The organism is Pseudomonas sp. AC169 (assembly GCF_979258515.1).
In genome coordinates this window covers 4,838,447-4,896,117 of the sequence record NZ_OZ409866.1, presented here as the reverse complement: position 1 = coordinate 4,896,117, position 57,671 = coordinate 4,838,447, and the positions used below count along the sequence as shown (strand labels likewise).

The window sequence follows — 57,671 nt, the reverse complement described above, 5'->3', positions numbered from 1 at the left end:
CTGGGCGTGGACTACTACCACTTCAACTCGAAGTTCCTCGGTCTGTACGACCGCACTGCGCCGGGTATCGACCTGTACAACCCGGTGTATGCCAGCGCGATCAACTTCCGCCAGCCGTACAAGTGGGATAACACCATCACCCAGACTGGCTTGTACGCTCAGGATCAACTGCGCTGGAACCAGTGGTTCCTGACCCTCGGCGGTCGTTACGACTTCGCCGAAACCGACAACAAGCAACCGCTGTCCGGTGGCCACAGCAACCAGAAGGACGAGAAGTTCACCGGTCGCGCCGGTCTGGGTTACGAGTTCGAGAACGGCATCACGCCTTATGTCAGCTATGCCGAATCGTTCCTGCCGCAAACCGGTACGGACATGAGCGGCAGCGCCTTCGAACCGACCACCGGCAAGCAGTACGAAGTCGGTATCAAGTACGAGCCGACCTTCATCGATGGTTTCATCCAACTGTCGGCTTACCAGATCGACCAGGACAACATGCTGACCAGCGACCTGAACAATCCGGGGTTCAGCACCCAGAGCGGTACCGTGCGGTCTCGTGGTGTCGAACTGGAAGGCAAGGTCAATGTCACCAATAACCTGCGTGTGCTGGCCGCGGTATCGCGTAACCAGACCAAATGGGAGAAAGACAACGATGGTCGCGAAGGTCGTACCCTGGCCATGCGTCCACCGTTGACCGCCTCCGCGTGGGTCAACTACGACTTCGACATCTCCACCGCTCTGGCCGGTTTCGGCATGGGCCTGGGTGCTCGTTACGTACAACAAAGCTACGGCTCGGACTATGAGTCGGATTCCTTCCAGGTACCGTCCTACACCGTGTATGACGCAATGGTTTCCTACGACCTGGAAAAATCGCCGCTGCATGTCAAAGGTGTGAAGCTGCAGGCTAACTTGCAGAACATCACCGACGAGAAGTACGTTGCCGCGTGCAACGGTACGCTCGACTGCTACTACGGTGAAGGTCGTACCATGACGGCTGATGTGACCTACAACTGGTAATACGTTTAGCGCTCACTGAAACGCCGGCATTTGCCGGCGTTTTTTTGGCTGATTTGGGCTTGGCGGCCTGTGGGCTGACCAAGTTCTTGCGGTTTTGGGATCTTGGGTTTTCGGGTGTATATCCGTTGCTTCGGGTGCTGCCGCTGGCGGTTTCGCTCTTACAGCGAGTCCCTTTTTCAAACGCCAAAAAGGAACCAAAAGGCTTTGCCCCTAACGTACGGCACTTCGCTTAGGCTCAGTGTTCCCTCGCTACGGTGTCCATCCGGGGGCATCGCCTACGGTTTGCTTCGCTGCACCTCCTCTCGATGTATGCGGCTGCGCCGCACGGCGCTGCGCGCCTACCCCCGGATGAACACCTCCGCTCGGCCTGCCGATGGGGCAAAAGATCAAAAGCCACAGCAGGATCACAAGCCAGATCAAGAGCCCCTCACCCTAGCCCTCTCCCGGAGGGAGAGGGGACTGATCGGGGTGTTTGGGCGAGGTACGCCGACGTGAAATACCGAGTCGAACTCAGATTCTGAAACAGATCAAAAGCCCCTCACCCTAGCCCTCTCCCGGAGGGAGAGGGGACTGATCGGGGTGTTTGGGCGAGGTACGCCGACGTGAAATACCGAGTCGAACTCAGATTCTGAAACAGATCAAAAGCCCCTCACCCTAGCCCTCTCCCGGAGGGAGAGGGGACTGATCGGGGTATTTGGGAGAGATACGCCGACGTGAAGTACCGAGTCGAACTCAGATTCTGAAACAGATCAAAAGCCCCTCACCCTAGCCCTCTCCCGGAGGGAGAGGGGACTGATCGGGGTATTTGGGCGAGCTGCGCCGACGTGCGATACCGCGTTGAACTCAGATTCTGAAAAGTCCATAAATCGGCTCCCTCTCCCTCGGGAGAGGGCTGGGGTGAGGGGCGAATCCACCACAAAACCAAAGCCGAACACCCGCTCCTCACCACTCAATAGGCCGAGTGTCAGCTCGCCTGCTCTTGATCTTGATCTTGATCCACGAGCGACGTCGGAAGGCTGAGTGGAGGGATTCATCCGGGGGTGGGAGCGCAGCGACCGTTTGGCGCAGCCAAACACAGCGAGAGGAGGTGCAGCGAAGCAAACCGTAGGCGCTGCGCCCGGATGGAGCCCGGAGCGAAGGAACCCCGAGCTTTAGCGAGCGGGCCGTACGTAGGAGCAAGCGTTTTTTTGCTTACTTTTTTTAGGCGTTTGTAAAAAAAGTGAGTCGCCGTAAGGGCGAACCCCTAGGTGGCCGTTACCGCAGCAACGGATATTCACCCTCCCCCCCCGGTCAAGCCACAGCAAACACCTCTACCAAGCGCCGAGCAATATGCTCCTGCGCCTCTTCAGCCTCATCGATAATCGCCCCCATGCGCATGAAGTCATGGGTCATCCCCTCATAAACCTTCAGCTCCACCGCAACCCCTGCCGCCTGCAAATGACGCGCATACGCCACGCCCTCGTCATGCAATGGATCACACTCGGCCAACACCAACAGCACCGGCGCAACGTTAGCGTTAACCTCCGCCAGCAACGGCGAAAAACGCGGATCGAGACGATCGCTGGCATCACGCTGATAGTGCTCGTAAAACCACTGCAGCGAAGCCTTCTCCAGCAGATACCCTTCGCCGAACTGCTCGATGGAAGGCGTGCTGCGACTGGCATCGGTAACCGGATAGATCAGCACCTGCAAGCGCGGTTGCACAGCGGCATCCGCCAGTTGCGCGGCGAGCACCGTGGTCAGGCTGCCACCGACGCTGTCACCGGCAATCGCCAGGCGCGCGGCATCGATGCCCAGATCGGCGGCGCTGGCCAGCAGCCAGTCCCAGGCATCGCGGGCATCTTCGGCTGCGGTCGGAAAACGAAACTCCGGCGCCAATCGATAAGCCACCGACAGCACCACACAATCGGCCATCGCGGCCAACGCCCGGCACAAAGAATCATGGGAATCGAGGCTGCCGACCACATAACCGCCACCATGGAAATACAACAGCGCCGGACGCCCGGCACCTCTACTCAATGGCTGATTGCTGTAGATCCGCGCGTTCAGACACGTGCCATCGCGCACGGGAAATTGCAGCTCATCCACCACCTCAAGCTCTTCGCCGCCGGCGTCCATCAACAGCGACGACTGATCGAATTGCTCGCGGGCTTCGGCCGGGCTCAACTCATGCATGCCGACGCGCTTGCCACTGGCCCGGCCGTTGCCGACCAGTTGCAAGAAGGCGGCGATATCAGGATTCAAGGACATTCAATTCTCCAAAAGCATTCGGGCGCGATGAGCGCCCGAATGCTTTCTTTCTGGTTTCAGAACAAAATTTCAGGACATGGCTACTGATTCAACGATCTCGCCGAGCATTTCTTCAGCCTCGGACAGGAAAGTTTCATCACGCGGGATCTGGAAGTGCCCGCAATCGAGCCATTCGCCGCCCATCCCCGGCTGCGCGAGTTGCGCCGCCAGTTCCACAGCCTCCTCTTCGCGGCCCAGCGTCCACCAGCAAATCGGGTTGACCGCCAAGGGTGTACAACGATCCAGTTGCAACGACAGTTGCTTGAGTCGACGGGCCACGCTGAACACATGCGCCAGTTCATCGGCGCCCAGTGCCACGTAGGTCGAAGCCCCACGTTCGGCGTTCATGGCGCCAGCGAACAGCGCCCGCAGGTTCTGGGTGGTTTCCTCGCCTTCGATGTTCAAGCTCGGCGCGGCATCCGGCAGGGTCACCCGCAGGAAATCACGCAGATCGGCCTGCCAGTCATCCACCGCACCGTCATTGACCTTGGCCGACGGCACGAAACTGTCCACCAGACCGACGAACTTGACCGTCTGACCGGCCTGTTCCAGTTGCGCAGCCATCAACATCGCCAACGTCCCGCCCAGCGACCAGCCCAACAGGTGATACGGTCCGTGTGGCTGTTTCTCGCGGATCTGCGCCACGTAATCGCTAGCCATGCTCTGCAACGAGACATCGTTGAACGCCGGATCCAGCAGCATCCGCGACTGAATCGCCAACACCTGACGACGACCGCTCAAACGACGCGCCAACGGCTCATAGTCGAACACCGTGCCGAAGCCTGCGTGAATGCAGAACAACGGCGCAACGCCCTTGACCTCAGCGCTCATCGCCAACAGCCCGGACGCTTTTTCGGCGCTGCCCTGCACACTGGCGACCAGCTCGGCGATGCTCGGTTTCTGCATCAGATCGCGAAGTTTCAGGCTCAGACCCTGAGCCTTGAGCACGCGACTGCGAGCGACCACTTGCAGACTGAGGATCGAATCACCGCCCAGTTCGAAGAAGTTGTCGGTGAGGCCGACGCGCTCGATTTTCAGCACGTCCTGCCAGATCTTCGCCATGGCTTTTTCCAGCTCGGTGCGCGGCGCCACGTAATCCTGACGCTGATCGGCATCCGGGTTCGGCAGGGCCTTGCGGTCGAGCTTGCCGTTGGGCGTCAGCGGCATGCGTTCGAGCAACATCAGGTGCGCAGGCACCATGTAGTCCGGCAGGCTGGCCTTGAGCTGTTCACGCAGGCGTTCGCACAAACCATCGGTTTGCGTATCGGCATTGGCCAGCACGTAACCGAGCAACTGCTTGCCGCTTACGCCCTCGCGGGCCACCACGGCGGCGTCGCGCACGCCCGGCTGCTGCTTGAGGCGCGCCTCGACTTCGCCCAGTTCGATACGGAAACCACGGATCTTCACCTGATGGTCGATCCGCCCCAGGTAGTCGACCGTGCCGTCCTCACGCTGGCGAACGAGGTCGCCAGTGCGATACAGACGACTGCCATCGGCGCTGAACGGGTTGGCGACGAAGCGCTCGGCGGTGCCGCCAGCCCGGCCCAGATAACCACGGGCCAGCGCGCCGCCCAGGTACAGCTCACCGGCAACGCCCACTGGCAGCGGGTTGAGGTCAGCGTCGAGTACATAACCGCTGCGTTCACCGACGACACTGCCGATTGGCGCATAGGCCGCACCGCACTGATCCTCGGCGCCGGCCTTCCAGATCAGTGGCGTGACCACGGTTTCCGTCGGGCCGTAGCCGTTGATGATGTACTGCGGCTTGAGCGCGCGTTTGGCCAGTTCGAAACTCGCCACCGGCACCGCATCGCCACCGAAGCAGTAGATGCGTACCGCTGGCGGATTGCCGTGCTGTTCCGCGTGTTCGGCCAACTGCTGCAAATACACGGGCGGGAACGCGGCCACGGTCACGCCCTGCTCGTGCAGAGCGTTGTAGGTCTGCTCGGCAGTCCACAGGCTATCGTCACGGATCAGCAAACGCGCGCCGTGTGTCAGGGTGGTCAACCAGCGCTCATGCGCGCCGTCGAACGCGAACGACATGAAGTGCAGCTCGCAATCAGCCTCACTCATGTCATAACGCTGACCGATCGCCTGGCAGTGCATCGCCAGGGGGCCGTGCGCAACACCGACGCCTTTCGGCTGGCCGGTCGAACCGGAGGTGTAGATCACGTAAGCGAGATTGCCCGGCTGCACCGCGACATCCGGTGCGCGGTCCGAGTGCGCAGCCAGCTCCAGTTGGTCCAGCTCCAGCACATGCAGGTTGTCCTGCGTCGGCAGCACCTGACGCAGGCTCGAATCACTGAGCAGCAAGGCAATCCCGGAATCGCGCATCAGATAGCTCAGGCGTTCACGCGGATACTTCGCGTCCAGCGGCACATAAGCGCCGCCCGCCTTGAGCACGGCCAGCAACGCCACGATCATGTTTTCGCTGCGCGGCAGCGCCACGCCGACGCGAACTTCCGGGCCGACACCTTCGGCGATCAGCGCGTGGGCCAGTCGATTGGCGCGGGCGTCGATCTGTCCGTAACTGAACGACTGGCCATCGAAAATCAGCGCCGTCTGCTCACCACGCTGCACCGCCCACTGGGCGATACGCTGATGCACGGCCACTTCCTGCGCAGGCGCCGGCACAACCTGCGCAGCCGCCGCCTGACCGGTCGGCAGACCGATACGGCCCAGCGGTTGCGCCGCATCCTGTGCCAGCGCCGCGAGCAAGCCTTCCATGTTGCTGCGGATACCTTCGACGGTCACCCGATCGAAATGCTCGCGCAGGAACATGTACTCGATCACCAGCCCTTCTTCGAGCGTGACCATCAAGTCCATCGGGAAGTTGGTCAGACCGGCGTTGCTGATCTCGCCGAACTTCAGCGAGTCATCGCGCCACTCGCGCAGCGCCTGGTCGATCGGGTGGTTTTCGAACACGATGATGCTGTCGAACAGCGACTGCCCGGCACGTCCGGCCCAGCGCTGCACGTCGGTGAGCGGTGTGTATTCGCGCTCACGCATTTCCAGGTTGAAGTCCTGCAGGTCGCGCAGCCAGTCGCCGACCGACTGCTCGGCCGGCACATCCTTGATCACCGGCAAAGTGTTGATGAACAGACCGAGGATCGACTCCGACGCTGGCAGACTCGCCGGACGCCCCGCCACGGTGGCGCCGAACGCTACGCAACGCTGACCGCTGTAGCGGCTGAGCAGCATCAGCCAAGCGCCTTGCACCAAGGTGTTGAGGGTCACGTGCTGAGCTTGCGCGAAGGCTTTGAGCTGTTCGGTGCGAGCTTCGCCCAAGCGGCTGTAAAGCGCCTCGTGACCACGGCCACTGCCGGTACGCGCCACGGCATCCGCCAAGTAGGTCGGCTCGTCCAGCAGGCGCAAATGTTCACGCCAGAAACCTTCGCTGGCGTTGCCATCCTGCTGTTGCAGCCAGTTGATATAACGACGGTACGGCACAGCGTCGGCCAGCGGCTGGCCGGAGTACTGGCTCAACACTTCGCCGATCAACTGCGAACTGCTCCAGCCGTCGATCAGGATGTGGTGATAAGTCCAGATCAGTTGATAGCTGTCCTCGCCCACCTGCACCAGCGTCAGACGTTGCAGCGGTGGTTGATCAAGATCGAAGCCCTTGGCCCGCTCGGCATCCGCCAGCGCTTGCAAGGCTTCGGCCGAATGATCCTGTTCACGCCAGTCGAGCAGGCTGATCGGCAATTGCGGATCGGCCAGGACGAATTGCAACGGCTCGGCCATGTCCTGCCAGAGGAAACCGGTGCGCAGAATGTCGTGGCGGCGGCTGACGGTTTCCCATGCGTCCTTCAAACGCGCCGGCTCAAGGCCCTGCACCGGAATGCACAACTGGTTGATGTAGAGATCCGACTCCGGCGCATTCAGGCCGAGGAACAGCATGCCCTGCTGCATCGGCGACAGGCGATAAAGACCGTCCAGTTGATCCTGTGCCAGTGGCAACTCGGCGATTTGTGCATCGCTCAAACCGTGCAACGGCATTTCCACCAGCGTCGCCAGCGGGGCGTCTGAGCTGATCCCGACACACTGGGCCAGTTGCCCGATGGTCGGGTGCTGGAACAGGTCTTTCGGGCTCAGTTCCAGGCCTTGCTGACGAGCACGGCTGACCACTTGAATCGAGATGATCGAATCGCCGCCCAAGGCAAAGAAACTGTCGGTAGTGCTGACCTGCGCCAGCCCCAGCACTTCTTTCCAGATGTCCACAAGCGTCTGCTCGGTGGCGTTGACCGGATCAACATGTTGTTGCGCCGCCGTCAGTTCCAGCACCGGCAAGCGCTTGCGATCGATCTTGCCGTTGGGCGTGAGCGGCATTTGCGCCAGCCACAGGCGATGGGTCGGTACCATGTAGTCCGGCAGCGTTGCGCCCAGCCAGGTGCTGAGGGTGTCCTGCAAGGCACGTTGCTGCTCGGCGCTGGCGTCGAGCGTAGCCGGATCGCTCGGCACAAGGTAGGCGATCAATTGCTGGCTGCCCTGCACTTCACTGGCGACCACGACTGTTTCGCGCACGGCAGCATGGGCCACCAGGCGGGCTTCGATTTCACCCAGTTCGATACGCAAACCGCGAATCTTCACCTGATGGTCGATCCGGCCCATGTATTCCAGCTCGCCCTCTTCGCGCTCGCGGATCAAGTCGCCGGTTCGGTACATGCGCTCGCCATTGCCGGCGAGTGGATTGGGCACGAAGCGCTCGGCCGTCATCGCTGCACGGCCCAGATAGCCGCGAGTGATGCCGGCGCCAGACAGGTACAGCTCCGCCGACACGCCTTGCGGCACGACATGCAGATCGGCATCCAGCAAATGGCTGGCGGTGTAGTTCAGGGCACGACCAATGCGAGCCTGGCCAGCGACAACGCGGCGGGTCCAGGTCGAATAGGTGGTGTCTTCCGACGGGCCATAGAGGTCGTAGACATGTTCGACGGTTGCCTGTTGATACAGCGCGTCGACCAATCCTTGTTTGAGCGGCTCGCCAGCGAGGTTGATGATCCGTACGCTCGCAGGGATCTGCCCGGCGCGTTGCAGTGCGGCGATCGCCGACGGCACGGTGTTGATCAACCGCACACTGTCGCGCGCCGGCAACTGCGGCAGCTCCAGTGCATTGCGCGCGATGATCAGCGAACCGCCATTGGCCAGGGTGACAAACAGCTCCCACACCGACAGGTCGAAGCACACCGAAGTCGACGCCAGCACGCCTTGGATGTCGTCGCGGCTGTAGACCTTGGCCGACCAGTCGATCAGCGCCATGACATTGCGATGGGCAATGGCCACGCCTTTCGGTTTGCCGGTGGAACCGGAGGTGTAGATCACGTAGGCGAGGTTGTCCGGCTGCACCTTCGTTTCAGGTGCGACGGCGGAATAGCCGCTCAACGAAACCTGATCCATCAGCAGCACTTGCGTGTCAGCCGGAACGCTCAGGGTTGCAGCGACTGCTTGCTCGGTGAGCAGCACGCGCGCACGGCTGTCTTCAAGCATGTAGGCAACGCGATCGGCCGGGTAATCCGGGTCCAGCGGCACGTACGCGCCACCGGATTTGAGCACCGCCAGCAAGGCAATCAGCAACTGCTCGGAACGCGGCATCGCCACGCCCACGCGCACTTCCGGGCCGACACCCAACTCGATCAGTTTGTGCGCCAGTCGATTGGCATGCGCATCCAGTTCGGCGTAGGTCAGTGGCTTGTCAGCGAAAGTCACCGCCAGTGCATCCGGAGTCGCTGCAACTTGATGTGCAATGGCTTGATGGATGCACTGTTCGGTGTCGAAGTCTGTGTCGACGCTGGTGACATTGTCGATCAGGTTCAACTCGCTGAGCGTACGTTCGCCCGACTCGCTCATCTGCCCGAGCAAACGCTGCAAGTACTCGCCCAACTGCACAACGCTGTGCGCCGCGAAGCTGTCGCACTGGTAGCTGAAGTGCATCGACAACTCGTCGCTCAGATGCACCAGCAGGGTCAACGGGTAGTTGGTTTGCTCATGGTTGTTGATCTCGCCGAAACGCAACTCCTGCGGCGAACCCTGCGCCAGCGCCTCGGACACCGGATAGTTCTCGAACACCACAATGTTGTCGAACAGCGCCTCACCGTTACGCGCCGCCCAACGTTGAATGTCGAACAACGGCGTGTGCTCATGCTCACGCAGTGTCAGGTTCTGCGCCTGCACGCTCTGTAACCACTCACCTACGCTCGATTGCGAACGTGGGCTGGCGATCACCGGCAAGGTGTTGATGAACAGGCCGATCTGCTGTTCGACGCCTTTGAGTTCCGTCGGCCGCCCCGCCACCGTGGCCCCGAACGCCACGCTCTGTTGACCGGTCAAGCGCTGCAACAGCAGTAGCCAGGCCGCTTGAATCAAGGTGTTCAGCGTTACTTTCTGCTGACGGGCGAACTCGCCCAACTGCCGGGTTTGCGCCGCGTCGAGCACGCAGAAGTGCTCGCCATGACCGTCCCGTGGAGCGTCGCCACGCTGCGCCTGAAGTGCTTGCGCCAACAGGGTTGGCGCTTCCAGGTCAGCCAATTGCGCGGTCCAGTAGTGCTCGCTGGCCTGCACGTCCTGACGTTGCAGCCACTCGATGTAATCGCGATAACGCCCGGCCAGCGTTGGCTGGGCAATGCCGCTGTAGCGCTGTAACACTTCGCCGAGCAACTGTGAGTTGCTCCAGCCGTCCATCAGGATGTGGTGGTTGGTGTAGATCAAATGGCAGCGCTGATCATCAAGGCGCACCACGACCATACGCAGCAGTGGCCCTTGGCTCAGGTCGAAACCTTGGGTCTGCTCAGCCGCAGCCAGCGCGTTCAACTCGCCCAGGCAATCGCTGCGCTCACGCCAGTCAAGCACACTGAACGGCATGTCCAGTTGCTTGTGCACCACTTGCACCGGGCGCGCCAGTTCACCCTGCCAGACAAAACTGGTGCGCAAGATGTCGTGGTTGTCCACCGCCGCTTGCCAGGCGTGCTGGAAGCGCTGCGGATCGAGGCCTTCGACGTCGAGGCGCACCTGATTGATGTAATCGCCCGTGGCTTGTTCGTAAAGACTGTGGAACAGCATGCCCTGCTGCATCGCCGACAGCGGATAGACATCGGCAATCTGCTGGGCCGGCAAAGGCAAGCCGTCGAGTTGTGCCTGGGTCAGCGCCGCCAAAGGGAAGTCCGACGGCGTCAAGCCTTCAACGCCTGGGGTCAGGCAATGGTCGATCAAAGCGGCCAGTTCTTCAGCGTAATCCGCCGCCAGCGCTTCGATCACGGCACTGTCGAAACGCTCGCTGCTGAAGGTCCAGCCCACGCGCAACTCGCCGCCATACACCTGACCATTGAGGGTCAGCCAGTTGCCCAGTGGCGCATCCGGGCTCTGATCGAGCCCGGCGTTGTCCGGTGCCGGTGCAAACAGTGCGCCGTCATCGCCCTCGAAACTGCCGTCGAACTGGCCGAGGTAGTTGAACGTGATGCGCGGCGTCGGCAAGGCACGCAGGCTCGCTTGTGCCTGAGCATCGCCAAGGTGACGCAGTGCACCGAAACCGATGCCTTTGTTGGGGATCGAGCGCAGTTGTTCCTTGATCTGCTTGATCGACTCACCGGCCGTTGCCGTTGGAGTCAGGCGTACCGGGAACAGGCTGGTGAACCAGCCCACGGTGCGGGTCAGATCGACACCGTCGAACAGCTCTTCGCGACCATGGCCTTCGAGCTGGATCAGCGTCGATGCCTGTCCGCTCCAGCGTCCGATCACACGCGCCAGTGCTGTCAGCAACAGGTCGTTGACCTGAGTGCGATAAGCCGCTGGAGCTTCTTGCAGCAATTGCCGGGTCAGATCCGCGCCGAGTTTGGTCTGCACAGTCTGCGCCAGTCTGTTCTGCTGACCGCCATCCACACGTTTGCACGGCAGATCGCTGCCGACATCGCTCAGGCAGGCCTGCCAGTAAGCCAGTTCCTGTTGCAACGCCACGCTGTTGGCGTAGCGCTGCAAATGCTCGCTCCAGTCCTTGAAGGCACTGGTTTTCGCCGGCAGCTTCAGTGGCTGACCGTCGAGCAATTGCTGATAAGCGTTTTGCAGGTCTTCCAGCAGAATCCGCCACGACACACCGTCGACAGCCAAGTGGTGGATCACCAGTTGCAAGCGCTGCGTGCCATCGGCCAGATTCGCCAGCACCGCGCGCAACAGCGGTCCGTTCTGCAGATCGAGACTGCGCTGGGCACGATTGCCCAAGGCTTCCAGCGCGACAGCATCGGCGACGTCTTCCTGCCACAGCAAGTTGTGCGGCAGGTCTTCCACCGCGCGGTGCTCAGCCTGCCACACGCCGTTGTGCTGGGTGAAGCTCAGGCGCAAGGCATCGTGATGGGCGACCAGCGCGCGCAGCACCTGTTCGATTTTGTCCGCGTCCAGCGGCTGACGCGGCTTGAGCAGCACCGACTGGTTCCAGTGATGACGTTCAGGGATTTCGTCATCGAAGAACTGCTGCTGGATCGGCAGCAACAACGCCGCGCCGGTCACCGCTTGTTGGTCGATGCTCGATTCGTCGTCGCCCAACTGCGCGACCAGGGCCAGACGTTGAATGGTCTGGTGCTGGAACAAGTCTTTCGGGTTCAGGCGAATCCCGGCCTGACGCGCGCGGCTGACCACCTGAATCGAGATGATCGAGTCGCCGCCCAGTTCGAAGAAGTTGTCGTTGAGCCCCACTTGCGGCAACTTCAGCACGTCTTGCCAGATTGCCGCCAAACGCTGCTCCAGCTCGCTTTGCGGCGCCTGATAGGCCTGCTGTGCCTGACTCGCATCCGGCGACGGCAACGCACTGCGGTTGAGTTTGCCGTTGGCGGTCAACGGCAATTGCGCGAGCAGCAACAGGTGCGCCGGGATCATGTGATCCGGCAGGTTGTCCTTGAGCTCGGCGCGCACGCTGTCGCGCCACTGCGCCTGTTCGGTTGCGCTGGCGTCGAGCAACGTAGCATCGCTCGGCACCAGCCAGGCGACCAGTTGCTGACCGCTGAGGCCTGGCTGCGCCAGCACCACGGCTTGGCGCACGGAGGCCTGTTCGAGCAGTTGCGCTTCGATTTCGCCCAACTCGATACGGAAACCGCGAATCTTCACCTGATGGTCGATGCGCCCGATGTATTCGATCACGCCGTCAGCGCGATAGCGCGCCAGGTCACCGGTGCGATACAGGCGACCGCCGTCAGCGGCAAACGGATCGGGGATGAAACGCAGCGTGGTCAGATCGGCACGGTTCAGATAACCGCGCGCCAGTCCGGCGCGACCAACATACAGCTCACCGATGCAGCCTTTGGCGACCGGATTGAGATCGCCGTCGAGCAAGTACCACGACAGGTCAGGAATCGGCTCACCGATCGGGCTGCTCGCGTCACGCTGCAAATCGGCCATCGACAGCGGCCGGTAGGTGACGTGCACGGTGGTTTCAGTGATGCCGTACATGTTGATCAGTTGCGGTGCCTGATCGCCAAAACGCTCGAACCACGGGCGCAGGCTCTTCACTTCCAGCGCTTCGCCACCGAACACCACGTAGCGCAGCGCGAGTTGTTGCGCGGCGTGTTCCGGAGCACAGGCCACTTGCATCAACTGCTTGAACGCGGACGGCGTCTGGTTGAGCACGGTAATGCCTTCACGGCACAGCAAGGCAAAGAAATCCTCCGGCGCACGGCTGACCTCGTAAGGCACCACCACCAGTTTGCCGCCGTACAGCAGGGCGCCGAAAATCTCCCACACGGAGAAATCGAACGCGTAGGAATGGAACAGGCTCCAGACATCCTGCGCGCCGAAATCGAACCACGCGGTGGTGGCCTCGAACAGGCGCAGCACGTTGCGGTGCGCGAGCAAGGTGCCTTTCGGTTGACCGGTCGAACCTGAGGTGTAGATGACATAGGCGAGGTTGTCCGCGCTCATGCTCACTTGCGGATTGCTGTCGCTGTAACCTTCGAGGTCTTCGCGATCCTGATCGAGCATCAGACTGCGCACCGAGTCCGGCGCGGGCAGACGCGCGAGCAGATGACTTTGCGTCAACAGCAGGCCGATGCCGCTGTCGCCGATCATGTAGCTCAGGCGCTCTTCCGGGTAGCTCGGATCCAGCGGTACGTAGGCGCCGCCAGCCTTGAGGATTGCCAGCAAGCCAACGAGCATGTCGAGGCTGCGTTCAGCCGCCAGACCGACGCGCACATCCGGGCCAACACCGCTGGCGATCAGCTTGTGGGCCAACTGGTTGGCGCGGCTGTTGAGTTCGGCATAACTCAGCGTTTGTTCGGCATACGTCACGGCGACCGCTTCGGGTGCGCGGGCAGCTTGGGCTTCGATCAGGTGATGCAGGCACTGTTCGTTGGGGAAATCGGCCACGGCCGGGTTCCATTGCAGCAGGGTTGCTGCGCGTTCAGCGGCATCGTGCAGCGGCAGTTCGGCAATGCGCTGGCCGCTGTCGGCGACGATGCCTTGCAGCAGATTCGTCCAGTGTTGCGACAGGCGCGCGATGGTCTCGACGTCGAACAGGTCGGTGGCGTAGGTCAGCTCGGCCCAGACGTTGTCGGTGGATTCGAAGGTGTTCAGGGTCAGGTCGAACTGCGCGGTATTCGATGCCCACGGCAAGCCTTCGATCTGCAGTTGCGGCAGGCGTGTCGCGCCCTGCGCCTGACGCGCCTGGCTCTGGTGGTTGTGCATCACCTGGAACAGCGGGCTGTGGCTGAGGCTGCGTTCCGGTTGCAGCGCATCGACCAGTTGCTCGAACGGCAGATCCTGATGCGCCTGAGCGCCGAGCACGGTGTTCTTCACTTGCTGCAACAGACTGCGGAAGGTCTGCTGGCTATCGAACTCGGCCTTGAGCACTTGCGTGTTGACGAAGAAGCCGATCAGGCCCTCGGTCTCGACCCGGTTGCGGTTGGCCACGGGCACACCGACGCGGATGTCGGCCTGACCGCTGTAGCGGTGCAGCAAGGTCTGGAACGACGCCAGCAACAGCGCGAACAGGGTGACGTTTTCACGCTGCGCGACGTGCTTGAGCGCTGAAGCCAGTTCGAGGCTCAGCGGGATGTCGCGACGCGCGCCGCGATAGCTTTGCTCGGCCGGGCGTGGACGGTCGCTCGGCAGCTCCAGCAACGGCTGATCGCCATCGCCGAGTTGCGCGGTCCAGTAGCTCAGTTGGCGCTCACGCTCGCCGGCGTCCATCCACTGTTTCTGCCACACGGCGTAGTCAGCGTATTGCACCGGCAGCGCCGGCAAATGCGCGGTCTGACCCTGGCTATACGCGGCATACAACGCGACCAGCTCATCGACCATGATGTTCATCGACCAGCCATCGGAGACGATGTGGTGCAAGGTGATAACCAGCGCGTGATCATCCGCAGCCAGGCGCAGCAATTTGACCCGCAACAACGGGCCTTGCTGCAGATTGAACAGGTGCAGGGTTTCTGCGGCGACCAGCGCTTGCAGCGAGGCCTCGTCGAGATCCACTGCCACGTCCTGCACTTGCAGATCCAGCGTGCCGTGGGCCTGGATCACTTGCAGGGTCTGGCCCGACTCTTCGACAAAGCAGGTGCGCAGGGATTCATGGCGCTCGATCAGCGCAGCGAAGCTTTTCTGCAACGCCGGCAGATCCAGTTCTCCGCGCAGACGCAGTGCGGCCGGAACGTGATAAGCGCTGCTGGTCGGTTCCAGTTGCCAGAGGAACCACTGGCGTTCCTGCGCATAGGAAAGTGCCATCGGTTGCGTACGCGGCAGCGCGACAATCGCCGGTTCCTGCGTCGCCTGATCGACACCCAGCGCGACAACGAAATCTTCCAGCGTGCTGTGTTCGAACAGCGTACGCAGCGGCACCTGAACGTTCAGAGCCTGACGCACTCGCGAGACCACTTGGGTCACCAGCAGCGAATGACCGCCGAGTTCGAAGAAGTTGTCGCTGAGACCGATACGCTCAAGCTTGAGCACTGCTTGCCAGATCTCGGCAACGGCGTGCTGGGTCGCGGTTTGCGGCGCGATGTAGGTGGATTGCAACTGGCTGGCATCGGGGGCCGGCAAGGCTTTGCGGTCGACTTTGCCATTCGGGGTCAGCGGCAGTTGCGCGAGGAACAACAGGTGCGCCGGTACCATGTATTCCGGCAGTTCAGCCTTGAGGCTGGCTTTCAATTCAGCACGCAGTTCGACTTCATCAACAGCACTGGCGGACGGCACCACATAGCCGACCAGTTGCGGACCGGTCGGGCCGTCCTGCGCGACCACCACGGTTTCGCGCACGCTGTCGAGCGCGAGCAAACGCGCTTCGATCTCGCCCAGCTCGATTCGGAAACCACGGATTTTGACTTGATGGTCGATGCGCCCGATGTACTCGATCACGCCTTCTGCGCGATAACGGGTCAGGTCGCCGGTGCGATACAGACGCGCCCCGGTTGTCGAGAACGGGTCTGGGACAAAACGTTCGGCGGTCAGGCTCGGGCGCTGGAAATAACCGCGCGCCAGACCGTCACCGCCGATCAGCAATTCACCCGGCGCACCGAGCGGATTCAACTCAAGGTCGCTGCCGAGGATGTACAGCGCGGTGTTGTCGATCGGCGTGCCGAGGAATGGACGACTGTGGTCCGCGCTCAGTGCGTGTTGCGCCGACCAGATCGTGGTTTCGGTCGGGCCATAGAGGTTCCACACGCTCGGCGTCAATGCCAGCATGCGCTTGGCCAGTTCCTGCGGCAACGCTTCACCGCCACAGAGGAATGTGCGGCTATTGAGAATGGCTGACTGCTCGTTATCGAGCAGCATGCGCCAGGTCGATGGCGTGGCTTGCAGCACGCTGACGGCGTGACGCTCGATCAGTTCGAGCACTGCTTGCGGATCCTGATGCACGTCTTTGCCAGTCAGTACCACACAGGCACCAGCGAGCAACGGGCCGTAGATTTCCAGACCGAAAATATCGAACGAGAACGTGGTCAGCGACAGCATGCGGTCCGCAGCGGCAATCCCCGGCTGCTTGATCATGCTCGCGACAAAGTTGCGCAGCGCCGCGTGGCGCACCATCACGCCTTTCGGTTTACCGGTGGAGCCGGAGGTGTAGATCGTGTACGCCAGATGTTCGCCGTTGACGGCAACGTCCGGCGCGGTCTGTGGATAAGCCGCCAGCCAGTCACCGGGCTGATCAAGCAACAGGGTCTGCACGCCCGCCGGGATCGGCAACTGCGCCTGCAAATGCGCTTGGGTCAGCAGCAATTGCAGGCCGCTGTCCTCGATCATGTAAGCCAGACGATCCTCGGGATACGCCGGATCCAGCGGCACATAAGCGCCACCGGCCTTGAGGATCGCCAGCAGGCCGACGATCATCTCGGCGCTGCGCTCTACCGCGATGCCGACCAATTGATCCGCGCCGACACCGGCCTCGATCAGTTTGTGCGCCAGTTGGTTGGCCCGGGCATCCAGTTCGCCATACGTCAGTACGTGGTCGCCGATGATCAGCGCCGTGGCTTGCGGGTTTTGCTGGGCCTGCAAGGCAAAGTCCTGCTGCACGCACTCGGCCTGCGCGCTGTGATCGGCCACGCGGAACCAGTCCTGCAACAACACGCCGTGTTCGGCGTTTTCCAGCAGCGGCAGTTCGCCGACGCGCTGGGTCGGTGCGGCCACGATGCCTTGCAGCAGGTTCTGCCAGTGACGCGCCAGACGCTCGACGGTTTCCGGCTTGAACAGGTCGGTGGCGTAGGTCAGTTCAGCGGCGAAACCGTCACTGGATTCATAAGTATTGAGGGTCAGGTCAAATTGCGCGGTGCGCCCTTCCCACTGCACATCCTCGACGCTCAGTTGCGGCAGTTGCACCGCGCCACGGCCCTGATCACGGCTGGTCTGGTGGTTGAACATCACCTGGAACACTGGGCTGTGGCTCAGGCTGCGTTCCGGTTGCAGCGCTTCGATCAACTGCTCGAACGGCAGATCCTGATGCGCCTGGGCGGCCATCGCCGCTTGCTTGACCTGCGCCAGCAGTTGGTTGAACGGCAACTGCCCATTCACTTCGGCATTCAACACCTGAGTGTTGACGAAGAAGCCGATCAGGCCTTCAGTCTCGACCCGGTTGCGGTTGGCCGTGGGTACGCCGACGCGAATCTGCGCCTGGCCGCTGTAGCGATGCAGCAACGCCTGGAACGACGCCAGCAAGACCATGAACAGGCTAGCGCCTTCGCGCTGGGCCAGTTGTTTGAGTGCATCGCCGAGGGCGGCTGGCAGGTCCAGTTGCAGGCGTGCACCGCGCAGGCTTTGCACCGCCGGACGCGGGCAATCGATCGGCAATTCCAGTACCGGTTGCTCGCCGTCCAGCGTCTTGATCCAGTACGCCAGTTGCCGCTCGCGCTCACCCGCTTCCAGCCAGTGGCGCTGCCAGATCGCATAGTCGGCGTATTGCACCTCCAGTTCCGGCAATGCCAGTGGCTGCCCGGCGGTGTCAGCGGCGTAATGCTGGATCAGCTCATTGACCAGCACTTTGATCGACCAGCCATCGGAGATGATGTGGTGCTGGATCAACACCAGCACATGATCGTCATCGGTGATTTTGAGCAATGCCACGCGCAGCAGCGGGCCCTGCTGCAGGTTGAACGGGCGCGCGGTTTCGCTTTCGACGAACGCCTTGATCGCCGCCTCTTCGCCAGCGGCGTCGAGGCCTGCCGACAGCGGTGCCAAGCTGATGCTCAGCGGCAACTCTGGGTGAATCACCTGGCAGAAGGTTTCGCCGTGCTCGGCGAACGTGGTGCGCAAACTTTCATGACGCGCGGCCACCGCATTGAAGCTGCGCTCCAGCGCCGCCACATCCAGTTGCCCCTTGAGGCGCAAGGCACTGGGAATGTGATACGCGGTGCTGTGCGGGTCCATTTGCCAGAGGAACAGTTGGCGTTCCTGAGCGTACGACAGAGGAATCGCCGCAAACCCGGAACGTGTTTCCGGGATCGGCAGGTTGGCCGGAGAGACGCCCTCTTCGAGCATCTTTTCCAGGTACAGCTTACGTTTGTCCAGCGGCAGAGTGATAAAGCGCTTGGCTACCCTCAAAGCAACACTCTTGTCCATCAGACTTCCTCCATATCGTCAAGCAGGGCTTCCAGCTTGCTCAGTTTCTGTTCATTGATTGCCCCGCCTCCTGTATCGAGTCGAGCGACAAAGTCGCTCAGGACGGGGTGCTGGAATAACAGTTGCGGGGTCAGCGTCAGGCCCAGTTCAAGGGCCATGCGCGACACCACGTTGACCGCCAGCAGCGAGTGCCCGCCCAGTTCGAAGAAGTGATCGTTCAGACCAATGCGTTCAACCTCGAGCACTTGCTGCCAGATCGCCGCGACCTGCTGCTCAAGCTCACTCTGCGGCGCGACATACGCGGCCTGCATCTGGCTGGCATCCACCGCGGGCAGGGCCTTGCGGTCGAGTTTGCCGTTGGGGGTCAGTGGCAACTGCTCAAGGAACAGCAGGTGCGCGGGAATCATGTATTCAGGTAACGAAGACTTGAGGCCAGTCTTTAGTCCGTCGCGCAGTTGCCGCTGCGCTTCACCGTCATGCATGTCCAGTTGCGGGGCGACCACGTAGGCCACCAGTTGCGCACCGGTTTCGCTTTCGATGGCCAGCACCGCTGCTTCGGTGACGGCCGGTTGAGCGAGCAATCGCGCCTCGATCTCGCCCAGTTCGATGCGGAATCCACGAATTTTCACCTGATGGTCGATACGGCCCATGTACTCCAGCTCGCCCTCTTCGCGCTCGCGGATCAAGTCGCCGGTGCGGTACATGCGCTCGCCGTTGCCGACGAACGGATTCGGCACAAAGCGCTCGGCGGTCATCGCCGCACGACCCAGATAACCGCGGGTGATGCCGGCGCCGGACAGGTACAGCTCGGCCGAAATCCCTTGCGGCACCGCTTGCAGATCGGCGTCGAGCAAATGGCTGACGCTGTGATCAAGAGCACGACCGATACGCGGCTGGCCACCGGCGATACGGCGGGTCCAGGTCGAATAGGTGGTGTCTTCCGACGGGCCATAGAGGTCGTAGACGTGCTCGACTGTCGACTGCTGATACAGCGTGTCGACCAGGGCTTGCTTGAGCGGCTCACCGGCCAGGTTAATGATGCGCACGCTCGGCGGAATCTGCCCGGCGCGTTGCAACGCAGCGATGGCCGACGGCACGGTGTTGATCAGGCGCACTTGATCGCGCGCCGGCAGGTTTGGCAGTTCCAAAGCATTGCGCGCGATGATCAGCGAACCGCCATTGGCCAACGTGACAAACAGCTCCCACACCGACAGGTCGAAGCACACCGAAGTCGAGGCCAGCACGCCTTGGATGTCGTCGCGGCTGTAGACCTTGGCCGACCAGTCGATCAGCGCCATGACGTTGCGATGGGCAATCGACACGCCTTTTGGCTTGCCGGTGGAACCGGAGGTGTAGATCACGTAGGCGAGGTTGTCCGGTGTGACCGATGTTTGAGGTGCGCTAGCCGGATAAGCGTTCAGCGACACCAGATCCATCAGCAGCACTTGCGTGTCAGCCGGAACGCTCAGCGTCGCAGCGACCGCTTGCTCGGTGAGCAACACCCGCGCACGGCTGTCTTCAAGCATGTAGGCAACGCGATCAGCCGGGTAATCCGGGTCCAGCGGCACATAGGCGCCACCGGATTTGAGCACCGCCAGCAAGGCAATCAACAACTGTTCGGAACGCGGCATCGCCACGCCCACCCGCACTTCCGGGCCGACGCCCAGCTCGATCAGTTTGTGCGCCAGACGATTGGCCTGCGCATCCAGTTCGGCGTAGGTCAGTGGCTTGTCAGCGAAAGTCACCGCCAGCGCATCCGGAGTCGCTGCAACTTGATGTGCAATGGCTTGATGGATGCACTGTTCGGTGACGAAATCGCTGTCGACGTTCGGAGCGCTTTCGATCAGGTTCAACTCGCTGAGCAAGCGCTCACCCGCCTCACTCATTTGGCTGAGCAGACGCTGCAAACTCGCGCCCAACTGCGCCACGCTGGCCGGGGCAAAGCTGTCGCGCTGATAGCTGAAATGCACCGACAGTTGCGCGCCCATGCTCACCAGCAGCGTCAACGGATAGTTGGTCTGCTCCTGATTGACCACCGCACCGAAACGCAACCCCTGCGGCGCGCCACGTTCCAGTGCTTCGCCGATCGGGTAGTTTTCGAACACCATCAGGCTGTCGAACAACGCGTCACCGCCCTGCCCGGCCCAGCGTTGAATATCCGCCAGCGGCGTGTGTTCGAACTCACGGGACGCGAGGTTCTGCGCCTGCACGGCTTGCAGCCAACTGGCCAGACTCTGCTGCGCTTGCGGCGTGGCCACTACCGGCAAGGTATTGATGAACAGACCGATCTGTTCTTCGGCCCCCGGCAGATCCGCCGGACGCCCGGCCACGGTCGCGCCAAACGCCACACAGTCCTTGCCGGTGTAGCGCTGCAACAGCAGCAGCCACGCGGCTTGCACCAGTGTGTTGACGGTGACTTTCGAGGCGCGGGCAAATTCACCCAGACGTACGCTCAGGTCGGCGTCCAGCACTTGGTAATGGTCGCCATAACCGACACTTGGCAACGCGTCGATTGGCCGCGCGATGGCGTTGGCCAGACGCGTCGGCTCTTGCAGATCGCCCAGCGTCGCCAGCCAGTATTGTTCGGCAGCCGCTGCGTCCTGACGTTGCAGCCAGCCGATGTAATCGCGATAGCGACCCGCCGGACGCGGCACCGCTTCGCCGCGATAATGCTGCAGCACTTCGCCGAGCAACTGCGCGCTGCTCCAGCCATCCATCAGGATGTGATGGTTGGTGTAGATCAGGTGATGACGGTCGGTCGCCGTGCGCACCAGCACCAGACGCAGCAGCGGCGCACTGTTCAGATCCAGGCCCAGGGCGCGCTCCTCGTCAGCGAGGGTTTGCAGTGCCGTGTCCAGATCAGCCTTGCCGTTCCAGTCGAGCACGCTGAACGGCACCTCGACCTGGCGCTGCACCACTTGCACCGGTTGCGGCAAGTCGCCCTGCCAGAAGAACCCGCTGCGCAGTATGTCGTGAGCATCCACCACCGCTTGCCAGGCCGCGCGGAAACGCTGCGGATCGACACCGTCGACGTCGAGGCGCATCTGGTTGATGTAGTCGCCATTGCCGTGTTCGAGCAAAGTGTGGAACAGCATGCCCTGCTGCATCGGCGACAGCGGATAGATGTCATCGATGCCTTGCGGCTCCAGCACCAGCGCATCCAGTTGCGCTTGCGACAGGTGCGCCAGCGGGAAGTCCGACGGCGTCACGCCGCGGTTGCCGCTGGCGCAGCAATGGCCGATCAGTGCAGTGAGTTCCTGCACGTAGTCATCGGCCAGACGCTGAATGGTCGCGGCGTCGAACAGGGCGCCGCTGTAGGTCCAGCTCAGGTCCAGTTCACCGCCGAAGACTTTGCCGTTCAGCGCCAGCGGATTGCCCAGCGGCCCTTGCATATTGACTTCGGCACCGCCGGCTTCGCTGGTCGGTACGAACAAGGCCTCATCGGCCGCGTCGAAGCTGCCGTCGAACTGGCCCAGATAGTTGAAAGTCAGGCGCGGCGCCGGCAAGGTCTGCAGGGTTTCCCGAGCCTTTCCATCGCCCAGATGTGCCAGCGCACCGAAGCCGATGCCCTTGTGCGGAATCGCCCGCAGTTGTTCCTTCACTTGCTTGAGCGATGCGCCCAAGTCGGCCGCCGGCGACAGACGCGCAGGGAACACACTGGTGAACCAGCCCACGGTGCGAGTCAGGTCGATGCTGTCGAACAAGTCTTCGCGACCGTGGCCCTCGAGCAAGACCAACGCGTTGTCAGCACCGGTCCAGCGCACCATCACTCGCGCCAGTGCCGTCAGCAGCAGATCGTTGACCTGCGTGCGATAGGCCTGTGGCGCATCCTGCAAGAGTTGACGGGTCAGGGCTTTGTCCAGTTTGCTGCGGATCGTCAGCGCCTGATCGTGTTGCTGCCCGCCGTGCGGATGGTCGTAAGGCAAGGCAGCCGAAGCGCCTCGCAACTGTTGCTGCCAAAAGCCCAGTTCGGTTTGCAGCGCTGGGGTTGCCGCATAGTCCTGCAACGCTGCCGCCCAGGCTTTGACTGCGCTGGTCTTGGCCGGTAATTCCACGGACGCGCCAGCGCTGAGCTGCCGATAAGCGTTTTGCAGGTCTTCGAACAGGATCCGCCATGACACACCATCAACCACCAGGTGATGCACGATCAGCAACAGTCGTTGCGTACCGTCAGCCAGGTTCGCCAGCACCGCGCGAATCAGCGAGCCACCGCTCAGTTGCAGGCTGCGTTGCGCCTTTTCACCCAGGGCCTCCAGCGCCGCGAGGTCGGTCACCTCGACTTGCCAGAGAATGGTCTCACCCGCTTGCGTTGCCACATCACGGTATTGCGCGACCCAACTCTCAGCCTGCTCGGCAAACTCCAGACGCAAGCTGTCGTGATGCAGCACCAAGGCATCCAGCGCCTGCTCGAGCACGTGAGCATTCAGGGGTTGATTGGCTTTGAGCATCACCGACTGGTTCCAGTGGTGACGCTCGGGAATCGCCTGGGCGAAAAATTCCTGATGAATCGGCAACAGTGCCGTGCGACCGGTGACCGGTTGCTGATCGATCACCTGCAGCGCTTCCCCGGTCTGCGCCACTGCCGCCAACGCGGCAATAGTCTGGTGCTGGAACAGGTCTTTCGGTGTAAAGCGAATCCCGGCCTGCCGCGCGCGGCTGACCACCTGAATCGAGATGATCGAGTCGCCGCCCAGCTCGAAGAAGTTGTCGCTGATACCGACCTGCTCGAGCTTGAGCACGTCTTGCCAGATCGTCGCCAGTTGCTGTTCCAGCGCCGTTTGCGGTGCAACGTAAGTTTGTTGCAGCTGGCTGACGTCCGGTTTCGGCAGGTTCTTGCGATCGAGTTTGCCGTTCGGTGTCAGCGGCATGCGTTCCAGACGCAAGACGTACGCCGGCACCATGTGCCCCGGCAACGTGGCTTTCAGTTGCGCACGCAGATCGTCGGTGAAGTCGGCACGGCTGGAATCGCCCACCACATACGCCACCAGACGCTTGCCACTGCCGGCGCTGCCTTCCTGCGCCACGACCACCGCTTCGCGCACGCCGTCGAGCGCTTGCAGGGCTGCTTCGACTTCGCCGAGCTCGATACGGAAACCGCGAATCTTCACTTGGTTATCGATGCGATCCAGGTAGTCGAACGTGCCGTCGACACGCTGACGCACCAGGTCGCCAGTGCGATAAAGCAAGCCGCCCGTGGCGCTGAACGGGTCCGCGACGAAGCGCTCGGCCGTCAGCCCCGGACGATTCAGATAACCCCGCGCCAACCCCGTGCCACCGAGGTACAACTCACCGGCCATGCCTTGCGGCAGCAGGTTCAGATCAGCGTCGAGGACATAGGCGCTGCGATCACCGATACGACTGCCGATTGGCGCATACGCAGCACCACACGGCACTTCGCGACCGGCCTTCCAGATCAGCGGCGTGACCACGGTTTCGGTCGGGCCGTAGCCGTTGATGATGTAGTCCGGATCGAGCGCACGCTTAACGCGCTCGAAACTGGCGTTCGGCACTGCATCACCGCCGAAGCAGTAGATCCGCACTTTCGGCGGATTGCCCACGCGCTCGGCGTGTTCGGCCAGTTGTTGCAGGTACACCGGCGGGAATGCGACGACGGTCACGCCATGTTCGATCATCGCGTTGTAGGTCTGCTCCGGCGTCCACAAGCTGTCGTCGCGAATCAGCAGCGACGCGCCGTGGGTCAGGCTGGTCAGCCAGCGTTCGTGGGCACCGTCGAAGGCGAACGACATGAAGTGGAATTCGCAGTCACTGTCACGCATTTCATAGCGCTGACCGATGGCCTGGCAGTGCATGGCCAGCGGGCCGTGGGCGACGCTGACGCCTTTCGGATTGCCGGTGGAACCGGAGGTATAAATCACGTAGGCGAGGTTGTGCGGATCGAGTTGCACCGCCGGCGCCTTGATCGGCAGTTCACGCAGATCGAGACGATCCAACTCCAGCAGCGGCACCGATTCATCGACCGGCAATTGCGCCGACACCGACGAGTCGCTGATCAGCAGCGCCAGCCCGGAATCTTCGATCAGATAGGCCAGACGTTCGCGCGGGTAACTGGTGTCCAGCGGCACGTAGGCGCCGCCAGCCTTGAGCACCGCCAGCAACGCGACGATCACCGACTCACTGCGCGGCAGCGCTACGCCAACGCGGGTTTCCGCGCCGACGCCACGGGCAATAAGTGCGTGCGCCAGTTGATTGGCACGCTGGTCGATTTCGCCGTAGCTGAAATGCTGACCGTTGAAAATCACCGCCGTGCGTTGCGCATTCTGCGCAGCCAATGCGGCAATGCGCTGATGTACGCCGATATCTACCGGGTATGGCTGCGGCTGATTTTCGGCTTGCTGGCGGGCGTGCTCCTCAACGCTGGCCAGTGCGATCTCGCCGAGGTTGCGCTCGGCCGATACAGCAAACTGCTCAAGCAATTGCAGCAGGTGCGCACTGATGCCTTCGATCACTTCGCCGGTGAACTGGCCACGATCAAAGCTGTAGTGCAACGCCAGTTGCTGACCGAGGGTGACCGCCACGCTCAGCGCGTAATGGGTCTGTTCGAGGTTACCGACATCACCGAATGTCAGCCCTTGCCCGGCCTGACTCAGCGCCTGGGCAATCGGGTAGTTTTCGAACACCAGAATGTTGTCGAACAGCGCTTCACCGCCCTGGCCGGCCCAACGCTGGATATCTGCCAGTGGCGTGTGCTCGAAGTCGCGCAGGCTGAGGTTTTGCGCCTGCACCGCTTGCAGCCAGCTACCAACGCTTTGATCCGGACGCGGCGCGCCGATCACCGGCAAGGTGTTGATGAACAAACCGACCTGTTGCTCGATGCCCGGCAGATCCGCCGGACGTCCGGCCACGGTCGCACCGAACGCCACGGCTTCGTGGCCGGTGTAGCGTTGCAGCAACAGCAGCCATGCCGCTTGCACCAAGGTGTTGACGGTGACTTTCTGCTGGCGGGCAAAGGCTTCCAGCGCTTGGGTGCGTTGCGCATCCAGCGTCAGGTAGTGATCGCCGTGGCCGCTCTGGATCTCGCCAGCGGTGGCTGCGCGGGCCAGTCGCGTCGGCTCTTGCAGGGCGGCCAATTGGCCGCTCCAGAAATCCTCACTCAGTTGGCCGTCCTGACGTTGCAGCCAGGCAATGTAATCGCGATAACGCCCACCGCCATTCAGCGGCGTGCGGCCGCTGTAGCGCTGCAAGACTTCGCCGAGCAACTGCGAGTTGCTCCAGCCGTCCATCAGGATGTGATGGTGGGTATAAATCAAATGCCATTGCTCGACACCGGTCTGCACCAGCAGCAGTCGCAGCAGTGGCGCACAGCTCAGATCGAAACCTTGCTGACGTTCGGCATCGGCCAGCGCCGCGAGCGCCGCTGGCTGATCGTCGCGGTCGCGCCAGTCCAGCGTGCTGAACGGCAACTGCACTTGCTTGTGAACGATCTGCAACGGTTGCGCGAGCTCGCCCTGCCAGACAAAACCGCTGCGCAGAATGTCCTGCGCATCCACGGTGGCCTGCCACGCGGCGCGGAAACGCTCAGGGTCGATACCCTGCACATCGACGCGCAACTGGTTGATGTACTCACCCGCCGCTTGTTCATAGAGGGTGTGGAACAGCAGACCCTGTTGCATCGGCGACAATGGATAAACATCATCGAGCAAACCTGCCGGTACCGGCAAAGCATCCAGTTGCGCCTGCGTCACGCGGGCCAGCGGGAAGTCCGACGGCGTTGCCTGTGCGGCTTGCAGCGTGCAGCAATGCTCGATCAGCGCGTGCAGTTCGATGGCGTACTGATCCACCAGTTTCTGCACGGTCGCGCCATCGAACATTTCGCGGCTGAAACCCCAGCTCATCGACAACTCGCCGCCATACACCTGACCTTCCACGGTCAGCCAGTTGGCCAGTGGTGCCGCCGGGTCCTGCGCGACGCCGCTGGTTTCAGCGGACGGCACGAACAGCGCCGCGTCGTCGAACTGGCGGTCGAACTGACCGAGGTAGTTGAAGGTGATACGCGGCTGCGGTAGCGCCGCCAGTTCGGCGCGCACCGATGGCGCGCCGAGATAGCGCAGCACGCCGTAACCCAGGCCCTTGTCCGGCACGCCGCGCAACTGCTCCTTGATCGCCTTGATCGAACCGTCGAGATCGTCGGCGGCCGTCAGATTGACCGCGAACAGACTGGTGAACCAGCCCACGGTGCGGGTCAAGTCGATGTCATCGAACAGGTCTTCGCGACCATGGCCTTCCAGTTCGATCAGCGTGCCCGGCTGCTGGCTCCAGCGGCTGATGGTACGGGCCAATACGGTCAGCAGCAGGTCGTTGACCTGCGTGCGATACGCGGCCGGCGCCTGTTGCAGCAACTGGCGGGTGCGCTCGGCATCAAGGCGCCATTCGATTTTTTCGCCGTACAGGTTTTGCAGGCTGCCGTCAGGCCGTTCGCAGGGCAGATCGCGCGCGTCCTGATGCTGGGTTTTCCAGTAATCCAGTTGTTCGTCGAAACGTGCAGCGTCGCTTTCGAGGCGGGCGGTCCAGCTCTGAAAGGCACTGGTCTTGGCCGGCAGCTGAATGCCGCCGCCCGCCGCCAGTTGCTCGTAAGCCTGCTGCAGATCTTCCAGCAACACGCGCCAGGAAACCCCGTCCACCGCCAAGTGGTGAATGATCAGAGCCAGGCGCTGAGAGCCGTCGGCCAGCGTCACCAGCAGTGCGCGCAGCAGCGGACCGTTTTGCAGATCGAGGCTGCGTTGGGCTTCGTTGCACAGCGCCTGCAATTGCTCAGCGGACTCGGCGTCGCGCAGCCACAGGTCGGCGCCTTCAATCAGCGGGCCGTGACTTTGCTGCCAACCGTCGGCGCTTTCGACAAAGCGCAGGCGCAACGCGTCGTGGTGATTGATCACCTGCGTCAGTGCTGCATCGAGCCACTGCGCGTTCAATGTGTCGCGCGGGGTCAGCAGCAGCGACTGGTTCCAGTGTTCTCGCAGTGGCATCGCGCGGCTGAAGAAATGCTGTTGAATTGGCCCGAGCACGGCGTCGCCGGTCACCGGCCCTTGATCCACCGAGGTCTGATTATCCAGCGTGGCAACCAGCGCGAGGCTGCGCACGGTCTGGTACTGGAACAGGTCGCGCGGGCTGAGACGAATCCCGGCCTGCCGTGCACGGCTGACCACTTGAATCGAGATGATCGAGTCGCCGCCCAGTTCGAAGAAGTTGTCTTCCAGACCCACGCGCTCAAGCCCGAGCACGTCTTCCCAGATCGCCGCCAAGGCTTTTTGCAGCGCATCCTGCGGCGCGACGAACGCCTGTTGCGGCGCGGCGTCCGGTTGCGGCAAGGCTTTGCGATCGAGTTTGCCGTTGGCCGTTACCGGCAATTTCGCCAGGGTGATCAGGTAGGTCGGCACCATGAACTCCGGCAGACTGCCGAGCAGCCACGCCTTGACGTCCTGCTGCCACTGCTCGTCCGGCTGAGCCTGTTCCAGCACCAGATAAGCGACCAGATGTTTGCCACCCTGCACCAGCACCACCGCTTCACGCACCAGCGGATGCTGCATCAGGCGGGTTTCGATTTCGCCCAATTCGATGCGCAGACCGCGCAGTTTCACTTGATGGTCGAGACGGCCGAGGTATTCGATCACGCCGTCGGCACGCTGACGCACCCGGTCACCGGTGCGGTACAGGCGCGCGCCGTTGTGGAACGGGCACGGCACAAAACGCTCGGCCGTCAGCGCCGGACGCTGGTGATAACTGCGCGCCAGCCCGGCGCCGCCCAGATACAGCTCACCGGCGACGCCGCTCGGCACCGGCAATAGTTCGGCGTCGAGGACGTGGGTGCGCAGGTTGGCGATCGGCCGGCCGATCGGCACGCTGTCCGCGCCCTCGTCAATGCAGGTCCAGTGAGTCACGTCGATGGCCGCTTCGGTCGGGCCGTAAAGGTTGTAGAGGCCGGCGTTCGGCAGTTTGGCGAAGACTTGCAATTGTGCATCCAGCGGCAGTGCTTCCCCGCTGCAGACGATGCGCTGGAGGCTCACGCAGCTTTCAACGCCCGCCTCATGAATGAACGCCTGCAACATCGACGGCACAAAGTGCAACGTGCTGATGCTGTGGCGGTTGATGATGTCGATCAGTTGCAGCGGATCGCGGTGCGCACCCGGCACGGCAACCACCAGACGCGCACCGGTCAGCAACGGCCAGAAGAATTCCCAGACCGAAACGTCGAAACTGAACGGGGTTTTCTGCAACACCGAATCGCTGGCGTCGAGGCCGTAGGCTTCCTGCATCCAGCACAAGCGGTTGACCAGCGCCGCGTGGCTGTTGCCGGCGCCTTTTGGTTTACCGGTGGAGCCTGAGGTGTAAATCACATAGGCCAGGTTCAGCGGATCGACGCTGACTTCCGGGCGGCTATCGCTATAGCTGTCGAGCAGGCCCGGCTTATCCAGCGTAATGACCTGCACGCCATCAGTTGGCAGCGACGCCAGCAAAGCATCCTGGGTCATCAGCAAGGTGATGCCACTGTCCTCAATCATGTACGCCAGACGTTCCTGCGGGTACTCCGGATCGAGTGGCACGTAGGCGCCGCCAGCCTTGAGAATCGCCAGCAGCGCGACAACCATTTCTACCGAACGCAAAGCGCACACACCGACCAGACTGTCGGCCCGCACACCCTGCTCACGCAGCAAATGCGCGAGGCGGTTGGCGCGGGCATCCAGTTCGGCGTAGCTCAGGGTCTGTTCGCCGAACAGCAGCGCCGGCGCATTCGGCGTGCGCGCCACCTGCGCTTCGATCAGTTGGTGTATGGGTGTTTCGGTCGGATAGACCGCGTGAACGTTGTTCCAGTCATGCACCAGCGTGTGTTGTTCATCCGCTTCCAGCAACGGCAATTCGCCGATGCGTTGCGCCGGATCGGCGACCATGGCCGAGAGCAAGCGCAACCAGTGGCGCGCCATGCGCACGATGGTCGCAGGCTCGAACAAGTCGCTGGCGTACGTCAGCGCCGCGTGCAGTTTTCCGCCCTTCTCGTAGGTATCGAGGGTCAGGTCGAACTGGGTGGTGCGGCTTTGCCAGTCGAGGCTGTCGAGCACCAGGCCGGACGCCGTGCTGAGGGTGGCGATATCGGCCACTTGCGGCTGGTGGTTGTACATCACCTGGAACAGCGGCGTGTGACTGAGGCTGCGTTCCAGTTTCAGTGCTTCGACCAGTTGTTCGAACGGCAGATCCTGATGCGCCTGAGCGCCGAGCGCGGTTTCCTTAATAGCGCGCAGCAGGTCATCGACCCGAGTCTGGCCATCCAGTTGCGTGCGCAGTACTTGGGTGTTGACGAAGAAGCCGATCAGCCCTTCGATTTCGCCCCGGTTGCGGTTGGCAATCGGCACGCCGACGCGGATGTCAGTCTGGCCGGTGTAGCGATGCAGCAGCGCGTTGAAGGCACCAAGCAGCAACATGAACAAGGTGACCTGATGCTGCTGCGCGGTGTTGCGCAGTTGCTCGGCCAATTGCCCATCGATGGCGAATTCGTAACGGGTGCCGCGATAGCTCGGCATCGCCGGACGCGAGTGGTCCAGCGGCAGCTCCAGCACCGGGTGTTCGTCGCCCAGTTGTGCTTGCCAGTAATCGAGTTGCCGCGCCTGCTCGCCCGCCTCCAGCCAGCGGCGCTGCCAGAGCGCGTAGTCGCTGTACTGAATTGGCAGCGCGGCCAGTTGCGGCTGCTGACCAGCATCGAAAGCATCGTAGCAACGGATGAACTCGTCGATCAGCACGTTCATCGACCAGCCATCGGAGACGATGTGGTGCAGGGTCAGCAGCAGGACATGTTCCTGCTCGGCGAGCTTGAGCAAGGTCACCCGCAACAGCGGGCCGACAGCCAGATCGAACGGCATAACCGATTGCAGTTCGGCAGCGCGGACGACGGCTTGTTCGCGCTCAAGAGCCGGCAGCGCGCTGAAGTCTTCATGATTGATCAGCAACGGCGCGCTGGCCGGCACTTGCAGCAAGCTGTCATCGGCCTGACGCTGGAACACCGTGCGCAGGGTTTCGTGACGCTCGACCAGACTGGCGAAAGCCTGCTCCAGCGCAGTCAGATTCAGCTGACCGCCAAGCCGCACCGCGCCCGGCAGGTTATAGGCGCCGCTCTGCGGATCGAGCTGCCAAAGAAACCACATGCGCCGCTGGGCGTAGGACAGCGCCTGACGATCTTCAGCCTCGATCCCGGCCGGAATCGGAAACCGGGCGAAATCCACGCCCTCCTTTTGCAGGGCCGCGAGGAACATCTGGCGCTTTTCCAGGGGCAACCCGATAAACCGGCGAGCAAGTTTCAAGGAGTCTTCAGCATTCATTTCTCAGCATCCGGATCAGTAGGCAGGAAGCACAAAGGCACGTCATCCCTATAAAACGAATGCAGACCGGAAAAATTAGCGAATGAGAACAACTGTCAGGCGGGCGGCGGAGCGGGGATTTTCAGATTTGCACAAAACCCTGTGGGAGCGAGCCTGCTCGCGAAAGCAGTGTGTCAGGCGCCATTTATATTGGCTGACACGACCCCTTCGCGAGCAGGCTCGCTCCCACAGGTTTTCGCGGTGTTCAGGCGGTTGCGGCCATGGCGTGGCGGCGATGGTGCACGTCAAGTTGATCCTTGATCACCTTCAATACCTTCGCTTCATGCTCATGAATAAAGAAGTGCCCGCCCGCAAGCATGTCCACCGAGAAACTGCCGCGGGTTTCCTTGCTCCAGCCGATCAATTGCTCGGTGGTGGCGCGGTCAGCCTTGCCGCCGAGCACATGCACCGGGCAGTTGAGCAACGGTCGCGCCAGCGGCTCGAACTTGCCGCACAGTTGAAAATCCGCGCGCAGGATCGGCAAGGTCAGACTCATCAGCTCTTCGTTGGCCAGCACTTCCTCACTGGTGCCATTGAGCGTGCGCAGTTGTTCGATCAGCTCGGCGTCGGTCTTGGGTTCGGCAAAGCCGCGATCGTAATCGGCGCGCATCGTCGGTGCCGCAGTGCCGGAAGCGAACATCGCCACTGGCTCCGGACAACCCAGCGCGCGCAGGGCGTGGGCCATTTCGCAGGCCAGCAACGCGCCAAGGCTGTGGCCGAACAGTGCATAAGGGACTTTGAGTGTCGGACGCAGCTCCTTGGCCAGTTGCATCGCCAATGCACGCATGTCGGTATGCAGCGGCTCGCCAAAACGCGCGCCACGTCCAGGCAGCTCAACCGGTTGCAACTGCAACCACTGCGGCAGTTTTGGCCGCCAGCGGCTGTAGACCATGGCACTGGCGCCGGAATACGGCAGGCACAGCAGGGTCAGCTTGGTCACCACGCTTTCCTCGAAAAATTCATCTGTAGAGAGAGACGGATCCCGCACCGGGCAAATTAGTCATCGGCCAGTAAATTCCCCTGCCAGGTGCTCGTTAACTGTTCAGGCCAAAACCAATAACGAGGGATCACCGTGGACCTGCAGAGCATCCTGGGCAAACTGTTCGCCAATGCCGGCGCTGTCGGCATCGAAGGCGTGTTTCAATTCGTGTTCGGTCCGCAGCAGGCCTACTGGTCCGAGGTCAAGGCCAGCAGCCGCACCGAACCCGGTCGCCACGCCAGTCCCGACGTGACCATTGAAGTCGCCGAGCGCGATTTCCTCGGGATCATGAGCGGCATGGCCAACGTCGAAGAGCTGTTCGCCAGCGGACGCCTGAAAATCGGCGGCAACATGGGCCTGGCAACGATGCTGCCGCAGATCATCGAGCATGCGATGCACGGCCGCGCCGTGGCGGAAAAGGTCGACATGAACAAGCGCTACCCGACCCCGCCGCGCTTCAGTGAAAAACTCACTGCCAGCCTGCCGACCCAAAGCAGCGTCGAACGCCTTGCCCGCAGTGATCTGTCGGTCGCCGAATTCAAAAGCCGCTATCTGCCCAACGGCATTCCGGTGGTGATCAGCAATGCGCTGCACGACTGGCCACTGTTCAAACTCAGCCGAGAAGAATCGCTGGTGCATTTCGCCGAGCTGCAAGGCATCACCCGCCACGGCGACTACGTGAAGAAAACCTTCTCCACCGAACGTGATTTTCGCTCCACGTCGATGGCCGACTTCATCGCCTCGCTGGACAAACCGGCGGTCAAGGGCGCCAACGGCGAGCCGCCGGCGTACATGGGCAACAACATCCTGCCTGCGCAGCTGATGCAGCAAATCAAGTACCCGCCCTACTTCGATACGTCGCTGTTCATCCCGCCACGCATCTGGATCGGCCCCAAAGGCACGCTCACGCCGTTGCACCGCGATGACACCGACAATCTGTTCGCACAGGTATGGGGGCAGAAGACATTCACCCTCGCCGCACCGCATCATCGTGAAGCCTTGGGCACCTGGTCGACGGCGCCCAAGGGCGGTCTGGACGGCTGTGATTTCAACCCCGATGCGCCGGACTACGAGCGTTTTCCCGCTGCCCGCGACGTGACATTCCTGCGGGTAACGCTGGAGGCTGGGGATTTGCTGTTTTTGCCGGAGGGCTGGTTCCATCAGGTGGAATCGGTGTCGACTTCACTGTCAGTGAATTTCTGGGTCAACTCGGGACGGGGTTGGTAACCCCTAAACTCCTGTGGGAGCGAGCTTGCTCGCGAAAGCGGTCTTTCATTCAAAATTGATGTCGACTGATCTGACGCATTCGCGAGCAAGCTCGCTCCCACAATGGAAATTTCATTTCAGATGGCGGTAACTCTGTATTGCCGAACCCAGCACCACCGCCCCCGCCGCAATCGCCAGCCAGAAACCGCTGCGTGCGCCGAAAGCATCCACCAGCCAACCGGAGCCGGCGGCCCCTACGGCAACGCCAATACTCAAACCGGTCACGAGCCAGGTCAGGCCCTCGGTCAACTTGGCCGCTGGCACGATACGTTCAATCAATGCCATCGCGACAATCAGCGTCGGCGAGAAGAACAGCCCGGCAACGAATACCGCCAGCGACAAGCCAAAAATATTGCTCGCCAGCAACAGCGGCAACGTCGTCACCGCCGTCGCCACCCCGCCGTACAGGAACAACTGCGGCAATGGCAGTTTCGAACGCATCGCCCCGAAAGCAATGCCGGCCAGACACGAACCGATGGCATACACCGACAGCACGATACTGGCGGCCGCCGGCTGACCTTGTTGTTGGGCAAACGCGACGCTGACCACATCGATCACACCGACGATAACGCCCATGGCAATCATCAGCGCCAGCAGTAATTGAACGTCAGTCGAACCAATGATCGAGGCGTGATGTTCGCTCGCATGCGGGTGCACCGGTGGCTCGGTGCTGCGCTGGGCGACAAACGCCGTCACGCCAATCGCCAGAGCCAGCAAAGCCGCCAGCGGGCCGGCCTCGGGAAACACCGCCACGCACAAGCCCACCGACAGCGGCGGGCCGACGATAAAGCAGACCTCATCAAGTACCGACTCCAACGCATACGCGGTCTGCAATTGCGGCTGGCCGCGATAGATCTCGGTCCAGCGCGCACGCACCATTGCCGACATGCTCGGCATGCACCCGGCCAGCGCGGCGAAGATGAACAGCGTCCAGTTTGGCGCCTGCAACCGCGTGCACAGCAGCAACATCAGCAGCGCGCCACCGCCGATCAGCGCCGAGACCGGGAGAATTTTCCCCTGCCCGAAGCGGTCCACGAGCCGTGAAACCTGCGGCGCGCAAAACGCCGTGGCCAAGGCAAACGTCGCCGCCACTGCACCGGCCAATGCATAACCACCCTTGAGTTGCGAAAGCATGGTGATCACGCCGATACCGGTCATCGAAATCGGCATGCGCGCAATCATCCCGGCCAGCACGAAATTGCGTGCGCCGGGGGCGTTGAATAATTCGCGGTAAGGGTTTGCCATCGGTTGCAGCCTCATCAAGGGCCGCCAACTTGCCATAGCGCCGGATGCCGGGGAAGTGCGCAATTGTTGGTGGAATGTGAAGGCCCCTTCGCGAGCAGGCTCGCTCCCACAGGATTTGTGTACGCCGCAGAACTACTGTGGGAGCGAGCTTGCTCGTGAAGGGGCAAACGCAATCACCGCATCCCCCGAATGAACTCTCAGCGCCAGCCACCAGTCAGCTAAGTAGGCCCTCACTCAAGGCGCGCCACCGCATGCAAATCTCCCTCACCGGACAAGTTGCCCTGATCACCGGCGCCAGCTCCGGCATCGGCCACGCGGCCGCCAAAGCCCTCGCCGCAGCCGGCGCGGCGGTGGTCATCAACTGCAACCGCCAGGCAGAACCGGCCGAAGCACTGGCCCGGCAGATCATTGCCGACGGCGGCCAGGCGATAGCCATCGGCGCCGACGTCTCGAAGGAAGACGACGTTGAACGACTGTTCGCCGAAACCCTTGACGCCTTCGGCTCACTGGACATTCTGATCGCCAATTCCGGGATGCAAAAAGACGCTGCCGCCGTGGACATGAGCCTCGACGACTGGAACGCGGTGATCGGCGTCAACCTCACCGGGCAATTCCTCTGCGCCCGTGCTGCCCTGCGGATTTTCAACCGACAGGGCGTTCGTGAAGGCGTGTCGCGCGCGGCCGGCAAGATCATCCACATGAGCTCGGTGCACCAGCGCATTCCCTGGGCCGGGCACGTCAATTACGCCGCGTCCAAGGGCGGCGTCGATCAATTGATGCAGACCCTTGCCCAGGAAGTCAGTCATCAACGCATTCGCATCAACAGCATCGCGCCCGGAGCGATTCGTACGGCGATCAATCAAGACGCCACCGAAGGCGCTGCCGGCGAAAAGCTGCTGGAGCTGATTCCTTACGGCCGTATCGGCGATGTCGAAGACGTCGCCAACGCGGTGGTCTTTCTCGCCTCGGATGCCTCCGATTACATCGTTGGCACCACCCTGTTCATCGACGGCGGCATGAGCCTCTATCCGGAGTTTCGCGGCAATGGCTGAGCATCACCTGGAACGACAAAGCCCGATCGACGCCCACGGCATCATCGGCGATATGCGCAGTGCGGCACTGGTCAATGATCGCGGCAGTGTGGATTTTTTCTGCTGGCCAGAGTTCGACAGCCCATCGATTTTCTGTTCGTTGCTGGACACCCCCGACGCGGGGATTTTCCAGTTGGCACCAGACTTGCCCGATGCGCGCCGTGAGCAGATCTACCTGCCCGACACCAACGTCCTGCAAACCCGCTGGCTGAGTGAGCGCGCGGTGGTGGAAGTGACCGATCTGCTGCCTATCGGCGACAGTGACGATGCGCTACCGCTGCTGATGCGCAGGGTTCGCGTAGTGAGCGGCTCGGCGACTTTCACGATGCGCTGCGCCGTGCGCCACGATTACGCCCGAGCCGACACCCGAGCACAGATGGAACAACAAGACGTGACGTTCAGCGCTGCTGGCCAACCGTCTCTGCGCCTGGCGTCGGACCAGCCGATGCAGATCGACGCGCAAGCGGCGCTGGCACAATTCACGCTCAAGCAAGATGAAACGGCGGCGTTCATGCTTGGTGCGAGCGATGATCCACGATTCGCCGAAGGCGCCGGACACTTGTGCATGGAACGCACCCTGAAGTTCTGGCGCGACTGGATCGGTCAGTCGATTTACCGTGGACGCTGGCGCGAAATGGTCAACCGTTCGGCACTGGCGCTCAAGCTGCTGACCTCGCGCCAACACGGCGCGATTCTCGCCGCCGCCACGTTCGGTCTGCCGGAAACGCCCGGCGGCGAACGCAACTGGGATTACCGCTACACGTGGATCCGCGACGCCTCGTTTACGGTGTACGCGTTCATGCGCCTGGGCTTTGTCGGCGAAGCCAACGCCTACATGGGCTGGTTGCGCGGGCGGGTCAGCGATTGCTGCGGCAAGCCGATGAAGCTGAACATTCTCTACGCCATCGATGGCCGTCAGGAATTACCGGAAACCGAACTTGATCACCTTTCGGGGCACGGCGGCGCAAAACCGGTGCGCATCGGCAATGGCGCGTATGACCAGATCCAGCTCGACATCTTCGGTGAGCTGATGGACGCGGTGTATCTGGTCAACAAATACGGCGATGCGATTTCCCACGAAGGCTGGAAACACGTGCGCGAAGTGGTCGATCAAGTCTGTGAGACCTGGCAGACCAAAGACGTTGGCATTTGGGAGATGCGCGGTGAGCAGCACCACTTTCTGCACTCGCGTTTGATGTGCTGGGTAGCGCTGGACCGGGCTATTCGTTTGGCCTCGAAACGCTCGCTGCCGGCACCGTTTGCGCAATGGGATCAGACCCGGCAGGCGATCTACGTGGATATCTGGGACAACTTCTGGGATGAAGAGCGCGGGCATTTCGTTCAGTACAAGGGTGGCACCGCGCTGGACGGCTCGATGTTGCTGATGCCGTTGGTGCGCTTTGTCAGCGCCAAGGATCCACGTTGGCTGTCGACGCTTGAGGCGATTGAAAAGCATCTGGTGCGTGATGGCATGGTTTACCGCTATCGCAATGACGACAACAATATCGATGGTCTGGCCGGCACCGAAGGCGCGTTTGCCGCGTGCTCGTTCTGGTACGTCGAATGCCTGGCTCGCGCCGGGCAAGTGGAAAAAGCCCACTTGGAGTTTGAACAACTGCTGCGTTACGCCAATCCGCTGGGGTTGTATGCCGAAGAGTTCGACGCCCATGGCCGGCACTTGGGCAATACCCCACAGGCCTTGACGCATCTGGCACTGATCAGTGCGGCAAGTTTTCTCGACCGTAAGTTGAGTGGGGAAAAGAGTTACTGGCAGCCGTAATTGTCGCCAAAGTCTGTAGGAAATAGTCCGCGTCAACGGCCAATTGTAGGACTGACACCTACGCAAAAGCAGGCTGACTCTCACACCCTGTGGCGAAGGAGCTTGCTCCCGCCGGGAGCGCGAAGCGCCCCTGAAACCAGCCTCCCCGCTCTTCAGAAGCACCGCAGCGACTGGCTTTGCGTCTGCTGCGCAGCCGAGCGGGAGCAAGCTCCCTCACCACTGCTTTCAACTGCCGTAAGACTACAAATGGTCAACATCCCCTGAGCCGTGCCTGCCCTGCAACTCGCAGTCACACCCGGAAATACCCTGTTGCCAGCTGTTACATCCACCCCTACCATCCACCGCAACGGGCACAGCGGAGCTGTCCAATAAAACCCGAATTCAAGGAACCAGAATGTCTCAGCACGTCCAGCGCAACATCGACACGCCCCTTCGCAGCGGCCTGACCCGCACCCAACTCTGGGAAGCCGCCGACCTGGGTCTGATCAAATGCTGGGAAATCGGACGCCAACGCGCCACCCGCTTCCCCGACCTCGCGCAAAAATGTCTAGCCGGCGAACTGCCCGTGCTCGGCTGGAAAGGTGGCGTGAGCCGCAGCCTGAAGAAAACCGAAAAATATGGCTCGTTGAAGTATCTGGCGCAGTGGCAAGGCTTGCGTGGCGAGGATCTGGATATTGATTTGAGTGAAGAGCGTTCGCTGACCTGCTCGCGGACGAAGATGCGGGTGACGTTTACCCCGGATCGGACGAAGTATTTCAATCAGGTGGCGGAAGCCGAGGCTTAGCCGTGCGCAAGTCCGGTCGGTAGCAATCCGGGTACAGCGCGCACACGCCGTACTGTGCATCCAGATCGGCCATGTGCTGGTAAAACTGCTCAATCTCCCAGAACGTCTCATCCGCGACGGTCATCAGGTAGAAGTAACTGAGTTGATGATCGTTCGGCAGCACTAATGGAAACTCTGGCAGCGCGTCCATCCGCGGTGCATTGGCCAGAGCCGCTAGCATGGGCGTCGGAGCCTGGGACAACTGCTCGAAGTACTTTTCTTTATAAGCCGCAAGGCCGATGGCTTCGCCCTTGGCCCTGGCATCGATCAGTTGCGCGAGGTTTGCGCGGCGCTGCTGCCAGTACGCGGCTGGCAGGTCGACATTCATTTGTTGCTTATGTTTGGCCAACGCTTCGTCTGCGCTGACTTGGCGCTTTGGCTGGCCAGGATCGGCGGCGGCTCGCGCGTCGAGTTCCTTGAACGACAGCATGATCGTCGACTTGGCAAACATGCGCTCCATCAGTTCACGGCGTTGCGGGGTGTCCGGCAGTGACGGTGGTGGCGAGGCGCAACCGGCCAGCATCACGACGAGTACCAGCACAGCAAGCAGTGGTTTGAGTGACATGCATCGTCCTTGAAATCGGGAGGCAGAATTGGCCCAGCAGTTTATCTGAACCCGAATAAGCATTCCGAAACTCTCAAGGCATTACCTGATCCGTTGCAGCGCTGATTGAAAACCGCTCCCGATAGGCCTGCGGCGTCACGCCGATGGCCCGCAGGAAACTGCGGCGCAGCGTTTCTTCGCTACCAAACCCGCAATTGGCCGCGATCCGTTTCACCGGTAGACCGGTATCACTGAGCAAGCGCCGCGCCGTCTCGACGCGGATCAGTTCAATCGCCCGCGCCGGGGTCTGGCCGGTGTCGGCGCGGTAGTGACGGACAAAGCTGCGCTCGCTCATGCCGGCTTGCTCGGCAAGGGTCGGGACGCCGAGGTCGCAGGTGAGGTTCTCGGCGATCCACGCGTGCAGTTCATCAAAGCGGTTGCCCTGATTCTGCAACGACAAGGTCACGCTGAACTGCGATTGCCCGCCCGGGCGCTTGAGAAACACCACCAGATGCCGGGCGACGTCCAGGGCGATGTCGCTGCCCAGATCTTCTTCAACCATCGCCAGCGCCAGATCGATGCCGGCGGTGACACCCGCCGACGTCCACACCGGGCCGTCATTAATGAAAATCGGATTGGCCTCGACGTGCAAATTCGGATGTTGCTGCGCCAGTTGTTCGCAGCGGGTCCAGTGGGTGACCACGCGGCGGCCGTCGAGCCAGCCACTCGCGGCCAACAGAAACGCGCCGGTGCAGACCGAGGCTACCCGTCGACATTTGGCGGCGTGTTCGCGCACCCAATCCACCAAAAGCCCATCTTCAGCCGCCGGATAAATGCCCCAGCCACCGGCGATGATCAGCGTGTCGCTGGCCGCGTCCGGTAAAGGCTCGGCCAACACCGCCAAACCCGCCGACGACATCACCGCCCCGCCGCCGCTGGCGATCACGCTCGGCGCATAGGGAATCGGCATCCCGCGCTGGCGGGCGAGGTCGTTGGCCGAGGCGAACACCTGCAACGGCCCTGTGACATCTAGGATCTGCATATTGGCAAACGCGAGTACGTGGATGGCTTTGGGCATTTGGCGTAATTCGTGGGGTTATTGGCGTATGCGCCAGAACCTACGCGCCTACAGTGAAGCCGTCCACCCCTTTTCATGGAGCAAGAACGATGACGCTGCAGATCGGTTTTCTGTTGTTTCCACAGGTTCAGCAACTCGACCTGACCGGGCCTTATGACGTGCTCGCCTCGTTGCCGGACGTGCAGGTGCATCTGATCTGGAAAGATCTGATGCCGGTCACCGCCAGCACCGGTCTGCTGCTGAAACCGACCACCACGTTCGAGGATTGCCCGGATCTGGATGTGATCTGTGTGCCCGGTGGCGGCGGTGTCGGGCCATTGATGGAAGACGCGCAGACGCTGGACTTCATCAAACGCCAGGCCCTTCAGGCGAAGTACGTGACATCGGTGTGCACCGGTTCGCTGGTGCTTGGCGCGGCGGGTCTGCTGCAAGGCAAACGCGCGACCACGCATTGGGCGTATCACGATTTGCTGCCGACCTTGGGCGCGATTGCGGTGAAGGATCGGGTGGTGCGTGACGGCAATCTGTTTACCGGTGGCGGGATCACGGCGGGAATCGATTTTGCCTTGGTATTGGCTGAAGAGTTGGTGGGTGCCGACGCGGCGCAACTGATCCAGTTGCAATTGGAATATGCCCCGGCACCGCCGTTCAACGCGGGCAGTCCGGAGACTGCGCCGGGTGCAATTGTCGATGAAGCACGTCTGCGGGCGGCGCCATCGCTGAAGCTGCGCACGGAAATCACCGAGCGCGCGGCAGCGAAACTTGACCTGCGCTAGATCCCAATCCCTACACAAATCCCCTGTGGGAGCGAGCCTGCTCGCGAAGACGGCGGATCAGTCGACATCAATGGTGTCTGACCGACCGCTTTCGCGAGCAGGCTCGCTCCCACAGGGGATTTGTGTGTGGCCGGAGGTTTGTGTGCCGTCCCCACATTCCGCCACACCTTCACTTGTCCCCACGCCCTCGCCCGTGTAGAAAGCCCTTCCACAAATTTGCACAGGGACTTTCGATGAAGGCTTTGCCATGGCTCTATCTGGCACTTCTCAGCCTCGGTTACGGATGGGCGCTGAGCTTCGGTCACCTCGGCTGGCTGGCGCTGATTTCCATCGGGCTGCTGGTATTTGCAGGCTTTGCGGTGCGCCAGCAACAGGTGCCGGTCGCACGCTTTCTCGGCCATGGTCTGTTTATCGTGCTGGCTTTGGCGCTCGCCCTGCATTGGCTGCCGGGGTTCGCCAACGGTCGCGCCATTGATCCACAACGTTTCACCGACAACGCTGTGCCGTTCTCGATGTACCTGAATCTCGATAAACCGCTGATTGGCTTCTGGCTGTTGCTGGTGTGCCCGTGGATTATCGGGCGACGTTCATTGCGTCTGAGCGTGTACGCCACCGCCCTGGCCCTGACGCTGAGCGCGGTTCTCGCCCTTGGCGGCGCGCTGCTGCTGGGCGTGATCACTTGGGCGCCGAAGTGGCCGGATCAGGCATGGCTGTGGGTGCTGAACAACCTGCTGCTGGTGACACTGGTCGAAGAAGCGCTGTTTCGCGGCTATATACAGGGCGGTCTCAGTCAGCGCTTCAAACACCTGCCGTACGGTGAAAACCTCGCCCTGCTGCTGGCCTCGTTGCTGTTTGGTCTGGTGCATGCCGGTGCGGGCTGGACCTGGGTGTTGCTGGCAGGGCTGGCGGGGGTCGGCTATGGTCTGGCCTATCGTTTTGGCGGACTCGGCGCGGCGATCGCCACGCATTTTGGCCTGAACCTGCTGCATTTCGGCCTGTTCACCTATCCGATGCTCGCCGGCTGAAGCAAGCGCCGTTTTGCGACGCCGTGCCGATTATTGAAAAATAATTTCAATAAAAAGCTGTCACCGCCGACAACCTTTCAAAGCCTTGCGGATTGAAAAACCATGCGTAATAACCAGCCCATTACACAACGCGAACGGACTTTCCCGGCTCAGCAGCGGTTGATTTCCACAACCGACGCCAAGGGCGTGATCACCTACTGCAACGACGCATTCGTCGAAATCAGCGGGTTTTCGCGTGATGAACTGATCCGTGCGCCGCACAACCTGGTCCGTCACCCCGACGTCCCGGCGGCGGTGTTTTCGCACATGTGGGGCACACTGAAACAAGGCTTGCCATGGATGGGCATTGTCAAGAATCGCTGCAAGACCGGTGACCATTACTGGGTTAACGCCTACGTGACACCGGTGTTCGACGGCAATCAGGTGGTCGGTTACGAGTCGGTGCGGATCAAACCCACCGCCGAACAGATCCGCCGTGCCGAAGCGCTCTACCAACGCATCAACCAAGGCAAGTCGGCGATCCCTTCCAGCGACAAATGGCTGCCGGTGCTGCAAGACTGGCTGCCGTTCATTCTGGTCAGCCAACTGAGCTTCGTGATCGGCGCGACCCTGAATTCGCAGTGGGGCTTTGCCCTTGCCGCCGGCTTGTCAGTGCCGCTGGGCCTGATGGGCCTGCAATGGCAGCAACGCGGGCTCAAACGACTGCTGCGCCTGGCCGAGCAGACCACTTCCGACCCGTTGATCGCGCAGATGTACACCGACAGCCGTGGCGCCCAGGCACGTCTGGAAATGTCGATCCTCAGCCAGGAAGCCCGCCTGAAAACCTGCCTGACCCGTCTGCAAGACACCGCCGAGCACCTGACCGATCAGGCCAAACAGTCCGACGCCCTGGCGCACAACAGCTCCAGCGGTCTGGAACGTCAGCGCGTGGAAACCGAACAGGTCGCCACCGCCGTCAATCAAATGGCCGCGACCACTCAGGAAGTGGCGAGCCACGTACAGCGCACGGCTGACGCCACTCAGGAAGCCAATCGCCTGACCGGTCGCGGCCGTGACATCGCCGGGGAAACCCGCGAAGCTATTCAGCGTTTGTCCGTGGTCGTCGGGGAAACCGGTCTGACCGTGACCCAACTGGCCAAGGACAGCGACGAAATCGGCGGCGTAGTTGATGTGATCAAAGGCATCGCCGACCAGACCAACCTGCTCGCGCTTAACGCGGCGATTGAAGCCGCGCGTGCCGGCGAGATGGGTCGTGGATTTGCGGTGGTGGCTGACGAAGTGCGTCAACTGGCGCAACGCACCAGCGAATCAACTGGGCAGATTCACGCCTTGATCGCCAAGTTGCAGCAAACGGCTTCGAGTGCCGTGCAAACCATGGAAGCCGGGCATCGCCAAGCCGAAGAAGGTGTAGCGCGGGTGCTGGAAGCGGATCAGGCGTTGGTCGGCATCAGTGAAGCGGTGGCCAATATCACCGACATGACCACGCAGATTGCTGCCGCGACCGAAGAGCAAAGTGCGGTGGCTGAGGAGATCAGCCGTAATATCAGCAATATTTCGGAGCTGGCGGATCAAACGTCGGAGCAGGCGCATAACTCGGCGTTGCTGAGTGAAGAGCTGACGAAGACGGCGAATACGCAGTACTCGCTGGTGGAGCGGTTTAACCGCTGATTGCTCTAGCAGGATAAAAAAACCGGACAGCGAAAGCTTCCGGTTTTTTATTATCTGAAAAAACAAAAAGGCGAAAATGCACATTCCGCGAACTTTGTCTAGCTGACAACTCTGACAGTAGACAACATTCTAACAACTGAATATCTATGAAATACCGCTCGATCAATCGACGGGACCCCTCCTACGAGACAGAAGGATTTCATCGTGAACTTCAGAGATTTTTATAACGAAGAAAACACCCCTCAGATAAATAACTTCGAAACAGAGGACAACGAATTTCAGTGGCAGATCGATTCTTTATCCACCGAAGCCCAAAGAACATTATTCTATAAATCAAGCACGACAACTAACAACTCATGGATATTTTATGGCTCCGTAGGCTCCGTCGATTCAGAGAATCTTTTTGGTTTTATGCTCGCAGTGCCGTATATCAACGAAGACATACTGGAAGGCACTTATACACTTGCAACGGGCTTGTACTGTGATCACAGGCATTCAATAAAGAAGGGCGGGCTGAAAGGCTGGCGAGTTATCCAAGCGGAGGCTGCGACACTGAGCATTAAGCTGGACCCTGTAAAAGGGACTGTTGAAGGTAAGTTCGACGCCATATTTGCAAAAACAAAACCAGACGAAACTCCCGAACAAATAAGTCCCAAAGGTACTTTCAATTTAAAAAGAGATGACCTGAAAGCCAAACAATATTTTGAGGCATTGTCGGATATTGTTTGATGTACCGCAAAGAAATAACGGGAAGTTGACCTGTGATTTTGGTGTTATCTGTGATGCCGCTTTCGCGAGCAGGCTCACTCCTACATTGGATCTGCGGTGGTCACAGATTATGTGCCCGACAACAATCCCCTGTGGGAGCGAGCCTGCTCGCGAAGAGGCCATTACAGCTAGCGAAATTACTGAGGCAACTTCAGCTTATCCAGCAGCCGATTGACCAACAGCTCGTTCAACATGATCACCTGTTGCAGCGCCAGCAGCGGTTTGCGCTCCGGGCCGCCGATTGAGTTGGCGATGTTGCCGGCCATGGCATGGGCGTATGAAAGCGACTCGCTCGCTTCGACCAGTAGGGTTTCGTCATCCAGCGTGGGGTCGACAAGATAGACCGGGCGAAACTTGGGCGAGCTTGGTGGGGCTCCCAGTGCTTCTGGTCTGAGGTAGTAGTCGAGGGCGCGATCGGTTGCTTCTTTGATCTTTTGCGGGCTAATCGCGGGGTCGTGTGGGATTGGATCGGTAACGGGCGGGTTTGGTGTGATTTTGAACATAGGTGTAACTCCAGTTTCGAATATTAGGAGCCATCACCCTCGCTACCAAACGAATGGGTGGTGGCCATACGTGGGTTGGTAGACCGGTCGAAACGGGAAACCCGGCGCTCACGAATGAGCCCCACGCATGCCCACCATAAAAATCTGAGCCCCCAAAAAGGGACTGCATACGGTGACGCCATACGGTTTCGAAGCGGGCTACCAAACCCGATCACTGTTTTTCAGTGACAGGGACACGATACAACCCACCTCATAGCCGCGTAAGCAGGCGGATTCTGGCGTACGCGTAGGTAACGGCGCAAGGTGTTGTAGGCCCCGTGGCGTAACGGGCTGTGTACTTTAAACGCGCTCACGGAATCATGTTTACGCGCAGGAAATGCTGGACAGAGAGCGCTTCCAGTTTTTTATCGTGTCAGCGAAATCGCCCCTCACCCTAGCCCTCTCCCAGAGGGAGAGGGGACTGATCGCGGTGTTTGGGAGAGGTACGCCGATGTGCAATACCGCGTTGAACTCAGGCTTTGAAAAGCTTCCAAATCGGCTCCCTCTCCCTCGGGAGAGGGCTGGGGTGAGGGGCAGTCACAACACAAATTAACAGCCGAACACCGCTTGGCCCTTCACCACTCAATAGGCCGAGTGTCAGCTCGCCTGCTTTTGATCTTGATCCACGGGCGACGTCGGAAGGCTGAGTGGAGGGATTGATCCGGGCGTGGGAGCGCAGCGACCGTTCGACGCAGTCGAACACAGCGGGAGTAGGTGCAGCGAAGCAAACCGGAGACGCTGCGCACGGATCGATCCCGGAGCGAAGGAACCCCGAGCCTTAGCGAGCGGGCCGGACGTAGGAGCAAGCGTTTTTGGTTACTTTTTAGGCGTTTGTAAAAAGTGACCCGCCGTAAGGGCGGAACCCTAAGTGGCCGTTACCGAAGCAATGGATATGTACCCAAAAAATATGTCGTAGCTGAAATCGATCCCCCTCACCCCAGCCCTCTCCCCCATGGGGGCGAGGGGAAAGGGAGCAGATCTTCATGCAGTTCAAAATCTCAGACCAGCTCGGTCAGCTGCTGAGAAACCCGGCTACTTTCTGCGCGGCGCTGGCCAAATGCTGTTCATGGGTAAAACCTGAAGCCTTGAGCGGTTTCAAATCATGATCCCCGGCCACCAGCCAAAACACCTTGATACTCGGTGACAAGGTGTAAGCCTCAACCGCCTCCCGATTGCCCAGCGCATCCCGCTCCCCCTGCACAATCAACGTCCGAGTCTGCAAAGAAGCCAAATGCTCAACCCGAGGCTTCTCCGGCTTCCCCACCGCATAAAACGGATAGCCCAAACACACCAACGCATCGGCACCCAACTCGTCAGCCAAAAGACTCGCCATCCGCCCACCCATAGACTTCCCGCCAACGGCCAAAACCCCAGCGACATGACGCCGCACCTCGGCATACACCTCACGCCAACATTCCTGCAGTTTCGCAGCAGGATTCGGCGGCCGCTTCACCCCATCCACCCGCCGCTGCGCCATATACGGAAACTCAAACCGCAACACATTCACCCCAAGCCCGGCAAGGCGCCCAGCCATATCATTCATCCAGTCACTGTCCATCGGCGCACCAGCACCATGAGCAAGGATCAACGTCGCCGAAGCCTCACCACTGGCGCCATCCCAAAGCCACCCATGATCACGCACGCACTGCGCCCATTGATCCCCGTCAATACTGGCCTTGTGCTGTTTGTCCATGCTTGCCTCGCTTTTAGTCTGCCTATAACTCCAGACGAAGGATCCGCCGCATCTTTTGCGCGCGCTCACTTCGGCTGAACCGTGGATGGGGAACCATGAACACTTCTATCAGTACCGCCTACAACTACAAGGTGGTCCGCCAATTCGCCATTATGACGGTGGTGTGGGGCATCGTCGGCATGGGGCTCGGGGTTTTTCTCGCGGCCCAATTGGTCTGGCCCGAACTCAACTTCAACTTGCCCTGGACCAGTTTCGGCCGTCTGCGCCCGCTGCACACCAACGCGGTGATCTTCGCGTTCGGCGGCTGCGCGCTGTTCGCCAGTTCATTCTACTCGGTGCAACGAACCTGCCAGACCCAATTGTTCGCGCCAAAAATCGCCGCGTTCTGCTTCTGGGGCTGGCAACTGGTGATCCTGCTGGCGGCGATCAGCCTGCCACTGGGTTACACCAGTTCCAAGGAATACGCCGAGCTGGAATGGCCGATCGACATCCTGATCACCATTGTCTGGGTCGCCTACGCGATCGTGTTCTTCGGCACGATCATGCAGCGCAAGACCAAGCACATTTATGTGGGCAACTGGTTCTTCGGCGCGTTCATCATCACCGTGGCGATTCTGCACATCGTCAACAACCTTGAGTTGCCGGTGAGTTTCACCAAGTCGTACTCGGTGTACGCCGGTGCAACCGACGCGATGGTGCAATGGTGGTACGGCCACAACGCCGTAGGCTTTTTCCTCACCGCCGGTTTCCTCGGGATGATGTACTACTTCGTGCCGAAACAGGCCGAGCGTCCGGTGTATTCGTATCGCCTGTCGATCGTGCACTTCTGGGCGTTGATCACCCTGTACATCTGGGCCGGCCCGCACCACTTGCACTACACCGCGCTGCCGGACTGGGCGCAGTCGCTGGGCATGGTGATGTCGCTGATTCTGCTGGCACCGAGCTGGGGCGGCATGATCAACGGCATGATGACCCTCTCGGGCGCCTGGCATAAGTTGCGCAGCGACCCGATCCTGCGCTTCCTCGTGGTCTCACTGGCGTTCTACGGCATGTCGACCTTCGAAGGTCCGATGATGGCGATCAAGACCGTCAACGCCCTCTCCCACTACACCGACTGGACCATCGGCCACGTTCACGCTGGCGCCCTCGGTTGGGTGGCGATGATTTCCATCGGCGCGCTGTACCACATGATCCCGAAAATCTTCGGCAAGGCGCAGATGCACAGCGTTGGCCTGATCAATGCGCACTTCTGGCTCGCGACCATCGGCACCGTGCTCTACATCGCTTCGATGTGGGTCAACGGCATCGCTCAGGGCCTGATGTGGCGCGCAGTCAACGAGGACGGCACGCTCACCTACTCCTTCGTCGAAACCCTGGTGGCCAGCCACCCAGGCTTCGTCGTGCGGCTGATTGGTGGGGCGATCTTCCTCAGCGGCATGTTCCTGATGGCTTACAACACCTGGCGCACCGTGCGGGCCTCGCAGCCTGCTGACGTCGTTGCTGCCGCGCAGATGGCCTGAGGAGTCGACCATGAAACACGAAACGATTGAAAAGAACGTCGGCCTGTTGATGTTGCTCATGGTGTTTGCCGTGAGCATCGGCGGCCTGACCCAGATCGTCCCGCTGTTCTTCCAGGACGTCACCAACAAACCGGTCGAAGGCATGAAGCCGTATACCGCGCTGCAACTGGAAGGCCGCGACATCTATATCCGTGAAGGCTGCGTCGGTTGCCACTCGCAGATGATCCGTCCGTTCCGCGCCGAAACCGAACGCTACGGGCACTACTCGGTAGCGGGCGAAAGCGTCTGGGATCACCCGTTCCTGTGGGGTTCGAAACGTACCGGTCCGGATCTGGCCCGGGTCGGCGCGCGTTACTCGGATGACTGGCACCGCGCGCACTTGTACAACCCGCGCAACGTTGTGCCGGAGTCGAAGATGCCGGCCTATCCGTGGCTGGTCACCCAAGCGGTCGACAGCAGTCACACCGAAACCAAGCTCAAAGTCATGCGCACCCTCGGCGTGCCGTACACCGACGACGACATCAGCGGCGCGGTGGCCAGCCTCAAGGGCAAGACCGAAATGGACGCCCTCGTCTCCTACCTGCAAGTGCTCGGCACTGCGATCAAGAGCAAGAGGTGAGCACGATGATTATTGAAATGAGTGCAGGCCTGATTCGCGGCCTCGGCACGGTCGTGGTGTTCGTTGCCTTCGTGGGTTTGACGCTTTGGGTGTTCAACCGCAAGCGCACGCCGGAGTTCGCCGAAGCACGTCTGCTGCCGTTCGCCGACGAACCGCAAGCCGAAACAACCCAAGCAAATGAGACAAGGAGTACCCGGCCATGACCACCTTCTGGAGTACGTGGATCTGCGTACTGACCATCGGCAGCCTGATCGGCCTGACGTGGCTGCTGATCGGCACCCGCCGGGGCGAGACCAAGGGCAGCGTCGACCAGACCATGGGCCACAGCTTCGACGGCATCGAGGAGTACGACAACCCGCTGCCGCAGTGGTGGTTCATGCTGTTCGCCGGCACGCTGGTGTTTTCCGTGGGCTATCTGATCCTCTATCCGGGCCTGGGCAACTGGAAAGGCATCCTGCCGGGTTACGAGGATGGCTGGACCGGCGTGCACGAGTGGGAAAAGGAAATGAACAAGGCTGATGCCAAGTTCGGGCCGATCTTCGCCAAGTTCGCCGCCATGCCGGTGGAAGAAGTGGCGAAGGATCCGCAGGCGCTGAAAATGGGTGGCCGCTTGTTCGCCTCCAACTGCTCGGTGTGCCACGGTTCCGACGCCAAGGGCGCGTTCGGTTTCCCTAACCTCGCCGACAGTGACTGGCGCTGGGGCGGCGACGCCGAGACCATCAAATCCACCATCATGGGTGGCCGGATGGCGGCAATGCCGGCCTGGGGTGAAGTGTTGGGCGAGGCCGGAGTGAAAAACGTCGCCGCTTATGTCCGTCATGAACTGGCCGGTCTGCCATTGCCCGCCGACAGCAAGGCCGACCTGCAAGCCGGACAGCAAGCGTTCAGTACCACCTGCGTAGCCTGTCATGGGGCAACCGGCCACGGCACTGAAGCCATGGGTGCGCCGAATCTGACGCACCCGGCCGGGTTTATCTATGGCACCAGCCTGACCCAACTTGAACAGACCATCCGCCATGGTCGCCAGGGCCACATGCCGGCGCAGAACGAGCTGCTGGGTAACGATAAAGTGCAATTGCTCGCCGCTTATGTGTACAGCCTGTCGCATGGATTGAATACAGAAAAACTGATTACTGAAGACAACAAGAAGTAAGCATTGCGTACACCTCTGCCGCACCATTCTCGGTGCGGCAGCATCCCGCCCCTTTGCGACGCATTGTCGCACCCCTTCACGCCCTCACCTTTCGGTTCCCCGGATTCGGGTCTACGCTTGCTCGATGCGGACTGGCTTGTGCCGGTTCCAGGTCAACGCTGACTGCTGTGTTCCGCGAACCGGCTGACTGATGTGGCCGCAAACGCCGGTAGATACCGGCTGTCGTGCCATTTACCGTCCGTCACCCGCACCGAGCGTTTGAACACACCCCGTTACAAGCGACCTGAACCCCTCGCTTTTTTCGTCCGCTGCGACATTTTGTCCGAGGCTGATTTTGTCCTTACGCGGCGCATGGAAAGGCCGCAGAATCAGCCTTGGAAAGCATTGACCCAGGTCATGGCGCGTTGCAATGACCCCCTGCTCTCTGCATACTTGCGGCCGATTTTAATCCTAATAAAACACCCAAACCGTGGAACCTTAGAATGAGTACAGCAATCAGTCCGACTGCTTATAACTATAAGGTAGTCCGCCAGTTCGCCATCATGACGGTGGTCTGGGGGATCCTTGGCATGGGGCTCGGTGTCTTCATCGCCTCGCAACTGGTTTGGCCGGAGTTGAACTTCGGTCTGCCGTGGACGAGCTTTGGACGCCTGCGCCCGTTGCACACAAACCTGGTGATTTTCGCCTTCGGTGGTTGTGCACTGTTTGCCACTTCCTACTATGTCGTGCAGCGAACCTGCCAGACGCGACTGATCTCCGACAGCCTCGCCGCCTTCACCTTCTGGGGCTGGCAAGCGGTCATCATCGGCGCGATCATTACCTTGCCGCTGGGTTACACCACCACCAAGGAATACGCGGAACTGGAATGGCCGATCGCCATTTTGCTGGCCATTGTCTGGGTCACCTACGGTCTGGTGTTCTTCGGCACCATCACCAAGCGCAAAACCAAGCACATCTATGTCGGTAACTGGTTCTACGGCGCGTTCATCGTCGTGACCGCGATGCTGCACATCGTCAACCACATGTCGCTGCCGGTGAACCTGTTCAAGTCCTACTCCGCCTACTCGGGCGCGACGGATGCGATGATCCAGTGGTGGTACGGCCACAACGCCGTGGGTTTCTTCCTGACCACCGGTTTCCTCGGGATGATGTACTACTTCGTGCCGAAACAGGCCGAACGTCCGATCTATTCCTATCGCCTGTCGATCGTGCACTTCTGGGCCCTGATCACCCTGTACATCTGGGCCGGCCCGCACCACCTGCACTACACCGCGCTGCCGGATTGGGCACAATCGCTGGGCATGGCGATGTCGATCATTCTCCTGGCGCCAAGCTGGGGCGGCATGATCAACGGCATGATGACCCTGTCGGGAGCCTGGCATAAGCTGCGCACCGACCCGATCCTGCGTTTCCTCGTCGTTTCGCTGGCGTTCTACGGCATGTCGACCTTCGAAGGGCCGATGATGGCGATCAAGACCGTCAACTCGCTCTCGCACTACACCGACTGGACCATCGGCCACGTTCACGCCGGTGCCTTGGGCTGGGTTGCGATGATCTCGATCGGCGCGATCTACCACATGATCCCGAAACTGTTCGGTCGTGCGCAGATGCACAGTGTCGGCCTGATCAACGCGCACTTCTGGCTCGCGACGATCGGCACCGTGCTCTACATCGCTTCGATGTGGGTCAACGGCATCACTCAGGGCCTGATGTGGCGTGCAATCAACGACGACGGCACCCTCACCTACTCGTTCGTTGAAGCACTGCAGGCCAGCCACCCGGGCTACATCGTCCGCGCCCTGGGCGGTGCATTCTTCGCCAGCGGCATGTTCCTGATGGCTTACAACGTCTGGCGCACCGTGCGCGCCTCGAACCCGGTTGAAGCTGAAGCCGCTGCCCAGATCGCTGTCGTTGGAGCTCACTGATGAAGCATGAAGCTGTCGAGAAGAATATTGGCCTGCTGGCCTTCTTCATGGTCATCGCCGTCAGCGTTGGCGGCCTGACTCAAATCGTTCCGCTGTTTTTCCAGGACGTCACCAACAAGCCGGTCGAAGGCATGAAGCCGCGCCCGGCCCTGGAACTGGAAGGCCGCGACGTTTACATCGCCAACGGTTGTGTCGGCTGCCACTCGCAGATGATCCGTCCGTTCCGCGCTGAAACCGAACGCTACGGCCACTACTCGGTGGCCGGTGAAAGCGTTTGGGATCACCCGTTCCTGTGGGGTTCCAAGCGTACCGGTCCGGATCTGGCTCGCGTCGGTGGTCGTTACTCCGATGACTGGCACCGTGCGCACTTGTACAACCCGCGCAACGTGGTGCCTGAGTCGAAAATGCCGGCCTACCCGTTCCTCGTGGAAAACAAGCTCGACGGCAAGGAAACCGCCAAGAAAATGGAGGTTTTGCGCACCCTCGGCGTCCCTTACACCGACGAAGACATCGCCGGTGCACAGGCTGCCGTGAAGGGCAAAACCGAAATGGACGCGCTGGTGGCCTATCTGCAAGGCCTGGGCACCATCATCAAAAGCAAACGGTGAATTAGATGGATATCGGGATGATTCGTGGCCTGGGCACCGTTGTTGTGATGGTGGCCTTCATCGGTCTGGCGCTGTGGGTGTTCAGCCCCAAGCGCAAGTCGGAGTTTGAAGACGCGACCTTGTTGCCTTTTGCGGATGATCCCGAAGCCATCAAGCACGTCGAGCAAGCTTCTAGGAGTAACAAAGAATGACTACATTCTGGAGTCTGTACGTCACAGTCCTCAGTCTCGGTACGATCTTCGCCCTGACCTGGCTGTTGCTGTCGACCCGCAAGGGCCAGCGCAGCGAGCAGACGGACGAGACGGTCGGGCACTCCTTCGACGGGATCGAGGAGTACGACAACCCACTGCCGAAATGGTGGTTCATGCTGTTCGTCGGCACCATCATTTTTGCCCTGGGTTACCTGGTGCTGTACCCGGGTCTGGGCAACTGGAAAGGCCTGCTGCCGGGCTACAACTACCTCGATAACGACAAGCAGACCGCGTTCGCCAACGGCCAGACCGGCTGGACCGGCGTGCACGAGTGGGAAAAGGAAATGGCCCGTTCGGACGCCAGGTTCGGTCCGATCTTCGCCAAGTTCGCTGCCATGCCCATCGAAGAAGTCGCCAAGGATCCGCAAGCACTGAAGATGGGTGGCCGTCTGTTCGCCTCCAACTGCTCGGTGTGCCACGGTTCCGACGCCAAGGGCGCTTATGGCTTCCCGAACCTGACCGACGCCGACTGGCGCTGGGGCGGCGAACCGGAAACCATCAAGACCACCATCATGGGCGGTCGTCACGCGGTGATGCCGGCCTGGGCTGAAGTGATTGGCGAGCAAGGCGTTGCCGACGTGGCAGCGTTTGTCGTGACCAACCTGGATGGCCGCAAACTGCCGGAAGGCACCAAGGCTGACCCAGCCAACGGCGGCAAACTGTTCGCCGCCAACTGCGTGGCCTGCCACGGTCCGGCTGGCAAAGGCACACCCGCCATGGGCGCGCCTGACCTGACCCACCCGGGTGCTTTCATCTACGGTTCGAGCTTCGCGCAACTGCAGCAGACCATCCGTTACGGCCGTCAGGGCCAGATGCCGGCGCAGGAACAACTGCAAGGCAACGACAAGGTGCACTTGCTGGCGGCGTATGTTTACAGCCTGTCCCACGGTGAAAAAGCACCGGAAGCGAACGCCGAATAAGGCCAACGCTTGAAACCGGGAAGACCCCGTCAATGAGAATTGGCGGGGTCTTTTTTTTCGTGTTCGCATTCATGACTTGAAACGTTTGCTCAATAGACTTGAGCAGTCGTGCCCTATAGGTTTTAGCCACCCCGATGAGCAGCATCGGGCCAACCTTCAAGGATGAAGCCCATGTCAAAAAATGACGAAGACACACTGCCCAATCAGCCTCAGCCCCATCAAGACGATGGAGCAAAACCCGCACAAACGCCTGTCCAACCCAAACGTTCTACATCAACACAAACCGCTAACGGTAGCGGCCTTGACGGCCTCGGCGGCGGCCGATTGCCCTGACAGACAGGGCAGCAAAACACAGCGAACATTTACCCGATATCCTGCGCCCCTGCCCTATGGCATGGACGCTTTCGCCGGTGCCGTTATGACAGTGATAAACCGATCGTCCGCAATCCACCTTTTCGATTGCCGCGCAAACTCCAAGGTAGTAACGTTTCTACACCCGAATCACTGGAGGCCGAAAATGATGGCCATCACGACCATTTCCAGCCGCGAATTCAATCAGGACACCAGCGCTGCCAAAAAAGCCGCGCATCAGGGTCCAGTCATCATTACCGATCGTGGCAAGCCTGCTCATGTACTGCTGAGTATCGAGGAGTACCAGAAACTAACCGGTAGCCAGACCAGCATCGTCGATCTGCTGGTCATGCCGAATGCGCCTGACATCGAATTCGAACCCGAGCGCGCCGTCATCACTCCTCGTAGCGTGGATCTGTCTTGATGTTTCTACTCGACACCAATGTAGTTTCCGAGCTGCGAAAACCCCAGGCCGACAAGCAGGTGGTGACATGGGCAAACAGCGTCGCCCCGGCCAGCCTGTATTTATCGGCAATCACCGTGCTGGAACTGGAAACCGGCATTCTGCGCATCGAACGCCGCGACCCGCCACAAGGAGGGATGCTGCGCCACTGGCTTGAGCGTCACGTCAAACCCGCATTCTCGGGCAGAATCCTCTCGGTCGATACCGTTGTCGCTACCCGATGCGCACAGCTGCATGTGCCTGATCGCAGCAATGAGTGCGACGCCTTGATCGCCGCCACCGCGCTTGTTCATGGCCTGACGCTGGTCACCCGTAATGTTGCCGACTTCCAGCTCAGCGGCGTTCATCTGATCAACCCATGGATCGCCGCCAATCACTGATCGTAAAAAGCCCCGCCAGATCACTGGCGGGGCTTTTTTCATGGGCGTTGGGCAAAGATTGAATGCACCGGCGTGGTATCAATCAGTGTTCGATTGCGCCACTGGTTGTTCTTCACCAGATAGATCTGCAACTGCTTGCGATCCTCGGTAAAACTGGCAACCAGATAGGTTTGCTGAGACGTACTGCCACTCAGGTACATGGGCACGCGGCCCTCCCAATAGGAATCGCCTCCATCCTGATGCAAATGGCCGGCAAAGATCGCCGTCACTTGATATTTGTTGATCATGTCGCGAAAGCGCTTCCGTTGTTCCTGCGTACCCTTGTACTCCAACGGCTTATGCATATTGATGATGATGGCGTACCCCGAAGCTCGCGCCAGTCTAAGGTCCGTCTCGAGCCAGTCCAGCGCATCATTGATTTCAAACGTCGTCGGATTCAGTGGATGAGCAATACGGGTCGTATACGTCGGTTCGTTATTGAGCTGCACCATATGCACTTCGCCAATGTTCTTTGAATAGGCGAGGCTCCCCGAATACGTCTTGCTCAAAAATCCACTGGTGATTCTCAGGTCAAAACTGTCGACTTTACCTTCATGATGCTCTTTGAACTCGACGATACTGCCCGCCGCGCAGCTATTGCTAAAACAATCATCAACATTGTTTTCATAATCGTGATTACCCAAGCCGTACAAATAATCATCCTTGAAGTGTTTGCTCAGTAAGTCCTTCATGAACGAGCGCTGCCAGCCATGGCCAAAAGCGGTTATATCGCCGTTGATCATCAGTGGCACTTGGGCTTGCGCGCCATGCTGCTTTCTGAAATCGGCGATACTTGCAAGCTGAGTATCAACCAGCCACTTCGAGCGAATATCGAATTCCGCATCGGATTCGGGTTCCCGGGTATCCGTCTTGTCTGTCCACGGGTATTGCGTATCTGACGCAAAAACCATGTGTTTCGGCATTCCCGTTACAGCCTGAGCGGAGGCGACCGAAGCCAATAAACAAACACCCAGCAAAACGTTTGCAAACTTATTAAAAGCCATACTTGAAATTCCATTTAAATTAATCAATTGCACGCGAACAATATTTCGCGAAAACAGAACCTATTCGAAAAAACAGAAAACTTCAAAGCGCAAAACAAGAACAATCAAGTAGACATATTTCAGTCGCAGCAAATCTGCTAAACGTTTGAAGTTAAGGTTTAAAACATTCATGCAGGAACTGTTGCAATTGAACCCGAAGATCACACCTTCCATGCCCGCCCCATTTTTTAGCTTGCGATGGCATGGCTTCGAAATGATCACCCCCTGACGCAATGGGTTAGCCGACACGGAAAAACCGTCCATACTCAACAAGTCAATTGACCTGCATCATGCTTTGCTGCATTCGCTACACCATTAACGATTTTTACCCAACGCGACCAAAGGTCGCACCCCTGATCTAGAGCGACAGGCGTATCATTGCGCCACTGCTTCGCCCCTTTTTGACCTTGGTTGGCACGTATCGACCGAGGCATTTTTCCACTGCCGTGGGATGCAATGATGAGCAACCAGATTCCGGTACACGACGTCACACCACCAAGCAAAAACGCGAACAACAGCGTCGACCTTTACGCCTCCAGAGAAAAAATCTACACCCGCGCTTTCACCGGCCTGTTCCGCAATCTGCGGATGATGGGCGGCGCGGCATTGTTCCTGCTGTATTTCGGTACGGTGTGGCTGAACTGGGGCGGCCATCAGGCCGTGTGGTGGAACCTGCCGGAGCGCAAGTTCTTCATTTTCGGCGCGACCTTCTGGCCACAGGATTTCATTCTGCTTTCAGGCCTGTTGATCATTGCCGCGTTCGGCCTGTTCTTTATCACCGTGTATGCCGGGCGCGTCTGGTGCGGCTACACCTGTCCGCAAAGTGTGTGGACGTGGATTTTCATGTGGTGCGAGAAGGTCACCGAAGGCGACCGCAACCAGCGCATCAAGCTCGACAAGGCACCGATGAGCGCCAACAAGTTCGCGCGCAAATTCGCTAAACATGCGCTGTGGCTGTTGATCGGTTTCGTCACCGGCATGACCTTCGTCGGCTACTTCTCGCCGATCCGCGAACTGGTCTTCGAGTTCTTCACCGGCCAGGCCGATGGCTGGTCGTATTTCTGGGTCGGTTTCTTCACCCTCGCCACCTACGGCAACGCCGGCTGGCTGCGCGAGCAAGTGTGCATCTACATGTGTCCGTATGCGCGCTTCCAGAGCGTGATGTTCGACAAGGATACGCTGATCGTTTCCTACGACCCGCGTCGCGGTGAAAGCCGTGGACCGCGCAAGAAAGGCGTCGACTACAAGGCGCAGGGTCTGGGCGATTGCATCGATTGCACGATGTGCGTGCAAGTCTGCCCGACCGGTATCGACATCCGTGACGGCCTGCAGATCGAGTGCATCGGCTGCGCGGCGTGCATCGATGCCTGCGACAGCATCATGGACAAAATGGACTACCCGCGCGGGTTGATCAGCTACACCACCGAACACAACCTGTCGGGACAGAAAACCCATAAACTGCGCCCGCGCCTGATCGGCTATGCCGTGGTGTTGCTGGCGATGATCAGTCTGTTGGTCACCGCGTTCTTCATGCGCTCTCTGGTCGGTTTCGACGTCAGCAAGGACCGCGTGCTGTACCGCGAAAACGCTGAAGGGCGGATCGAAAACGTCTACAGCCTGAAGATCATGAACAAAGACCAGCGCGATCACACCTACCTGCTGGAAGCCAGCGGCCTGCCGGATCTACGCCTGCAAGGCAAACGCGAGATCAAGGTCACGGCCGGCGATATAGTCAGCATGCCGGTCGAGTTGTCGAGCGCACCGGAACAACTGCCATCGAGCACCAACGAGGTGAAATTCATCCTCAAGGATGCCGATGATGACAGCGTCCACGTTGAAGCCAAGAGCCGATTCATCGGCCCACAAATCCGTTGAGAGAACTGAACATGCCCGCAGCAAACGCCGCAAGCCCTTGGTACAAGCACCTTTGGCCATGGATCATCATCGGGATTCTGGCCTGTTCGGTGACCCTGACCCTGTCCATGGTAACCATCGCGGTGAACAACCCGGACAACCTCGTCAACGACAACTACTACGAGGCGGGCAAGGGCATCAACCGTTCGCTGGACCGTGAACTGTTGGCGCAGACTCTGAAGATGCGTGCGGCTGTGCATCTGGATGGCGTGACCGGTGAAGTCGATCTGCGCCTGAGCGGTGACAGTCAACCGAAGACGCTGGAATTGAACCTGATTTCGCCGACTCAGCCGGAGAAGGATCGCAAAATTGTCCTGACCCGCAGCGAGACTGAAACCGGACGTTACATCGGTCAGTTGGGTGACAAGGTTGAGGGTCGTCGCTTTGTTGAATTGCTCGGCAGTCAGGATGACCATGTGTGGCGCATGTTCGAAGAAGAACTGGTGAGCCATGACAAGGATCTGCTGCTCGGTGATGAGCCGCTGCAAGGTGCGGAAGACCTGAAGAAGTGAGCCAAGATCAGA

At 60.6% G+C, this 57,671-nt stretch carries 31 protein-coding genes (1 of these 31 cut by a window edge); 21 read left to right on the top strand and 10 right to left on the bottom strand.

The genetic code is table 11. From position 1 onward, the window contains the following. Positions 1–1,014: the 3' end of a TonB-dependent siderophore receptor gene (locus ACZZ0G_RS21840; RefSeq protein ID WP_463557482.1), read on the top strand. 1,449 nt of this gene lie to the left of the window's left edge; the window shows 1,014 of its 2,463 coding nt (coding positions 1,450–2,463); the start codon falls outside the window, past its left edge; the stop codon is at positions 1,012–1,014. 1,290 nt (positions 1,015–2,304) lie between these two features. Here the strand turns inward: ACZZ0G_RS21840 and ACZZ0G_RS21835 are convergent. From ACZZ0G_RS21835 to ACZZ0G_RS21820, 4 genes are all read right to left on the bottom strand, one after another. Next, entirely contained in the window at positions 2,305–3,264 is a 960-nt protein-coding gene (locus ACZZ0G_RS21835) for an alpha/beta hydrolase (protein ID WP_463557481.1), read from the bottom strand. A 69-nt stretch (positions 3,265–3,333) separates the two neighbouring features. Next, complete coding sequence (locus ACZZ0G_RS21830; protein WP_463557480.1) at positions 3,334–18,324, bottom strand: non-ribosomal peptide synthase/polyketide synthase; 14,991 nt, start codon at positions 18,322–18,324, stop codon at positions 3,334–3,336. Further along, positions 18,324–30,644, bottom strand: a complete 12,321-nt coding sequence (locus tag ACZZ0G_RS21825; protein ID WP_463557479.1) for a non-ribosomal peptide synthetase — start codon at positions 30,642–30,644, stop codon at positions 18,324–18,326. The genes ACZZ0G_RS21830 and ACZZ0G_RS21825 overlap by 1 nt, the downstream gene beginning before the upstream one ends. 244 nt (positions 30,645–30,888) lie before the next feature. Continuing rightward, positions 30,889–31,626 carry a thioesterase II family protein gene (locus ACZZ0G_RS21820; protein ID WP_463557478.1) on the bottom strand — a complete coding sequence of 246 codons (738 nt, stop codon included), beginning with the start codon at positions 31,624–31,626 and terminating at the stop codon, positions 30,889–30,891. A gap of 129 nt (positions 31,627–31,755) precedes the next feature. Here ACZZ0G_RS21820 and ACZZ0G_RS21815 point away from each other — a divergent pair, with 129 nt between their 5' ends. Further along, positions 31,756–32,889 carry a cupin-like domain-containing protein gene (locus ACZZ0G_RS21815; protein ID WP_463557477.1) on the top strand — a complete coding sequence of 378 codons (1,134 nt, stop codon included), beginning with the start codon at positions 31,756–31,758 and terminating at the stop codon, positions 32,887–32,889. A gap of 111 nt (positions 32,890–33,000) precedes the next feature. Here ACZZ0G_RS21815 and ACZZ0G_RS21810 read toward each other — a convergent pair whose 3' ends face one another. Then, on the bottom strand, positions 33,001–34,173 hold the full coding sequence (locus tag ACZZ0G_RS21810; RefSeq protein WP_463557476.1) for an MFS transporter: 1,173 nt from the start codon (positions 34,171–34,173) through the stop codon (positions 33,001–33,003). Positions 34,174–34,424: 251 nt separating this feature from the next. On the opposite strand from ACZZ0G_RS21810, the gene ACZZ0G_RS21805 reads away from it, so the two are divergent. The 3 genes from ACZZ0G_RS21805 to ACZZ0G_RS21795 all read left to right on the top strand — a co-directional run bounded on the left by ACZZ0G_RS21805 (position 34,425) and on the right by ACZZ0G_RS21795 (position 37,828). Next, positions 34,425–35,225, top strand: coding sequence for a glucose 1-dehydrogenase (locus ACZZ0G_RS21805; RefSeq protein WP_463557475.1), 801 nt, complete (start codon positions 34,425–34,427; stop codon positions 35,223–35,225). After that, positions 35,218–37,044, top strand: coding sequence for a glycoside hydrolase family 15 protein (locus ACZZ0G_RS21800; protein WP_463557474.1), 1,827 nt, complete (start codon positions 35,218–35,220; stop codon positions 37,042–37,044). Before ACZZ0G_RS21805 ends, ACZZ0G_RS21800 begins: the two co-directional genes overlap by 8 nt. Positions 37,045–37,438: 394 nt before the next feature. After that, positions 37,439–37,828 carry a hypothetical protein gene (locus ACZZ0G_RS21795; protein WP_463557473.1) on the top strand — a complete coding sequence of 130 codons (390 nt, stop codon included), beginning with the start codon at positions 37,439–37,441 and terminating at the stop codon, positions 37,826–37,828. Here ACZZ0G_RS21795 and ACZZ0G_RS21790 read toward each other — a convergent pair. Then, positions 37,800–38,432 carry a hypothetical protein gene (locus ACZZ0G_RS21790; protein ID WP_463557472.1) on the bottom strand — a complete coding sequence of 211 codons (633 nt, stop codon included), beginning with the start codon at positions 38,430–38,432 and terminating at the stop codon, positions 37,800–37,802. The genes ACZZ0G_RS21795 and ACZZ0G_RS21790 overlap by 29 nt on opposite strands. A gap of 73 nt (positions 38,433–38,505) precedes the next feature. Next, positions 38,506–39,489 carry a GlxA family transcriptional regulator gene (locus tag ACZZ0G_RS21785; RefSeq protein WP_463557471.1) on the bottom strand — a complete coding sequence of 328 codons (984 nt, stop codon included), beginning with the start codon at positions 39,487–39,489 and terminating at the stop codon, positions 38,506–38,508. 89 nt (positions 39,490–39,578) lie between these two features. On the opposite strand from ACZZ0G_RS21785, the gene inhA reads away from it, so the two are divergent. The 4 genes from inhA to ACZZ0G_RS21765 all read left to right on the top strand — a co-directional run bounded on the left by inhA (position 39,579) and on the right by ACZZ0G_RS21765 (position 43,687). Next, positions 39,579–40,265: an isonitrile hydratase gene (inhA, locus tag ACZZ0G_RS21780; protein ID WP_463557470.1), complete on the top strand. Its 687-nt coding sequence runs from the start codon at positions 39,579–39,581 to the stop codon at positions 40,263–40,265. Positions 40,266–40,498: 233 nt separating this feature from the next. Continuing rightward, complete coding sequence (locus ACZZ0G_RS21775; RefSeq protein WP_463557469.1) at positions 40,499–41,290, top strand: lysostaphin resistance A-like protein; 792 nt, start codon at positions 40,499–40,501, stop codon at positions 41,288–41,290. Between the two features lie 102 nt (positions 41,291–41,392). Beyond that, a complete protein-coding gene (locus tag ACZZ0G_RS21770; RefSeq protein WP_463557468.1) occupies positions 41,393–42,958 on the top strand; it encodes a methyl-accepting chemotaxis protein in 1,566 nt (521 codons plus the stop codon). A 204-nt stretch (positions 42,959–43,162) separates the two neighbouring features. Beyond that, entirely contained in the window at positions 43,163–43,687 is a 525-nt protein-coding gene (locus ACZZ0G_RS21765; RefSeq protein ID WP_463557467.1) for a hypothetical protein, read from the top strand. 176 nt (positions 43,688–43,863) lie between these two features. Here ACZZ0G_RS21765 and ACZZ0G_RS21760 read toward each other — a convergent pair whose 3' ends face one another. Next, entirely contained in the window at positions 43,864–44,229 is a 366-nt protein-coding gene (locus tag ACZZ0G_RS21760) for a DUF6124 family protein (RefSeq protein WP_134174955.1), read from the bottom strand. Positions 44,230–45,280: 1,051 nt separating this feature from the next. After that, positions 45,281–45,961, bottom strand: a complete 681-nt coding sequence (locus tag ACZZ0G_RS21755) for an alpha/beta family hydrolase (protein WP_463558874.1) — start codon at positions 45,959–45,961, stop codon at positions 45,281–45,283. Between the two features lie 95 nt (positions 45,962–46,056). On the opposite strand from ACZZ0G_RS21755, the gene ccoN (ACZZ0G_RS21750) reads away from it, so the two are divergent. From ccoN (ACZZ0G_RS21750) to ACZZ0G_RS21705, 10 genes are all read left to right on the top strand, one after another. Beyond that, positions 46,057–47,481 carry a cytochrome-c oxidase, cbb3-type subunit I gene (gene ccoN, locus ACZZ0G_RS21750; RefSeq protein WP_008082029.1) on the top strand — a complete coding sequence of 475 codons (1,425 nt, stop codon included), beginning with the start codon at positions 46,057–46,059 and terminating at the stop codon, positions 47,479–47,481. 10 nt (positions 47,482–47,491) lie between these two features. Further along, a complete protein-coding gene (ccoO, locus tag ACZZ0G_RS21745) occupies positions 47,492–48,100 on the top strand; it encodes a cytochrome-c oxidase, cbb3-type subunit II (RefSeq protein ID WP_008082031.1) in 609 nt (202 codons plus the stop codon). 5 nt (positions 48,101–48,105) lie between these two features. Then, a complete protein-coding gene (locus ACZZ0G_RS21740; RefSeq protein WP_077572245.1) occupies positions 48,106–48,303 on the top strand; it encodes a cbb3-type cytochrome oxidase subunit 3 in 198 nt (65 codons plus the stop codon). Next, a complete protein-coding gene (gene ccoP, locus ACZZ0G_RS21735; RefSeq protein WP_463557466.1) occupies positions 48,300–49,253 on the top strand; it encodes a cytochrome-c oxidase, cbb3-type subunit III in 954 nt (317 codons plus the stop codon). The genes ACZZ0G_RS21740 and ccoP (ACZZ0G_RS21735) overlap by 4 nt, the downstream gene beginning before the upstream one ends. 482 nt (positions 49,254–49,735) lie before the next feature. After that, a complete protein-coding gene (gene ccoN / locus ACZZ0G_RS21730; protein ID WP_463557465.1) occupies positions 49,736–51,178 on the top strand; it encodes a cytochrome-c oxidase, cbb3-type subunit I in 1,443 nt (480 codons plus the stop codon). Beyond that, entirely contained in the window at positions 51,178–51,786 is a 609-nt protein-coding gene (ccoO, locus tag ACZZ0G_RS21725; RefSeq protein ID WP_158959430.1) for a cytochrome-c oxidase, cbb3-type subunit II, read from the top strand. Before ccoN (ACZZ0G_RS21730) ends, ccoO (ACZZ0G_RS21725) begins: the two co-directional genes overlap by 1 nt. Positions 51,787–51,791: 5 nt before the next feature. Beyond that, the gene (locus tag ACZZ0G_RS21720; RefSeq protein ID WP_003175465.1) at positions 51,792–51,977 is read left to right on the top strand and encodes a CcoQ/FixQ family Cbb3-type cytochrome c oxidase assembly chaperone; all 186 of its coding nucleotides are present in this window, start codon (positions 51,792–51,794) and stop codon (positions 51,975–51,977) included. After that, positions 51,974–52,957 carry a cytochrome-c oxidase, cbb3-type subunit III gene (ccoP, locus tag ACZZ0G_RS21715; RefSeq protein ID WP_150650953.1) on the top strand — a complete coding sequence of 328 codons (984 nt, stop codon included), beginning with the start codon at positions 51,974–51,976 and terminating at the stop codon, positions 52,955–52,957. Before ACZZ0G_RS21720 ends, ccoP (ACZZ0G_RS21715) begins: the two co-directional genes overlap by 4 nt. Positions 52,958–53,477: 520 nt before the next feature. After that, entirely contained in the window at positions 53,478–53,732 is a 255-nt protein-coding gene (locus tag ACZZ0G_RS21710) for a type II toxin-antitoxin system Phd/YefM family antitoxin (protein ID WP_191630901.1), read from the top strand. Then, positions 53,732–54,151: a PIN domain-containing protein gene (locus ACZZ0G_RS21705; protein ID WP_463557464.1), complete on the top strand. Its 420-nt coding sequence runs from the start codon at positions 53,732–53,734 to the stop codon at positions 54,149–54,151. Before ACZZ0G_RS21710 ends, ACZZ0G_RS21705 begins: the two co-directional genes overlap by 1 nt. Before the next feature lie 38 nt (positions 54,152–54,189). Here ACZZ0G_RS21705 and ACZZ0G_RS21700 read toward each other — a convergent pair whose 3' ends face one another. Next, entirely contained in the window at positions 54,190–55,194 is a 1,005-nt protein-coding gene (locus ACZZ0G_RS21700; RefSeq protein WP_463557463.1) for a metallophosphoesterase family protein, read from the bottom strand. 498 nt (positions 55,195–55,692) lie between these two features. On the opposite strand from ACZZ0G_RS21700, the gene ccoG reads away from it, so the two are divergent. Beyond that, a complete protein-coding gene (gene ccoG, locus ACZZ0G_RS21695; protein WP_463557462.1) occupies positions 55,693–57,108 on the top strand; it encodes a cytochrome c oxidase accessory protein CcoG in 1,416 nt (471 codons plus the stop codon). A gap of 11 nt (positions 57,109–57,119) precedes the next feature. Continuing rightward, positions 57,120–57,659, top strand: a complete 540-nt coding sequence (locus ACZZ0G_RS21690; RefSeq protein WP_007917181.1) for a FixH family protein — start codon at positions 57,120–57,122, stop codon at positions 57,657–57,659. Positions 57,660–57,671: the final 12 nt, after the last annotated feature.

Excerpts from the sequence above, each read along its gene's own strand:
- ACZZ0G_RS21835 (WP_463557481.1), bottom strand. The coding sequence starts at position 3,264 with ATGTCCTTGAATCCTGATATCGCCGCCTTCTTGCAACTGGTCGGCAAC.
- ACZZ0G_RS21830 (WP_463557480.1), bottom strand. The coding sequence starts at position 18,324 with ATGGACAAGAGTGTTGCTTTGAGGGTAGCCAAGCGCTTTATCACTCTG.
- ACZZ0G_RS21825 (WP_463557479.1), bottom strand. The coding sequence starts at position 30,644 with ATGAATGCTGAAGACTCCTTGAAACTTGCTCGCCGGTTTATCGGGTTG.
- ACZZ0G_RS21810 (WP_463557476.1), bottom strand. The coding sequence starts at position 34,173 with ATGGCAAACCCTTACCGCGAATTATTCAACGCCCCCGGCGCACGCAAT.
- ACZZ0G_RS21805 (WP_463557475.1), top strand. The coding sequence starts at position 34,425 with ATGCAAATCTCCCTCACCGGACAAGTTGCCCTGATCACCGGCGCCAGC.
- ACZZ0G_RS21800 (WP_463557474.1), top strand. The coding sequence starts at position 35,218 with ATGGCTGAGCATCACCTGGAACGACAAAGCCCGATCGACGCCCACGGC.
- ACZZ0G_RS21795 (WP_463557473.1), top strand. The coding sequence starts at position 37,439 with ATGTCTCAGCACGTCCAGCGCAACATCGACACGCCCCTTCGCAGCGGC.
- ACZZ0G_RS21790 (WP_463557472.1), bottom strand. The coding sequence starts at position 38,432 with ATGTCACTCAAACCACTGCTTGCTGTGCTGGTACTCGTCGTGATGCTG.
- ACZZ0G_RS21785 (WP_463557471.1), bottom strand. The coding sequence starts at position 39,489 with ATGCCCAAAGCCATCCACGTACTCGCGTTTGCCAATATGCAGATCCTA.
- inhA (WP_463557470.1), top strand. The coding sequence starts at position 39,579 with ATGACGCTGCAGATCGGTTTTCTGTTGTTTCCACAGGTTCAGCAACTC.
- ACZZ0G_RS21775 (WP_463557469.1), top strand. The coding sequence starts at position 40,499 with ATGAAGGCTTTGCCATGGCTCTATCTGGCACTTCTCAGCCTCGGTTAC.
- ACZZ0G_RS21770 (WP_463557468.1), top strand. The coding sequence starts at position 41,393 with ATGCGTAATAACCAGCCCATTACACAACGCGAACGGACTTTCCCGGCT.
- ACZZ0G_RS21760 (WP_134174955.1), bottom strand. The coding sequence starts at position 44,229 with ATGTTCAAAATCACACCAAACCCGCCCGTTACCGATCCAATCCCACAC.
- ACZZ0G_RS21755 (WP_463558874.1), bottom strand. The coding sequence starts at position 45,961 with ATGGACAAACAGCACAAGGCCAGTATTGACGGGGATCAATGGGCGCAG.
- ccoN (WP_008082029.1), top strand. The coding sequence starts at position 46,057 with ATGAACACTTCTATCAGTACCGCCTACAACTACAAGGTGGTCCGCCAA.
- ccoO (WP_008082031.1), top strand. The coding sequence starts at position 47,492 with ATGAAACACGAAACGATTGAAAAGAACGTCGGCCTGTTGATGTTGCTC.
- ACZZ0G_RS21740 (WP_077572245.1), top strand. The coding sequence starts at position 48,106 with ATGATTATTGAAATGAGTGCAGGCCTGATTCGCGGCCTCGGCACGGTC.
- ccoP (WP_463557466.1), top strand. The coding sequence starts at position 48,300 with ATGACCACCTTCTGGAGTACGTGGATCTGCGTACTGACCATCGGCAGC.
- ccoN (WP_463557465.1), top strand. The coding sequence starts at position 49,736 with ATGAGTACAGCAATCAGTCCGACTGCTTATAACTATAAGGTAGTCCGC.
- ccoO (WP_158959430.1), top strand. The coding sequence starts at position 51,178 with ATGAAGCATGAAGCTGTCGAGAAGAATATTGGCCTGCTGGCCTTCTTC.
- ACZZ0G_RS21720 (WP_003175465.1), top strand. The coding sequence starts at position 51,792 with ATGGATATCGGGATGATTCGTGGCCTGGGCACCGTTGTTGTGATGGTG.
- ccoP (WP_150650953.1), top strand. The coding sequence starts at position 51,974 with ATGACTACATTCTGGAGTCTGTACGTCACAGTCCTCAGTCTCGGTACG.
- ACZZ0G_RS21710 (WP_191630901.1), top strand. The coding sequence starts at position 53,478 with ATGGCCATCACGACCATTTCCAGCCGCGAATTCAATCAGGACACCAGC.
- ACZZ0G_RS21705 (WP_463557464.1), top strand. The coding sequence starts at position 53,732 with ATGTTTCTACTCGACACCAATGTAGTTTCCGAGCTGCGAAAACCCCAG.
- ACZZ0G_RS21700 (WP_463557463.1), bottom strand. The coding sequence starts at position 55,194 with ATGGCTTTTAATAAGTTTGCAAACGTTTTGCTGGGTGTTTGTTTATTG.
- ccoG (WP_463557462.1), top strand. The coding sequence starts at position 55,693 with ATGAGCAACCAGATTCCGGTACACGACGTCACACCACCAAGCAAAAAC.
- ACZZ0G_RS21690 (WP_007917181.1), top strand. The coding sequence starts at position 57,120 with ATGCCCGCAGCAAACGCCGCAAGCCCTTGGTACAAGCACCTTTGGCCA.